The following is a 54,740-nucleotide window of genomic DNA, read 5'->3' as shown; positions in this document are numbered from 1 at the left end:
GGTGGCCGCCTGGGCGGCGGGCGTCAGCGCTGCCAGCAAGGCCAGGGCCGGTAACAGGGCGGCGGAACGAAAAGCCTGTGCGTGCATGATTCACTCCTTGTGTTACCAGTTCAGGGTCACCCGCAGGGTGTCGCGGTAGATGCCCGCCGGCAGCGCGCGGGTGTTGGCCACCACGGCGCCGAAGATCGGGATGGGGATTTGCCCGCCACTGCTGACGGCGAAGGTCTTCTGCTCGCCGATGCTGTAGCGCTCGGTGCCGGCGGCGTTCTGGTACAGTTGATAAGGGATGGTGCGGCTGCCGTTGCTCAGGCGCCGGGTGGTGCCGTCGCCGTTGGCGCCGCCATCGATGGTCACGCTGAAACCGGTGACTGTGGGGTTGCAGGCCACCTGCAGGGCGCTGCCACCGCTGGCGACGTTGGCGCCAATGGGCGCTGTCCAGGTGGGGCCCTGGTCGCCGAAGTCCAGGGCGCCGAGCGAGCCGGTGGCGGCGGTGCTGCCAGCGCTCTGCACCTCGCAGCCGGCGGTGATCACCAGGCGCGCCTGGATCTGCCCGCTGACGCCGTTGACGGCAGCCACGGCATGGCTGGCCCACAGCAGCGCGAGCACGGCGGCCAGCCAGTGCCCTACCATGTCACGGTGACCTTCAGCAGGTCGCTGTATTGCCCGGCACGCGGCACCTGGGCCAGCGGTTCGATGCGCGCGTACAACGGCAGTTCGATGGTGCCGGTGGCCGGCACTCGGCCGCTCAACGGTTGGTCGACGGCAAAGGGCACGTGGCGCGCCGGGTCGCTGTACAGCCGATAGGGAATGGCGTTGCCAGCGGTGCTGGCCAGGTAGCGCACGTCGCCGACGCCACCGTGCTGGCCGCCATCGACCTGTACCTGGTAGGCGGTGTCGGGGTTGCATTCCAGGCGCGGCAAGCGGCTGCGTGGCAGTTGGGCGGACAACGGGCCGGCGCGGTCGTCCAGGCGTGCGGTGCTGCCGAAGTCCAGCAGCCCAAGGTCCTGTGGACCGGCGTCGCGCACCTGGCCCAGCAGCACACAGCCGCGCTGCACGTTCACACGCACCTCGACCTGCAGCTCGGTGGCCAGTGCCGGGCCGCCAAGCATCAGGCTCGACAGCGCGGCGATCGCTAATCCCTTCACATCCTCAATCCTTTCGAGGCGCTCATCCATGAATTGCAGGCTAGCATTCGAGGCGGAAGTTGCCACTTCGGTCAGCGTATTGATACACGCACAAGCCTTGCCTGGCGGGCACCCGCCGCAGGTTTTCAGTCTTTCTTGTCAGCGTTGATGCGTGACGCGCTAGCGGCCATCGTCGTCTTGATGCACCGGGTAAAACGTTTCAGCTACCGGCTGTCATACCTTGGTACTGATCCTGTCAAGTCCTGGCATAACAGGTCGATGCACTGGTCAGGCACCCCACTAAAAATCTGCCGCTCAAAGGTCCCGAACCCGATGAACCCTTTCCGCTTTCTTCGCCAGGCCACATCGAACACCCCCGGGACCGCCAGCGTGCTGTGCAGCTTCAACGCGCTAAGCGGCACGCTGCAAGGCGTGAAGCTGGCGCCGACGTTCATCGCCGGCTTCATCTCGCCACACCTGGACCTCGACGCCGTGGCCCGGCAACTGCGCCAGCGCTTCCCCCAGGCCACCCTAAGCCTGTGCACCACCGCCGGCGAGCTGTGCAGCACCAGCGACGCGCTGTACTGCAACGCCCAGGGCCAGTGGGACCGCATCGTGCTGCAGCTGTTCGACGCCAGCGTCATCGCCAGCGCCGAGCTGGTCAGCGTGCCACTGCTGTCCGAAGACATCCGTGCCGGCGGCAAGCGCCTGCCCATGCGCGAACGCATCGCCAACCTGGCCGCCACGCTCAAGCGCACCCGCGTGAGCCTGCCCATCGACAACCGCGACACCCTGGCCTACGTGCTGTTCGACGGCCTGTCCGCCTCGGAGTCATTCTTCATGGAGGCGCTGTACGAGTCCGGGCGCTTCCCCTGCCTGTTCGTCGGCGGCTCGGCGGGTGGCAAGGACGACTTCAAGGCCACCCTGCTGCACGACGGCCAGCGCAGCTACCAGAACCACGCGCAGATCGTGTTCCTGAAATGCGCGCCACAGGTGCGTTTCGGCGTGTTCAAGAGCCAGAATTTCGAGCCCACGAAGCTGTCGTTCAGCGTGCTCACCGCGTCGCTGGAAGAACGCTACATCCATCAGGTGTTCGACGCCGCCGGCAACATCAAGACCATGGTCGCGGCCTTGTGCGACGCGTTCAAATGCGTGCCCAACCAGCTGGACAAATACCTGGCCGAATACTCCTTCGCCATTCGCGTGGGCGAGGAGTTGTTCGTGCGCTCCATCGCCCGTATCGACTACGCCCGCGAGACCGTGCACCTGTTCTGCGACGTGGCCCCGGGCGAAGAGCTGGTGATGGTCAAGCGCACCTCGCTGCGCGACGCAACCCAGCGCGACTTCCAGCGATTCCTGCAGGGCAAGGGCGGCCAGCCGCTGGTGGGCCTGCTGAATGACTGCATCCTGCGCCGCGCCAACAACGCCGGTAAACTGGGCGAAATGACCGGGGTATTCGGCGACGTGCCGGTGGCCGGTTTCTCGACCTTTGGCGAGATCCTGGGGTTGAACCTGAACCAGACGCTGACCGCGATCTTCTTTTTCAAAGTCGCCAACGGCGCCACGTTCAGCGACGACTACATCGACAACTTCGCCAGCCACTACGGCGAGTTCAAGGCCTTCTTCCTGCGCCGGCAGATCCAGAAACTGGCGGGGCTGAACCGCGTGGTGGTCAAGCAGATCGACGCCTTCAAGCACCAGCAATTCACCAGCTCCCTCGACACCCATGGCCTGGACGCCAGCGTGCTGCCGGTGTTCGACGGCCTCGACGACCTGGGCATGGTGCTGTCCCAGGCCACCCACCAGCAGGAAGAAATCGCCCGGCAGTTGCAGCACTACTCCGGCGAACTGCACCTGTCCATGGACGAACTGACCGGCACCATCAACCAGCAGAACAGTGTCACCGCCCAGGCCGGCACCACCGTGGCCGGGCTGTCCAGCCATGCCGACCAGGTGGTGGGCAGCGCCCGTGACCTGGCGCAGTCGAGCCTGCGCATCCAGTCCATCGTCCAGGTCATCCAGCAGATCGCCGGGCAGACCAACCTGCTGGCCCTGAACGCCGCCATCGAAGCCGCCCGCGCCGGCGAGACCGGGCGTGGCTTCGCCGTGGTGGCCGACGAGGTGCGCAAACTGGCGGAAATCACCCGCAAGAACGCCGGCGAAATCGGCGTGGACATCGATGCGCTGGCTGGGGAAATCCAGAACGTGGCGTTGCAGATTGAAGAGCAATCGACCGCCGTGGGCACCCTGCGCGCGTTGCTGGGTGACCTGGAGAATTCAAGCCGGATGACCGAGGGCACCTCGCAGCGGACCAAGAAAATCGCCGACACGCTGACGGGTTTGACGCATCTGGACGGGCGTTAAACCACCGGCGTGCGCACGCAGTCTTCCGGGCCCACTAACCGCCCTTGCTGGGAACGCACCTGCAGGGGGGCCAACGGCTGGCGGGTGTCGCCGTCCAACAGCAGTGAATGGGTTTCGCCCGCCTGGTACAGGTGCTGCTCACCCCACTGGCGCAGCGCGACCACGACGGGGAACAGCGCCCGCCCCTGCGCGGTCAGCACATATTCCTTGTAGGCGCTGCCGTCCGACGCCGGGCGCAGGTCGAACACACCCGCCTCTACCAATGCCTTGAGCCGCGCGGCGAGGATGTTCTTCGCCAGGCCCAGGCTTTTCTGGAACTCGCCGAAGCGTCGCAAGCCGTCGAAGGCATCGCGCACTATCAACAGGGACCAGCGCTCACCAACCGTTTCCAGGCTGCGAAACACGGGGCATTGCGCTTGTTGCGGGGCGCTGGGAGAGGTCATGGCAAGATACCGGCCGGGTGCATGTGGTTGCATATTAAAACCAGAATTGCTACAAACGCAAAATCTGGTTTCTTTTTGAAACCTCATTGCCCGACAGGACCGCCCCGCAATGAACCACCTCTCACCCCGCCTCACCTGGCTGCTGGCGCTGACCGCCGGCCTGGCAGTAGCCACCGTGTACTTCATCCAACCGCTGCTGCGCTCTATAGGCGAAAGCCTTGGCGTGGCGCCTGGGGCGCTGGGCTTGCTGGTCACCCTCACCCAATGCGGCTATGGCGCCGGGCTGCTGTTGATCGTGCCGCTGGCCGAGCGGCTGGACCGCCGGCGCATGATCATCGGCCAGTTGCTGCTTTCCAGCGGGGCCCTGGTGCTGGGGGCACAGGCAGGCCAGTGGTGGTTGCTGTTGACGGCCATGCTGGGCGTAGGCCTGATGGCCGTGGTGGTGCAAGTGGTGGTGGCCTACGCCGCTACCCTGGCCAACCCGGCGCAACGGGGCCAGGTGATTGGCACGGTCACCAGCGGCATTGTCGTCGGTATCCTGGCGGCGCGCCTGCTGTCGGGCGCAGTCGCCGATGCGGGTGGCTGGCGCCTGGCGTTCGCCGCCTTCGCCGGGCTGCTGCTGGGCATGGCACTGCTGCTGGGCACCGCCATGCCCGCGCCGGCAGCCGCTGCCACGCGGCAGTCCTACGGGCAATTGCTGCGCACCATGGCCCGGCTGTTCCTGCACCACCGCCTGCTGCGCCGGCGCGGGGTGCTGGCGATGCTGGTATTTGCCGACTTCAGCATCCTGTGGTCGAGCATGGTCCTGCCCCTCAGCGCCCCGCCGTGGTCACTCAACCACACCCAGGTTGGCCTGTTCGGCCTGGCCGGCATCGTCGGCGCCCTGGGCGCAGCGCGCGCCGGGCGTTGGGCGGACGCCGGCCTGGCCCGGCGCACCAGCGGCTGGGCACTGGCGCTGCTGGCCGGCGCCTGGCTGCCGATCGCCTGGGCGCCGTCCAGCCTCTGGGCGTTGCTGCTGGGCGTGTTGATGCTGGACTTCGCCGTGCAGGCGGTACACGTCACCAATCAGAGCCTGCTGCTGGCGCAGCCTGCGCAGGGGCAAAGCCAGCTGATCGGCGCATACATGTGTTTCTATTCGGTGGGCAGTGCGCTGGGGGCGCTGGCGGCCACGCAGGTGTATGCGCAGTGGGGCTGGCTGGCAGTCTGCGGGCTGGGCGCCGCGGTGGCGCTACTGGCGTTGGCCTGGTGGCTGAGACCGTAGCAGCTGCCGCCAGGCGGCGTCCTGCACCCACGGCGGTGTCAGGAACGCCGCGCCGCTCAGGACGCGGCCTGCGGCCGCTGCTACATCCTGTGGGAGCTGGCGTTCCCGCGAGCTGTTGGGGCCCTAAAAGCTCGCGGGCCAGCCCCCCGCCCCCAACCCCGTGGGGGGACCCAGACCCGTGGGGGTGCGGGTTGCCCTGCGTGGTGTTGGGCCCATAAAAGCTCGCTGGCAAGCCAGCTCCCACAAGACAGTTGCTGCTACAGAGACCGCTCCGGTGCCAGGCCTTGGAAAATATTCCTACATACTTTTCAGACCACGTCGGGATAGGTAAACCCGACCATCACCGATAACCTTCTTGCATCCACCGAGACAGGATATCGACGTGAACACCTTCGAAAATAAATTCGAGACAATTGAACAGTCATTCGACGATGTGGAATGGTGCAAGGAATGCAAAGGCTTTGAATTCAAGAGCCGTTACCCACAATTTCCATGTAGCTGTGACGTGCTGGTTGTATTGCGCAAATCCGATGGCGTGGCCTGTGTCGTGTGCAGCGAGCGCAGTGATAACTTCGGCAGGTCCATCTCCCAGGGGGTGATGGACATTCGCGAATTGCTTGTTTCAACACTGAACCTGCAAGTCCCCCTACTGTGGCTTGAGCACTACCCCCACGGCACCGTGGACTTTCTGGACAAGTATACGATCAGGCAAGTTTACTTCTATCCAGGGATGGCTGGTCGTAATCATCGTTTGTCATGGTGGGCCGCCGGGGAACTTTGCGGGCTAGCCCCTGAGCTGCTGGCCAGGGGTTACCATGATGAACTCTGACTCTATACCCCTGCCCCCGTTTACCGCCAAGCTGGAACTGAACTGGGAGACAGTGGCGACCCGACTGACGATCAAGATAATGGCTCTGTATTTCGATGCAGGCGCTGAAGTAGATCGTGCCATTGACGAATTCGTCATCCGCCAGGCACTGCGCGAGGTATTGGTCGATCTGTTATCAAGGCGGGCATAATTTCAACGCAACAGTTCGATCGACTGAACGGCGTACTACAGCAGACCGACGGAAACCTGGGCGGCGAAAACCAAGCTCGGCAGATAGCCGGGGATTTTTTCATGCTGTCAACCGACACCCTCAAGCGCCCGGCAGATGGAACAAAACAACAAGTTTCCTTCGTTTACATTTGGCACATCGGCAACTCGTCCAATCCATTGCCCAACATTGGCTATCACCTTCTTCCGTCCTGACTCGTATCGCAGGGCGTAGCCGGCCGACTTTGAAACCGACCACAGTCCGACTATCGCCCACCCCTTCACCCACTGCGCTGGCCCCCACCCCGCCGCTTTTGCTTAAATACCCGCCACGGCCCACCGTGGGCCTCCTGTCCAGTATGAGGAAAGCCCCTTGGCCGCGTTACCGCCAAAGAAATCCTGGTTCAAGTCTCGCCTGGGCAACGCCCTGGGTCGCCGCCACCTGGGGCGCGGGGCGCAGATCACCGAGTACTTCCAGCACAAGGCCCAGCAGCAGGGTTATACCCTGAGCCATGGCCAGCAGCAGGTCATCGACAGCATGGCCGAGCGTGTGGAGCCGCTGTTGCAGGAAGACGTGGCGCAGCCGCGCAGCCTGTACTTGTATGGCGCCGTGGGGCGCGGCAAAAGCTGGCTGCTGGACGGTTTCTACCAGGCGTTGCCGATTGCCCATAAACGCCGCCTGCACTTCCATGACTTTTTCGCTCGGCTGCATGAAGGCATGTTCCGCAACCGCGAGCAGGCCAATGCCCTGGAAACCACCCTGGACGAGCTGCTCAGCGACTGCCGGGTGCTGTGCTTTGACGAGTTTCACGTGCACGACATCGGCGACGCCATGCTGCTGACTCGCCTGTTCAAGGCGCTGGACGCGCGCGGCATCTTCCTGATGGTGACGTCCAACTACCCGCCCGAGGGGCTGCTGCCCAACCCGCTGTACCACGAACGTTTCCTGCCGGTGATCCGCCTGATCAACTCACAGATGCAGGTGATGGAAGTGGGCGGTGCCCAGGACTACCGCGCGCTGCCCAGCGCCGCCAGCGAACAGCAATTCACCCTGGGGCACTATGTGTGGCCGGGCACCGCGGCCCAGCGCCAGGCGTTGAAGCTGCCGGCGGCCGACCTGCCGCCCTTCCCCCTGGCCGTGGGCAAGCGCCAGCTGCGCGCACGCATGAGCCATGAACGCACCATTCATTTCACCTTCGACGACATCTGCGAGCAGCCCACTGCGGTAATGGACTACCTGGACCTGAGCGGCCGCTTCGACACCTGGATCATCGACCACCTGCCACTGCTGGACGAGTGTTCGATTGCCGTGCAACAGCGCTTCATCAACCTGATCGACGTGCTGTACGATCAGGACAAGCGCCTGATGCTCATCAGCGAACGGCCGCTGGCGGAAAGCCTGGCAGGCCAGGCCATTGACCTTGCGCGCACACGCAGCCGGCTCGGCCAGCTTCAGGAACACGCAGCCCCGTGACATCGTGGGAGCTGGTCAGCCGTCACTTCACCGTGGTATCAACCACGGCCTAGCACCGCCGCGATTTCCTCCAGGATCAACGGGTCATCCAGGGTCGAGGGCGGCGCGAACACCTCGCCATCGGCGATCTTGCGCAGCACCACGCGCAGTATCTTGCCCGAGCGCGTCTTGGGCAGCCGCTTGACCACCTGCACCCGCCGCAGGCACGCCAGCGCGCCGATGTGTTCGCGCACCTGGGCCACCAGCGCCTCCTGCAGGCCGCTGGCGTCGACACCGTCCTTGAGCACCACCAGCGCCATGGGCACCTGGCCCTTGATCTCGTCGTGCACGCCGAACACCGCGCATTCCGCCACCGCCGGGTGCGCGGCCACCAGGTCTTCCATCTCGCCGGTGGACAGGCGATGCCCGGCCACGTTGATGACGTCATCGGTGCGGCCCATGATGTAGACGAAACCGTCCTCGTCCAGGTAGCCGCCATCGCCGGTGTGATAGTGGCCGGGATAGGCGCGCAGGTAGGCCTGCAGGTAGCGTTCGTGGTCGCGCCACAGGGTCTGGCAGCACCCGGGCGGCAACGGCAGGGCGATGACGATGTCGCCCTGCTGCCCCGGCCCGCACATGCGGCCTTCTTCGTCCATCACCCGCACCGCATAGCCAGGCACCGCGCGGTTGCTGGAACCGGCGCGGGCGCCGGAGCCGTCCAGCCGGGCGCAAGGCGCGGTCACCGGCCAGCCGGTCTCGGTCTGCCACCAGTGGTCATGCACCGGCTTGCCGGTAATGGCTTCCAGCCAGGCGTGGGTGCTGGAGTCGAGCTTTTCGCCGGCCAGGTACAGGCAACGCAACGCGCTCAGGTCGTGGCGCGCCAGCAGCAGGCCGTCGGGGTCTTCCTTGCGGATGGCGCGCATGGCGGTGGGCGCGCAGAACAGCGCGTTTACCCGGTACTGCTCGATGATCCGCCAGTAGCTGCCGGCATCCGGCGTGCGGATCGGCTTGCCCTCGTACATCACGCTGGTGCAGCCGGCCATCAGCGGCCCGTAGACGATCAGCGAATGGCCCACCACCCAGCCGACATCGGAAATGCCCCACCACACATCCCCTGCCTGCATGCCGTAGACCTGCTCCAGGGCGAAACGCATGGCCACCGCGTGGCCGCCGTTGTCACGAACGATGCCCTTGGGCCGGCCCGTGGTGCCGGAGGTATACATGATGTACAGCGGATCGCCGCTGGCCAGCTCCACCGGCCCCACCGGCTCGGCACGTTGCACGTCGCGCTGCCAGTCCAGGTCGCGCCCCGGCACCAGGCTGGCGGTGAGTTGCGGGCGCTGCCACAGCGCGACGCGGGCGGGCGGGTGCCGGGCCAGTTCCAGGGCCTTGTCCAGCAGAGGCTTGTAGGCCACCACACGGTCGAACTCCAGGCCGCAGCTGGCGGTGAGAATCAACACTGGCCGGGCATCGTCGATGCGCACCGCCAGCTCGTTGGCGGCAAAACCGCCGAACACCACCGAATGCACCGCGCCCAGGCGTGCGCAGGCCAGCATGGCGATGGCAGCCTGGGGAATCATCGGCAGGTACAGGATCACCGTGTCGCCCTTGCCTACCCCCAGGCTGCGCATCCAGCCGGCCAGTTGCGCCACCTCGTCGCGCAACTGGCGGAAGCTGAAACGCTGCTGGCTGCCGGACACCGGCGAGTCATAGGCCAGCGCGGTCTGCTCGCCACGGCCCTGCTCCACCTGGTAGTCCAGGGCCAGGTAGCTGGTGTTGAGGCGGCCGTCGGCGAACCATTCATGGGTGCCGTCGGGGCGTTCGTGAAGGATTTGCGTGGGCGCGCGGAACCAGGCCACCCGCTGGGCCTGTGCGGCCCAGAAGGCGGCAGGGTCGGCGAGCGACTGTCGATAGGCATGCTGATAGTTCATGAATCCTGTCCTGGATTGTTGTTATGGGACGGGCGAAAGCTGAGTATGGCCGCTATGATGGGCATCGCGAATTTTCCAAGACGAGCCCTATGGACACCCTTGCCCTTCTGAAGGCCGGCAAACTGGCCGGCAGCACCCGCCTGGACCTGGCCTGCGGCCTGACCGAGTTCCCCCGCGAGATCTTCGAACTGGCCGACACCCTGGAGGTGCTGAACCTCACGGGCAACGCCCTGCACAGCCTGCCCGACGACCTGCACCGCCTGGCCCGGCTGAAGATTCTGTTCTGCTCCAGCAACCAGTTCACCGAGCTGCCGGCCTGCATCGGCCAGTGCCCGGAGCTGAGCATGGTCGGCTTCAAGTCCAACCGTATCGCCCACGTGCCGGCCGCTGCCCTAGGGCCGAAACTGCGCTGGCTGATCCTGACCGACAACTGCATCGAGGTGCTGCCGGACGAGATCGGCGACTGCCACCTGATGCAGAAATTCATGCTGGCCGGCAACCGCCTGGCCCAGCTGCCAGCAAGCATGGCCAAGCTGCACAAGCTGGAGCTGTTGCGCCTGTCCGCCAACCGCCTGCCTGCCCTGCCCGACTGGCTGCACAGCCTGCCGAGCCTGGCCTGGCTGGCCTGGGCCGGCAACCCGATGAGCGCCGCGTTCACCACGCCCCACGACGAGGACGGCATCACCGCCGACATCGCCTGGCAGCAGTTGCAGCTGGAACAGAAACTGGGCGAAGGCGCCTCGGGCATCATCCACCAGGCGCAATGGGGAGACACGCCAGTGGCGGTCAAGCTGTACAAGGGCGACATCACCAGCGACGGCACGCCGCTGAACGAGATGAACGCCTGCATCGCCGCCGGCCTGCACCCCAACCTGATCCGCATCGAAGGCAAGCTCAAGGGCCACCCCGAAGGCGTGGCCGGGCTGGTGATGGACCTGATCGGCCCGGCGTTCATCAACCTGGCCGCGCTGCCCAGCTTCTACAGCTGCAGCCGCGACGTCTACCCAGAGGGCACTCGGTTTACCCCGCAGACCTTGCTGGCCATGGCCCAAGGCATGGCGTCGGTGGCGGCGCACCTGCACCGGCACGGCATCAACCATGGCGACCTGTACGGGCACAACACCCTGTACAACGCCCAGGGCGACTGTTTGCTGGGGGATTTTGGCGCCGCCTCGTTCTACCCGCAGGACGGCAGCCAGCTGGCCGCGACGCTGCAACGCATCGAGGTGCGCGCGTTCGGCATATGGCTGGGGGAATTGATCGAGCGCTGCGAGGGCGTGGATCAGCGCTGGGTGGCGTTGCAGCAGGCGTGCGTGCAGCCCGACGTGCTGGCACGCCCGGATTTCAACGCCATCGCCACGGCATTGAAACAAAACCCGTAGCAGCTGCCGAAGGCTGCGTCACGCCCCGGATGCGCGGGGCCAGGACGCGGCCTGCGGCCGCTGCTACAGGGGCCGTGCGGGTTTAGCCCGCCAGGCCCACGTACACGTTCTGCACGTCGTCGTTCTCGTCGATGGCTTCCAGGAACGCCTCGACTTCGGCCATGTGCTCGTCGCTCAGGCCCGACACCGGGTTCTTCGGCATGTAGCCGATTTTCGCCGCTACCACGGTGAAGCCCTGCTCAGGCAGGGCCTTGCAGACGGCGTCCAGGTCGGCGAAGTCGGTGACGAACAGGGTCGAACCCTCTTCCTCGCCCGCTTCGAAATCCTGCGCGCCGGCTTCGATGGCGGCCATTTCCGGGTCAGCGTCGGCGCTGGCCGGGGTGGCTTCGATCATGCCCACGTGGTTGAAGTCCCACGACACCGAGCCTTCGGCGCCCAGGGTGCCCTTGCGGAACAGCACGCGGATCTGCGAAACGGTGCGGTTGACGTTGTCGGTCAGGCACTCGACGATCACCGGCACCTGGTGCGGGGCGAAGCCTTCGTATTTGACCAGGGTGTAGTTGACCGCGTCGCCGCCGATGCCCGCGCCTTTCTTGATGGCACGTTCCAGGGTCTCGCGGGTCATGGAGGCTTTCTTCGCCTGCTCGATGACCAGGCGCAGACGCGCGTTGGTGTCGGGGTCGGTACCGGCCCGCGCGGCAATCGAAATTTCCTTGGACAGCTTGCCGAAGATACGCCCCTTGGCGTTGGCTGCTGCTTCTCTGTGTTTAGCTTTCCACTGTGCGCCCATTTCAACTCTCTTTCTCTGGCGCCGATACCGGTATCGATCAGCGCATGGCGCCAGTTTATACGCCAGCCACCATGCAGCACAGCCCCTGTCGCCGTCAGGGGGCCGGCGCCAGGTCGAGGAACGCGCGAATCAGGCGCAGCTCGCGCCGGCGTTCCAGGCAGCCGATCATGTGCCGGTTCACCAGCCCCTCGCCGCGTACCGGCACCGCCACCACCCGCGGGTCGTGGCTGACCTCCACCGATGAGACAACGCCAACCCCCAGCTGCGCCGCCACCGCCTCGGTCACCGCCTCGCGGCTGTCCAGCTCCAGCAGCACCCGCGGCGCCACCCCGGCCTCCGCGCAGGCCTGGTCGAAAGTGCGGCGGGTGATGGAGTTGGGCTCGCGCAGCACCATGATCTGCTCGTGCAACTGCGCCAGGTCGATGGCCTGCCCGGCCCACTCATGCCCCAACGGCACCAGCGCGCAGATCTGCGACGGGCTCAGGGCCTGCAGGTGCAGGCCCTTGCGCGGCTCCACCTCGGTCATCACCGCCACGTCGGCGTGCTCGGCGGTCAGCGCCGCCAGGGTTTCCTGGGCATTGCCCAGGCGCAGGTTGACGGTAATGCCGGGATATTTCTCACGCAGGCTGGCCAGCATCGGCATCACCCGGTGCGGGCCGTCGGCGGCCACCTCCAGGCGCCCGGTGAGCAACTGGCGGTTGGCCTCCAGCATCGCCTGCGCCTCTTCGGCCAGGCTGAACATCGCCCGGGTGATGGCCGCAAGCCTGGTGCCCTCCTCGGTCAGCTCCACCCGTCGGGCGGTGCGCCGCAACAGCGTCAGTTGGTAGTGCTCCTCCAGCGCCTTGATGTGCCCGGTGACCGCCGGCTGGCTGATGAACAGGCGCTCGGCGGCGCGGGTAAAGCTGCCCTCGCGGGCCACGGCGTCGAAGGCGCGCAGCTGGAAAAGGTTCATGGATCGGCCTGACTTATAGTTGGGATAACAACAAACAATTTGATTGATGCTTCATGGAATTGCAACTTAGGCGCCGTAAGTTCAGCCCACCGCTTGCGAGGAACACCATGAGCACCACTGCCCCCATCCTGCTTACCCCTGGTCCACTGACCACTTCGGCCCGCACCCGTCAGGCAATGATGATGGATTGGGGCTCCTGGGATGCCAGCTTCAACCAGCTCACCGCCAGTGTCTGCGAACAACTGCTGACCATCATCAACGGCGCCGCCAGCCACCACTGCGTGCCCCTGCAAGGCAGCGGCACCTTCGCCGTGGAAGCGGCCATCGGCACCCTGGTACCGCGCGGCGGCAAGGTGCTGGTACTGATCAACGGCGCCTACGGCCAGCGCCTGGCCAGGATCTGCAAGGTGCTGGGCCGCGCCTTCAGCACCTTCGAAACCGCCGAGGACGAGCCCACCACCGCCGCCGACGTCAACCGCCTGCTGGGCGAAGACCCCAGCATCAGCCACGTGGCGCTGATCCACTGCGAGACCAGCACCGGCATCCTCAACCCGCTGCCAGAGATCGCCCAGGTAGTGGCCGGCCATGGCAAGCGCCTGATCATCGACGCCATGAGCAGCTTCGGCGCGCTGCCGATCGACGCCGCCAAGGTGCCGTTCGACGCCCTGATCGCCGCCTCCGGCAAGTGCCTGGAAGGCGTGCCGGGCATGGGCTTCGTGTTCGCCAACAAGGCCGCGCTGGCCCAGGCCGAGGGCAACTGCCACTCGCTGGCCATGGACCTGCACGACCAGCACGCCTACATGGCCAAGACCGGTCAATGGCGTTTCACTCCGCCCACCCACGTGGTGGCGGCGCTGCACGAAGCGCTACTGCAATACCACGAAGAAGGCGGCCTCGCGGCGCGCCACGCCCGCTACGCCGACAACTGCCAGGCGCTGCTGGACGGCATGGCTGCCATCGGCCTGCGCAGCTTCCTGCCGGCGGCTATCCAGGCGCCGATCATCGTCACCTTTCACGCCCCGCAAGACCCGCGTTACCAGTTCAAGGAGTTCTACGAGCGCGTCAAGGCCAAGGGTTTCATCCTCTATCCGGGCAAGCTGACCCAGGTCGAAACCTTCCGCGTCGGCTGCATTGGCTGCGTGGATCGCATCGGCATGCAGGCCGCCGTGGACGCCGTGGCCCAGGTGCTGCGCGAAATGGAAGTGCTGGATATCTGACCTTTCCCCTATTTGAAGTAATGATCAGGACGTACCCATGAACTACAGCAACCCCAGCAAAACCCAGGCCGTGATCCTCGATTGGGCCGGCACCGTGGTCGACTTCGGCTCGTTCGCCCCTACCCAGATCTTCGTCGAGGCCTTCGGCGAGTTCGACGTGCAAGTGTCCATCGAGGAAGCCCGCGGCCCCATGGGCATGGGCAAGTGGGACCACATCCGCACCCTGTGCAACGTGCCGGCCATCAGCGAGCGCTACGCCAAGGTGTTCGGCCGCGCGCCGACCGACGACGACGTGACCGCCATCTATAACCGCTTCATGCCACTGCAGATCGAAAAAATTGCCACTCACTCGGCGCTGATCCCCGGCGCGCTGGACACCATCACCGCGCTGCGCAACGACGGCCTGAAGATCGGCTCGTGCTCCGGCTACCCGGCCGTGGTAATGGCGAAGGTAGTGGAGCTGGCCAAGCAGAACGGCTACGTCGCCGACCACGTGGTGGCCACCGACGAAGTCCCCAACGGTCGCCCATGGCCGTCCCAAGCCCTGGCCAACGTCATTGCCCTGGGCATCGACGACGTCGCCGCCTGCGTCAAGGTCGATGACACCGTGCCGGGCATTCTCGAAGGCCGTCGCGCCGGCATGTGGACCGTGGCACTGGTGTGCTCGGGCAACGCCCTGGGCCTGACCTACGAAGGCTACAAGGCGCTGGCGCCCGAGAAGCTGGACAGCGAGCGCCAGCGCATCCATGCGTTGTTCGAGGCCTCGCGCCCGCACTACCTGATCGACACCATCAACGAGTTGCCGGACGTGATCGCCGACATCAACCGCCGCCTCGCTGCTGGCGAAATGCCGCAAAGCTCGTAACCCTGCACGCTTTGTAGCCGCTGCCTGGCGGCAGCGGCTACGGATCAAGCGTGATACCGCTCCACCCACTTCGCATACGCATCGATGAAGCCCTGCAGGAACGGCTTGCTCTTCTCCGCCAGCGCCCCGCTGTCATCGAACAGCGACCCCGCATTGCCCAGGTACGCTTCGGGCTGCTGCAGGCAAGGCACATCCAGGAACACCAGCGACTGGCGCAGGTGATGGTTGGCGCCAAAGCCACCAATGGCCCCCGGCGACACGCTGATCACTGCCCCCGGCTTGCCTGCCCAGGAACTCTTGCCATACGGCCTTGAACCCACATCAATGGCATTCTTCAGCGGCGCCGGCACCGAGCGGTTGTACTCGGGGGTGACAAACAACACGGCATCCGACGAACCGAGGGCATTGCGAAAAGCCGTATAGGCCGCTGGTGGTGTACCATCGATGTCTTCGTTATAAAGCGGCAAGTCGCCAATTTCGATGATCTTCAATGACAGGCTCGGCGGTGCCAGGGCGATCAAGGCCTGGGCGACCTTGCGGTTGAGGGATGCTTTTCTCAAGCTGCCGACCAGGACGGCGACGGAGTACACCTTGCTCATGACTGCTCCAACATTTCCGGCAAAAGGAGGTGTAGGTATAGATGAGCCTGGCGTGGTTTGCCTCGCGACGTTCCGGAAGACGGTTTTTTTTCATCAACGGTAAAACTTCCCAGGTAAAACAGTGGTCTACAGGGCGCAAGTTTCACACGTGGATATATTCAGAGGTTGTAATTCAATGGCTGCAGTACTCGTTGGACAGTTTCATGCGCGGGATGCCGAAGGTCGGATCTACCCGGTGCATGAATTCCAGGAAGCCACCTTGGAGGCGGACGGCAGCAGCGGCTCAGCCCCTAAAACCACCTATCGTCTGGCCATTGGCGACCGCGTCAACCACCTGGGTGATGACCGTTTCGAACTGGTCCAGAGCGGCGTCGAAATCGTCCGTATCCCCTGAGCCGCTACCGCGCCGCTGGCAGTGGTGGCGGATCGCCCGGCATAATGGCTGCTCCAGCCTGCCGGCTCCCCTCACCGGGCACGGATTGCACTCATGCGACTACGCCACATTGAAGTGATTCAGGCGCTCATGCACGGCGGTAGCCTCAGCGCTGCCGCCGACCTGCTGCAACTTCCCCAGGACACCATCAGCGCCACCCTGCAGGACGCCGAAAGCCAGAGCGGGTTGTTGCTGTTCGCGCGGGTGCGCGGGCGTTTCCAGCCTACCGCCGAAGCGTTGAAACTGGCCGCCACCCTGGACCTGCTGGACGCCCCGCTGGAACAACTGCGCCGCCTGGCGGCCGACCTGCGGCTGCACCAGGAAACACCCCTGCGGGTGATCTGCACCGAAGCCCTGGCCCATCGCCTGCTACCGCAAAGCCTGGCCGCCCTGCGCCGACGTTTCCAGGACACGCCCTGCCAATTGCTCAGCCAGCCCACCACCAGCATCGTCCGCAGCCTGCTGCTGCGCGAAGGCGACCTGGGCCTGAGCCTGCACCCGCCGCACCACCCCGACATCGACTGCACGGCGCTGCTCGAAGGCAAGCTGCAACTGCTGGCGCCCCACGGCTGGCTGTCGCCCAAGCACAAGTACATCGGCATTCAGGAGCTGGCCGGGCAGGCCATGATCGGCCTCGAGGGCCACGACCCGCTCAGCCTCAAGCTGGACGCCAAGCTGGAAGCGCTGCGCCCGGCGCCGAAGGTACAGACCCGGGTGCAGAACTACTCGATGATGCGCAGCATGGTCGAGGCCGGCGAAGGCCTGGCAGTCGTGGACCCGTTCACCGCAGCGGGTGCGCGCGAGGCCGGGCTGGACGTGTGCCCGATTTCACCGGCGGTGCCGGTGACCTTGTACGCGCTGACGCTCAAGGGCAGCGAGCCGAGCGCGGCGTTGAGGGCACTGCTGGAAATCGTCACGCAAAAAGCCCAGGCGATACTTGTGGGAGCTGGCTTGCCAGCGAGCTCTTAGGGCCTCAACAGCTCGCTGGCACGCCAGCTCCCACAGGGTGGCCTAAAACATCAAATACCAGAACATCGCCACCTCGCTGGTCTGCGGGTCGATGCCACGGTAGCGCAGGTGGTCGATACCGCCCAGTTCGAAGCCAAACCCTTCATACAGGCGGCACGCCGCCAGGTTGTTGTTCTGCGTCTCCAGCATGATCCCCGGCAGGCGCTTCTTGCGCGCCCACCACTGCGCCACACCCAATAGCGCGCGGGCCACGCCGTGGCGGCGGGCCGGGGCGTGTACCGCAAGTTCATCAACGTGGGCCAGGCCGTTCCAGTTGGTGCTGACCACTACATGGCCCACCGCGCGGCCGTCCAGCCAGGCGACGAAAATGGCGCTATCGTCCTTGTCGCGGTAGTTGCGGAATTCGTCGGGGTCGATGCCGTAGCACTTCTGGTAAGGCGCCACCGCGTGTACCGGCCACTGGGCCACGGGTTTGCCGATCTGCGGGCAGGCGTAGCCGCGCACCTCAAAACCGTATTCGCTGTCCAGCACGTAGGGCGCGAAGGCGTCGTCTGCCAGGCGCACGGCGATGGCCGGGTTGACCGTACTCATGACTTCTCGGTCTCCTTGATGCAATCGACCGTGTAAGGGCCGTGTTCGTGTTGCAAGCCGTGCACGTCGGCGACAAAGCCGGGAAAGCCCTGGTCGAACGCGCGGGCGAAGGCCAGGTAATCGATCACCGAACGGGTCGACTCGCTGAAGCGCTCCCCCGGCATGATCAGCGGAATGCCCGGCGGGTAAGGCACCAGCATGACCGCTGCGATGCGCCCCGGCAACTCGTCTATGGGCACCGCTTCCACTTCACCGCGCACCAGCGCGTCGTAGGCGTCGGCCGGGGTCATGGCGGCCTCGGGCAAGGCGGTGTACATGCGTTTAAGGTGCTTGGCCGTGGCGTTGCTGCGGTAACAGCCGTGCAACTGGTCGCACAGGTCGCGCAGGCCCATACCCTGGTAGCGCACCGGGTCCAGGCGCGCCACGCAGGGCAGGCACTGCACCAACTCGGCGTTGGCGTCGTAGCTGCGCTTGAACTCCAGCAGTTCGGTGAGCAGCGTGCTCCACTTGCCCTTGGTAATGCCCATGGAGAACAGCACCAGGAACGAGTACAGGCCGGTCTTCTCCACCACCAACCCACGCTCCCAGAGGAATTTACTGACCACCGCTGCCGGAATACCGCGGTCGCTCAAGGCGCCCGAGGCGGTCAACCCGGGCATCACCAGGGTCACCTTGATCGGGTCCAGCAGCACGTAGTCCTCGGCCACTTCGCCGAAGCCGTGCCAGTCGGCGTCCGGTGCCAGCAGCCAGTCGCCCGTGGTGACCTGGCCCGCGCTTTCCACCCCCGGCGGTTGCCAGATGCTGAACCACCAGTCTTCCTCGCCGAAGGACTGCCGCAGGGTGGCCAGCGCGCGGCGAAAGCTCAGGGCCTCGTCGAACATTTCCTGCAGCAGCGAGCGCCCGGCCGGGCCTTCCATCATTGCCGAAGCCACGTCCAGCGAGGCAATGATGCTGTACTGCGGCGAAGTCGAAATATGCATCATGAACGCTTCATTGAAGCGGTCGCGGTCCAGCTGCCGCAGGCCGCCGTCCTGCACGTGGATCATCGACGCCTGGCTGAAGGCCGCCATCAGCTTGTGGGTGGAATGGGTGCTGAACACCAGCGGGCTGCCTTCGCCACGGGTAGTACCCATGCCATAGCGGCCGGCGAAAAACTCATGGAAGGCTGCGTAGGCGTACCAGGCCTCGTCGAAATGCAGCACCTCGACGCTGCTGCCCAGAGTGTGTTTGATCAGCTCGGCGTTGTAGCACAGGCCGTCGTAGGTGGAGTTGGTGACCACCGCCAGCTTGACCTTGGGCGGCCGCCCGCGCGCCAGCGGGTTGGCGGCGATCTTGGCCTGGATGGAGGCCGGGCTGAACTCACTGAGAGGGATGGGGCCGATGATACCCAGCTCGTTGCGCTCCGGCGTCAGGTACAGCGGTATGGCACCGGTCATGATAATGGCGTGCAGCACCGACTTGTGGCAATTGCGGTCCACCAGCACCAGGTCGCCGCGGGCGACGGTGGCGTGCCAGACGATCTTGTTGGCGGTGGAAGTGCCGTTGATGACGAAAAAGGTGTGATCGGCGCCGAAGTTGCGCGCTGCCCGTGCCTCGGCCTCGGCCAGCGGCCCGGTGTGATCGAGCAGCGAGCCCAGCTCGGGCACCGACACCGACAGGTCCGAGCGCAGGGTGTTTTCCCCGAAGAACTGGTGGAACGCCTGCCCCACCGGGCTCTTGCGGTAGGCCACGCCACCGCCATGGCCGGGCGTGTGCCAGGAATAGTTGGATTGCGCGGTGTGCTGCACCAGCGCCTTGAAGAACGGCGGCAGCAGGCCGTCGAGGTAATTGCGCGCGGCGCGGGCGACTTGCCGAGCAAGGAACGGCACGGTGTCTTCGAACAGGTAAAGAATGCCGCGCAGCTGGTTGAGCTCGCTCAGGGCATCGGCCGAAGCATTTTCCAGAGTGACCTGCTCACCCAGGGCGAAGATCGGCAGGTTGGGCGCGCGCACCCGCGCCAGGCGAATCAGCGTCACCATGTTCTTCAGCAGGTGGGTGTGCTCGCCCGCGCCCTCGGCGGCTATCAGCATGCAGGCCAGGCCGTGGTGGGTGGCCGCCACCAGCCTTGCCTCGGCATCGTCGGTGGCCAGCAGGATGCTGAAGCCTTCCTGCTCCAGCTCCTGGGCAATGCCCCGCACCCGCGCGCCGGCCACGGTGTCGGCCTTGACGTCGCGGTGCACGATCAGCACGGGAAACTTCAGGTCTTTGTACATCGCAGGCAGCCCCGAGACGGCCGCAAAAGGCGGCCCATGGTCTCAGGGTAGAAGCTTGCGGGCGCCTGTGTCAGGCATGGCAGCGCGGGTGTGTAACAAAAGGTCGCCCCTGAACAACTCAGGGGCGAAGCGCCATTACGCCGGGGCGCCCTGCTCGGCTTCCAGCAGCTGGCTCCACAGCGCCGGGGCGCCGGCCGACTTGGCGATGATGGCCAGCCGCGCCTCGTGCTCGGCCAGCTCGGCCTCGCTGGCGCGAATCACCGGGGCATGGCGGCGGTCGGCAGGCAGGCGGCGGATTTCGCTGCCCTGGTTGCCCGAGCCGTCGCCGGCGCCATCGCTGGAGTTGCCCGCCAGCGACAGGCTGGTCTGGCCACCGGTCATGGCCAGGTACACGTCCGCCAGAATCTCGGAGTCGAGCAATGCGCCGTGCAGCTCACGGCCCGAGTTGTCTACCCCGTAGCGCTTGCACAGGGCGTCGAGGCTGTTGCGCTGGCCGGGGTGGCGCTCACGGGCCATGGCCAGGGTGTCGAGCACCGTGCAGTAGGTGGTGACGTCCGCGCGGTCCTGGCTGCCCATCAAGGCGAATTCGTTGTTGATGAAACCAACGTCGAACGCCGCGTTGTGGATGATCAGCTCGGCGCCCTTGATGAACTCGAAGAACTCCTCGGCCACCTCGGCGAAACGCGGCTTGCCCACCAGGAACTGGTCGGTGATGCCGTGCACCCCGATCGCGCCTTCGTCGCTTGAGCGGTCCGGCTGCAGATAGACATGGAAATTGCGCCCGGTCAGGCGCCGGCCGATGACTTCGACACAACCGATTTCGATGATCCGGTGACCATCGGTGACCGGCATGCCGGTGGTTTCGGTATCGAGGACTACGTATCTCGTCGCCATGGGTGCAACACTCTCGTCATTTCAACAGCGGGAACAGCCGCGCACTTTAGCATAAGTCGGCTCCTACGCGGTGCGTGGTAACAGCCTGCCTCGGCCGCGATGCAAACGACGCGATCAGCGGGGTGCACACCCGCCCGTAGCAGCTGCCGCAGGCGGCGTCCGGGTTCACCGCCGCATCCCGGAACAGCGCGGCGCCCTGGACGCGGCCTGCGGCCGCTGCTACAGAAACCGCGTTACGCGGTGCATGGTAGGAGCCGGCCTCGGCCGCGATGCAAACGACGCGATCAGCGGGGTGCACACGCGCTTGTAGCAGCTGCCGCCAGGCGGCGCCCAAGGCCGATAGCCGTCTCCACAAGTGCAGCACCCGCAAAAATACCGCATATTAGCGCCCTCGCCCGCCCAACCCATGGAGACCCGCGTGGCCAACACATTCAACCTGGACACCGTCCACGACCGCCACAACACCGGCAGCACCAAGTGGAGCCGCTTCCCCGCCGACGTGCTGCCCATGTGGGTAGCCGACATGGATTTCGCCGTGGCGCCGGGCATTGTCCAGGCCCTGCAGGATCGCCTGATGCACCCGATGCTGGGCTACAGCGTGGCCCAGGACAGCCTGCGCGGCACCCTGGTCAAAGCCCTGCGCGAGCTGTTCGACTGGGAGGTGGCACCCGAGGAACTGGTGTTCCTGCCCGGCGTGGAAGGCGGGGTGAACATGGCGCTCAATGGCCTGCTGGCGCCCGGCGCCGGGGTGGTGGTGCAGACGCCCAACTACCGACCGTTATTGAACGCCGCCGGGCACTGGAAGCTGCCGCGCATCGACCTGCCGTTCCACGTGGACAGCAATGGCCAGCACCCCACTGACCTGAAGGCGCTGGACCAGGCCTTGGGCCAGGCCGGGGCAATGATCCTCAGCAACCCGCACAACCCGCTGGGCAAGGTGTTCGAACGCGCCGAACTGCAGGCCATCGCCGACGCCTGCGTAGCCCATGACACGCTGCTGATCAGCGACGAGATCCACGCGCAGATACTGTTCGACGGGCGCAAGCACATCCCGATCGCCAGCCTGAACGACGACATCGCCCAGCGCACCATCACCCTGATGTCGGCCACCAAGGCGTTCAACATCGCCGGCATGAAGAACGCCTTCGCGGTGATCAAGAACCCGTCGTTGCGCCACCGTTTCAACAACGCACGGCTGGGCATGGTCGACAGCGTCAGCACCCTGGGCCTGGTGGCCACCGAGGCGGCGTTCAACCACGGCGGCGCATGGCTGGCCGAGGTGATCGCCTACCTGCAAGCCAACCGCGACTACCTGGCCAACGCCGTGGCCACCCGCCTGCCGGGCGTGACCATGACGCTGCCCCAGGGCACCTACCTGGCATGGCTGGACTGCACAGCGCTGGGGCTGAACGACCCGCACGCCTTCTTCCTCAAGGAAGCCAAGGTGGGGCTGAGCCCGGGCACCGATTTCGATGACGCGGTGGGTGGGCAGTTCGTGCGCCTGAACTTCGGTTGCCCGCGCGAATTGCTGGAGGAAGGGATTGCACGGATGGAGCGGGCGCTGAAGGCCCGCAATTGATGTAACCGCGGCTACATCCTGTGGGAGCTGGCTTGCCAGTGAGCTTTTGACGCCCCAGAAACTCGCTGGCAAGCCAGCTCCCACAACTGCTACACGTCAGCGCTTGAGCGCGCGAACCTCATCAACCCCGCGGTTCGCCAGCTGGTCGGCCCGCTCGTTGCCATGGTGGCCCGTATGGCCGCGCACCCATTTCCAGGTCACGGTGTGGCGCCCCACCTGCTCATCCAGCAGTTGCCACAGGTCGGCGTTCTTCACCGGCTGCTTGGCAGCTGTTTTCCAACCGCGCTTCTTCCAGTTGACCATCCACTCGTTGATGCCCTTCATCACGTATTCGGAGTCGGTCACCAGCAGCACCTCGCAGGGGCGCTTGAGTTCTTCCAGGCCGCGGATGGCAGCCATCAGCTCCATGCGGTTGTTGGTGGTGGCTGCCTCGCCGCCCCACAGTTCCTTTTCCACGCCCTTGCACACCAGCAGGGCGCCCCAGCCACCAACGCCCGGGTTGCCCTTGCAGGCGCCGTCGGTGAAGATTTCAACGCTATCGCTCATTACTACCTATCCGTCGATGTCAGGGTTCGCTGTTGCGTCGATTGACCTTGGCCATCGGCAACGGAATCAACTTGCCCATGGGTTCGCGACGCACCTGGCGCAGCGGGCGCAGGCCCACCACCAGTTTGCGCGCGACCAATATATAGAAGCCGCCGCCAGCACTTTGCCAGCGCCCGGCGCGGCGTTCCCAGCCGGCCAGGCGTGCTTGCCAGGCGGGGGACGCAAGCGGCGGACGATAGCACCCGAACCGGCGTTTCTCCAGCGCAAAGCCCAGCAGGTTGAGCCAGTCGCCCACACGCGAGGCGGGAAAGCAGCGTGCCTTGCGCAAGGCGTCGTGGGCGAAAGCGCGGCGCAGCCCCCAGGCGCTCCAGGGGTTGATACCGACGATGATCAAGTGGCCGCCAGGGCGCACGGCGCTGGCCGCCTCGCGCAGCAGCCCATGGGGCGACAGGCTGAAGTCCAGGCCGTGCTGCAGCACCACCACGTCGGCGGCGTGCTCGCTCAACGGCCAGGCCTGTTCTTCACAGACGATTTCCACCCCCGGCAGCGGCGCGCCCAGGCGCACGTTGCGCTGCACTTGCGGGGCCTGGGGCGGCAGCTGCGCGCTGGGGCCGTAGTGCACCAGGTAGCCACCAAAGAAACGCCCCAGTTCTTCTTCAAGCAACGCCTGCTCTTCCTTGAGCAGGAACTGGCCCAGCGGGCCCTCGAACCAGTCCCTGGCCTGGCCGATCAACTCCAGCCATTCCGGATCGGCCTGCGCAAACGCTTTATCGGTCATTGCCTTCTCCCATCGAAGAGGTTCACCAATAGCCCCAACAGGTTCTAAGATGCACCATTATTCAACGCTTAGCGAATCGCGCCATGATACAGATCGACGCACTGCCAGCCTTCACCGATAACTACCTGTGGTTGTTACAAGACACTGCAAGCAAGCGCTGCGCCGTGGTCGACCCGGGCGACGCCGCGCCGGTGCTGGCGTGGCTGGCCGCACACCCGGGCTGGCAGTTGAGCGACATCCTGGTCACCCACCACCACCACGACCACGTCGGCGGCGTGGCCGAGCTCAAGCAGGCCACCGGCGCCACGGTCTACGGCCCCGCGAACGAAAACATCCCGGCCCGCGACGTGGCCCTGGACGATGGCGCCCGCATTGAAGTGCTGGGCCTGGGCTTCGACGTGATGGCCGTACCAGGCCATACCCTGGGGCACATCGCCTATTACCACGCCCAAGCGCAAACGCCGCTGCTGTTCTGTGGCGACACCCTGTTCGCCGGTGGTTGTGGCCGCCTGTTCGAAGGCACGCCTGCGCAGATGCATGATTCGCTCCAACGCCTGGCCGCCTTGCCCGCCGCCACGCAGGTGTACTGCACGCACGAATATACCCTCAGCAACCTGCGCTTCGCCTGCGCGGTAGAGCCGCAAAACCCGCAGCTTGCCCAGCGTTTCGCTGACGTTACCGCCCTGCGCGAGCAAAATCGCATCACCCTGCCCTCCTCGATTGCGCTGGAACTGCAGACAAACCCGTTTTTGCGCGTCAACGAAGCGGGCGTCAGAAAAAAAGCAGACGAACGGGCAGGCGTCGTAAACCCTTCTCCCGTGGCCGTTTTTGCTGCCCTAAGGGCATGGAAAGATAAGTTCTAAAGCCTCTGCGCTTGCGTCTAAAAATTCTGAAAGGTTGACCCGGGGGTGGGCAGTTTCTAGAATCGCCCGACATTTTTGCCCGGATCACCCTCCCAGCCAATGTCGTCCAACACTCGAAAGCCCTTCAATTCAGACGCATTGACGCGGTTGGCACAGGCCATCGCGCTGACCCTGCCCGTGATTCTGGCGGGCTGCCAAAGCACGGGCCAGGTTCCGGATGCCGAGAGCGTCAGGCTGCACAGCCTGAACGCGCGCATCAAGCAGAAACCGATTTTCCCCGAAGCCCAGCAAGCCCAGCAGCAAGCGCCCCAGGACGTGTGGGAACGCATGCGCCAGGGCTTCCAGTTGCAGGATGGCGTGGCCGTCAACCCGCGGGTCGAGCAACAGCGCCTGTGGTTCGTCAGCAACCCATCCTTCCTGGAAAACGCCAGCGGCCGCGGCAGCCTGTACATGCACTACATTGTCGAGCGCCTGGAAGAACGCAACATGCCGCTGGAGCTGGCCCTGCTGCCAGTGATCGAAAGCGCCTACAACCCCATGGCCTATTCGCGCAGCGATGCCAGCGGGCTGTGGCAGTTCATCCCCTCCACCGGCCGTTACTTCAACCTGCGCCAGACCCGCTTCTACGATGGCCGCCGCGACGTCACCGCGTCCACCGCCGCCGCACTGGACTACCTCAGCCGCCTGCACGACATGTTCAACGGCGACTGGCTGCTGGCCCTGGCCGCCTACAACGCCGGCGAAGGCACGGTCAGCCGCGCCATCGAACGCAACGAGAAGCTGGGCCTGCCCACCGACTACTGGAACCTGCCGCTGCCCCAGGAAACCCGCGACTACGTGCCCAAGCTGCTGGCGCTGTCAGAGCTGGTGATGTCCCCCGAGGCCTACGGCGTGAACCTCAACCCGATCGCCAACCAGCCGTATTTCGAGGTAGTCGAGGTCAACCAGCAGATGGACCTGGGCCGCGTCGCGGCGCTGGCCAACATCGACGAGGACGAGCTGTTCCAGCTCAACCCGGCCCTCAAGCAGCGCGTCACCGTGGACGGCCCCCAGCACCTGCTGGTGCCTACCGCCAAGGCCCACCTGCTGACCGAGAGCCTGGCCAAGATGGGCCCCGAGGAACTGCTGACCCTGGCGCCCAAGCGCAAGCTCGTCGAAGACGTGGCACGCGTGGACATGCCGGCGCGCCGCCGCACCTACAAGGTCAAGCGCGGCGACAACCTGGGGCTGATCGCCCGCGCCAACAAGGTTGACGTGAAAGACCTGCAGCACTGGAACAAACTGTCGGGCATGCACCTCAAGGTCGGCCAGACCCTGGTGATGCAGGACAACAGCCGCCCGGCCACCAAGGCCCGTGGCAAGACCACCGCCGTAGCCAGCGCACGCACCAGCAAGGGTGGCAAGGGCGGCCAGGTCGCCACCCGCTACAAGATCCGCAAGGGTGACTCGCTGTACGTGGTGGCCCAGCGCTTCAACGTCGAGGTCAACCACCTCAAGCGCTGGAACCCCAACACCGCACGCGCGCTGAAGCCAGGCCAGACCCTGGTCGTGTACCGCGACCGCTGATATCCCGCCCCCCCGTAGCAGCGGCCGCAGGCCGCGTCCACAGGCACCACGAATCGCGCCGGGGCCGGACGCCGCCTGGCGGCAGCTGCTACGTACATTATTCAAGGCATCGTCATGACCACCGAAACCCCTGAAGCGCTCAAAGCCCGTAAACTCGCCCACCTCGACGCCGTGCTCGAAGCCCTGGCTGCCGAGACCCGCGACGTGTCCCGCGCCTTCTACCACGGCTGGGTGCTGTCCGCCGCCATGGAGCTGTGGGACCGCGGCGTGCTCAGCCAGGAAGAGCGGCTGGACATCGAAGCGAAGGTCAAGGCCATTACCCAACCCCCAGCCGCCACCGAGTAAGCCTGGCGGACTCTTCTTCAATCAGAGACAAACTGTTACTGTACCGGTAATAAATCGGATCTCTGACTTGATGCGTTCGCTCCTGCTCTCACTAGGCCTGGTCCTGAGCTGTCACGCTGGCGCGACGGTATTCCAGAGCCACGGCTACGCCCAGTTCGGCACCCTCAAGTACCCGGCCAGCTTCACCCATTTCGACTGGACCAACGCCCAGGCGCCCAAAGGCGGCACCTTGCGGGTGATGGCGTTCGGCACCTTCGACACGCTCAACCCCTACACCTTCAAGGGCAGCAGCCCGGTCAGCACGCCGAACTTCATGCAGTACGGCGTCAGCGAGCTGAACGAAACGCTGATGGTCGGCACCGGCCAGTACGACCCGTCGGGCGATGAGCCCACCGCAAGCTACGGCCTGATCGCCAAAAGCGTCGAGTACAGCGACGACCGCAGCTGGGTGGTGTTCAACCTGCGCCCCGAGGCGCGCTTCAACGACGGCGCGCCCATTACCGCCCGCGACGTGGCCTTTTCCTACCGCACCCTGCTCAAACAAGGCCACCCGCAGTACCGCACCAGCCTGCAGGAAGTGCAGCGCGTGGACATCCTCGGCCCGCAGCGCATCCGCTTCGTGTTCAAGCGCAGCGCCAACCCGCTGCTGATCCTGCGCATGGGCGAACTGCCGGTGCTGCCCGAGCATTACTGGCAAGGCCGCGACTTCCAGGCCACCACCTTCGAACCACCGGTCACCAGCGGCCCCTACCGCATTACCCAAGTGGTGCCGGGGCGGCGCCTGGTGTTCCAGCGCGTGAAGGACTGGTGGGGCCAGGACTTACCCGTGAACCGTGGCAAGTACAACTTCGACCGGGTGGAAGTGGAGTTCTACCGTGACAACGACGTGGCCTTCGAAGCCTTCAAGGCCGGCGAGTTCGACATCTACCTGGAACACCAGGCAAAGAACTGGGCCAACGGCTACAACTACCCGGCGGTGCTGCGCGGCGACGTGATCAAGGCGCAAATCCAGCACCAGATCCCCACCCAGACCCAGGGGCTGTTCTTCAACACCCGGCGCCCAGCCTTCGGCGATGTGCGGGTGCGCGAGGCGCTGGGCCTGCTGCTGGATTTTGAATGGACCAACAGCGCGCTGTTCAACGGTGCCTACCGCCGCGCCACCAGCTACTACCCCAACAGCGAATTCAGCGCCAGCGGCCTGCCCGCCGGCAAGGAGTTCCTGCTGCTGGCGCCGTACCGCCAGCAATTGCCCGCCACGCTGTTCACCCAGCCGTTCAGCGTGCCCCATACCCAAGGCCGTGGCATCGAGCGTGAAACCCTGCGCCGGGCGCTGGGTCTATTGGCCGACGCCGGCTGGAAGCTCGACGGCCAGCGCCTGCTGAACGCCCAGGGGCAACCGCTGCGCCTGGAGCTGCTGCTGGTGAACCCGGGGCTGGAAAGGATCCTGCAACCTTATGTCGAAAACCTTCGCAGCATCGGCGTCGATGCGCGCTTGCGCACCGTCGACCGCGCCCAGTATAAGCAGCGGCTGGACCAATTCGACTTCGACATGATTCTGATGACCCTCAACCAGACCCTCAGCCCCGGCCTCGAGCAGTGGCAGTACTTCCACTCCAGCCAGGCGACGGTCAAGGGCAGCAAGAACTACACCGGCATCGCCAACCCGGTGGTCGACCACCTGCTCGACGACCTGCTGGCCGCCCACAGCCGCGATGACCAGGTGGCCGCCGCGCGCGCCCTGGACCGCGTGCTGCTGTCCCAGCACTACATGATTCCCAATTGGTACCTGGACGCCCATCGTCTGGCCTATCGCAACCGTTTCGCTTTCGTCACCACGCCGCCCTACACCCTGGGCCTTAACACGTGGTGGCTCAAGCCTGTGGAGACCCACCCATGACGCGCCTACGCGCCCTGTTGCCGGCCGCCTGCGGGCTGCTGCTGAGCGGGCTGGCCTGCGCCGCCCCGCAGCACGCCGTGACCCTGTACAACGAGGCCCCCAAGTACCCGGCCGGTTTCCAGCACTTTGACTACGTGAACCCCGACGCGCCCAAGGGCGGCACCTTTCGCAACGCCGCCTCGGGCGGGTTCGACAGCCTCAACCCATTCATCAGCAAGGGCGTACCCGCCGACGACATCGGCCTGATCTATGACACCCTGGCGCGGCAGAGCCTGGACGAGCCGCTGACCGAATACGGCCTGGTGGCCAAGACCATCGAGAAGGCCCCGGACAACAGCTGGGTACGCTTCACGCTGCGCCCCGAGGCGCGCTTCCACGACGGCCAGCCCATGCGCGCCGAAGACGTGGTGTTCACCTTCAACCTGCTGATGAAGGACGGCTCGCCGCTGTACCGCAACTACTACGCCGACGTCGCCAAGGTGGAGGCCGAAGACCCGCTGCACGTGCGCTTCGACTTCAAGACCCGCGACAACCGCGAGCTGCCGGTGATCCTCGGCCAACTGCCGGTGCTGCCCAAGCACTACTGGGCCACCCGCGACTTCAGCCGCGCCAACCTCGAATTCCCCCTGGGCAGCGGCCCCTACAAAGTGGCTGCGGTAAACGCCGGGCGCTCGGTGCGCTACGAGCGGGTCAAGGACTACTGGGCCAAGGACCTGCCCATCAACCGCGGCTCGTACAACTTCGACGTGCTGACCACCGACTACTACCGCGACAACAACGTGGCCCTGGAAGCGCTGAAGGCCGGCGCCTTCGACTACTGGCTGGAAATGACCGCGAAGAACTGGGCCACCGCCTATGACGTGCCGGCGGTGCGCGAGAAACGCCTGATCCGCGAAGAACTGCCCAACGGCAACCCGGTGGGCATGCAGGGTTTTGTCTTCAACCTGCGCCGCCCGCTGTTCCAGGACGTACGCGTGCGCCAGGCGCTGGGCTTGCTGTTCGACTTCGAATGGAGCAACCGCCAGCTGTTCAACGGCGCCTACACCCGTACCGACAGCTACTTCGAAAACTCCGACCTGGCCTCAGCCGGCCTGCCCGACGCCGAAGAACTGAAAATCCTTGAACCACTGCGCGGCAAAGTCCCCGACGCGGTGTTCACCACGCCGTTCAAAAAACCGGTCACCGACGGCAGCGGCATGATCCGCGAGCAACAGCGCCAGGCCTACAAACTGCTGCTGGAAGCCGGCTGGCACGTGGTCAACGACCGCATGGTGGACGCCAGCGGCAAGCCGGTGAGCATCGAGTTCCTGCTGGCCCAGCCCGAGTTCGAACGCGTGCTGCTGCCCTACAAGCGCAACCTCGCCGACCTGGGCATCGAACTGGTGCTGCGCCGCGTCGATGCCTCGCAATACGTCACCCGCCGGCGCAACCGCGACTTCGACATGATGGTCTCAAGCTTCCCGCAGTCCGACTCGCCGGGCAACGAACAGCGCGAGTACTGGGAGTCGAGCAGCGCCGACCGCAGCGGCAGCTACAACATCATGGGCATCAAGGACCCGGCCGTGGACCAGCTCACCGAAAGCCTGATCAACGCCGACACCCGCAAGAGCCTGATCGCCCATTCCCACGCCCTCGACCGGGTGCTGCTGAACAACTACTACCTGGTGCCCAACTGGCACATCAAGACCTGGCGCGTGGCCTACTGGAACCACCTGGGGCACCCTGCCGTGTCGCCGCGCTACGACGTCGGCACCATGACCTGGTGGGCCAAACCGGACGTCAAGCCGGCCATCCCCATCACCACCGACACCGACTCGCCCGGCAAGGAGCGCTGAGATGCTGGCCTATATCTGCAAGCGCCTGCTGCTGATCATCCCGACGCTGTTCGGCATCCTCATCATCAACTTCCTGATCATCCAGGCCGCCCCCGGCGGCCCGGTAGAGCAGGCCATCGCCAAGCTGGAAGGCTTCGAAGGCGCCACCAGCCGCTTCAGCGGCGGCGGCTCCGAAGTGTCCATGGGCGGCTCCAGCTACCGCGGTGCCCAAGGCCTGGACCCGGCGCTGATCAAGGAGATCGAACAGCAGTACGGCTTCGACAAGCCTGCGGGCGAGCGCCTGTGGATCATGATCAAGAACTACGCCCACTTCGACTTCGGCTCCAGCTTCTTCCGCGACGCCAAGGTCACCGACCTGATCCTGGAGAAGATGCCGGTCTCCATCTCGCTGGGGCTGTGGAGCACGCTGATCATGTACCTGGTGTCCATCCCCCTGGGCATCGCCAAAGCCACCCGCCATGGCAGCCACTTCGACGTGTGGACCAGCTCGGCGATCATCGTCGGCTACGCCATTCCGGCGTTTCTGTTCGCCATATTGCTGATCGTGGTATTCGCCGGCGGCAGTTACCTGGACTGGTTCCCGCTGCGCGGCTTGACCTCCAACAACTTCGACCAGCTGAGCCTGGGCGGCAAGGTGCTGGACTACTTCTGGCACCTGGCGCTGCCGGTGACGGCCCTGGTGATCGGCAACTTCGCCACCATGACCTTCCTGACCAAGAACAGCTTCCTCGACGAAATCGGCAAGCAGTACGTGGTCACCGCCAAGGCCAAGGGCCTGAGCAACAACCGCGTGCTGTACGGCCACGTGTTCCGCAACGCCATGCTGCTGGTGATCGCCGGTTTCCCCTCGGCGTTCATCGGCATCTTCTTTACCGGTTCCTTGCTGGTTGAGGTGATCTTCTCGCTCGACGGCCTCGGCCTGATGAGTTTCGAGGCCGCGGTGAACCGCGACTACCCGGTGGTGTTCGGCACCCTGTTCATCTTCACCCTGCTGGGGTTGCTGGTGAAACTGATCGGCGACCTGACCTACAGCCTGGTCGACCCACGCATCGACTTCGAACGCCGGGAGCACTGAGATGAGCCTTTCCCCCCTCAACGCCCGCCGTCTGCAGCGGTTCAAGGCCAACAAGCGCGGCTGGTGGTCGCTGTGGCTGTTCATGATTCTGTTCGTGGCCAGCCTGGGCGCCGAACTGATCGCCAATGACAAGCCCCTGGCCTTGCACTACGACGGCAGCTGGTATTTCCCGGCCTTCCAGCGCTACCCGGAAACCACCTTCGGCGGCGAATTCCCGCTGGAGGCCAACTACAAGAGCCCGTACCTGCAGCAACTGCTCAAGGCCAAGGACAGCTGGACCCTGTGGGCGCCCATCCCGTTCAGCTACCAGAGCATCAACTACGACCTCAAGGTACCGGCGCCAGCGCCACCTTCGGCGCAGAATTGGCTGGGCACCGACGACCAGGGCCGCGACGTGCTGGCCCGGGTGATCTACGGCTTCCGCATCTCGGTGCTGTTCGCCCTGACACTGACCATCCTCAGCTCCATCGTCGGCGTCATCGCCGGGGCCCTGCAGGGCTTCTACGGCGGCTGGGTGGACCTGGCCGGCCAACGCTTCCTGGAGGTGTGGTCGGGGCTGCCGGTGCTGTACCTGCTGATCATCCTGGCCAGCTTCGTGCAGCCCAACTTCTGGTGGCTGCTGGGCATCATGCTGCTGTTCTCGTGGATGAGCCTGGTGGACGTGGTGCGCGCCGAGTTCCTGCGCGGCCGCAACCTGGAGTACGTGCGCGCCGCCCGTGCCCTGGGCATGCGCGACGCCAGCATCATGTTCCAGCACATTCTGCCCAACGCCATGGTCTCGACCATGACCTTCATGCCGTTCATTCTCACCGGCGCCATCGGCACCCTCACCGCCCTCGACTTCCTGGGCTTCGGCCTGCCCGCCGGCTCACCGTCGCTGGGCGAACTGGTGTCCCAGGGCAAGTCCAACCTGCAGGCGCCCTGGCTGGGCATCAGCGCCTTCGCCGTGCTGGCGTTGATGTTGAGCCTGCTGGTGTTTATCGGCGAAGCCGCTCGCGACGCGTTCGATCCAAGGAAATGACATGCACCCTGACAACCTGATCGAAATCCGCGACCTGGCGGTGCAATTCGACAACAACGAACGCTCGGCCCGGGTGGTGGAAGGCGTGAGCTTCGACATCCGCCGCGGCGAGACCCTGGCGCTGGTGGGTGAAAGCGGCTCGGGCAAGTCGGTCACCGCGCACTCCATCCTGCGCCTGCTGCCCTACCCCATCGCCAGCCACCCCAGCGGCACGGTGACGTACGAGGGCCAAGACCTGCTGCACATGGACGAAAAGCGCCTGCGGCAGATCCGCGGCAACCGCATCGCCATGATCTTCCAGGAGCCCATGACCTCGCTGAACCCGCTGCACAGCATCGAGAAGCAGATCAACGAGGTGCTCGGCCTGCACAAGGGCATTACCGGCAAGGCCGCCACCGCGCGCACCCTGGAGTTGCTGGAGATGGTCGGCATCCCCGAGCCGCGCCAGCGCCTCAAGGCCCTGCCCCATGAGCTGTCCGGCGGCCAGCGCCAGCGCGTGATGATCGCCATGGCCCTGGCGAACGAGCCGCAACTGCTGATCGCCGACGAGCCCACCACCGCGCTCGACGTCACCGTGCAGCTGAAAATCCTCGAACTGCTCAAGTCCCTGCAACAGCGCCTGGGCATGGCCCTGTTGCTGATTACCCACGACCTCAACCTGGTGAAGCGCGTGGCCCAGCGGGTGTGCGTGATGCAACAGGGTTGCATCGTTGAACAGGGCGACTGCGAGCAGCTGTTCAACCACCCGCAGCACCCTTATACCCGCGAGTTGCTGGGCGCCGAACCGCGCGGCGAACCGGCTGCCACCGTGGCGGGTGAGCCGATGCTGGAGGTCGACGACCTGAAGGTGTGGTTCCCGATCAAGAAAGGCCTGTTCAAGCGCACCACCGACTACGTCAAGGCCGTGGACGGCATCCAGTTCAGCCTGCCGCGCGGGCAGACGTTGGGCATCGTCGGCGAAAGCGGCTCGGGCAAATCCACCCTCGGCCTGGCCATCCTGCGGCTGATCGCCAGCCAGGGCGCCATCCGCTTCCACGGCCAGCCTCTGGACGGCCTCAACCGCGAACAGGTGCGCCCGCTGCGCCGGCAGATGCAGGTAGTGTTCCAGGACCCGTTCGGCAGCCTCAGCCCGCGCATGAGCGTGGCGCAGATCGTTGGCGAGGGTTTGCGCATCCACGGTATCGGCACCCCGCAAGAGCAAGAGCAGGCCATCATCGAGGCGCTACAGGAAGTGGGCCTGGACCCTGCCACCCGCCACCGCTACCCCCACGAATTCTCCGGCGGCCAGCGCCAGCGCATCGCCATCGCCCGCGCGCTGGTGCTCAAGCCGGCGCTGATTCTGCTCGACGAACCCACCTCGGCGCTCGACCGCACCGTGCAGCGGCAGGTGGTGGAGCTGCTGCGTTCGCTGCAGCTGAAATACAACCTCACCTACCTGTTCATCAGCCATGACCTGGCGGTGGTGAAGGCCTTGAGTCATCAACTGGTAGTGATCAAGTCAGGCCAAGTACTGGAGCAAGGCCCCGCAGCGCAAGTGTTCTCGGCCCCGCAGCACCCCTACACCCGCCAGCTCCTGGAAGCCGCCTTCATGGCCTAACCCCGCCGCTGCTACATCCTGTGGGAGCTGGCTTGCCAGCGAGCTGTTGGGGCCATAAAAGCTCGCTGGCAAGCCAGCCCCCACAAGACAGTTGCTGCTACGGGTTGGGTGCCGCGCCTTTCAACACGGCGTCCAACAGCGCCTGCGCGCTTTCCACTGACTGCACCACAGACCACACAAGGCCTTGGCACCCGCAACCGTTGTCCGTCAGCTCGTACGCGCTTTCATGAGCACATTTGAGCAGCAACGCCAACTGCGCCAACGCCGTTTCAGCCTTCACGCCTGCGCGTACCTGGAACAGCGGTTCGTCGTTGTCGTCGAGGGGGCCGAAGGTGCAACTGGCGGTGCGGGGGGCGTGCAGATTTGTAGATGAAGTAACTGGCGTCAGCTTATCCATATCATCGATATCCTTGAGCGCCTTGATCTTAATCGGGCTACCAAACCCGATCGCCGAAGGGTTCAGCGACGGAGGGAGGGTATGGAAAACAGCCGACTCAGACAAGGCAGCGAGGCGATAATAGACGCTTCCTACACGTAGGGGTTAGGGTTCCCACAAAGTCGGCCATTCCACCACATACTGCGTAGCAGCGGCCGCAGGCCGCGTCCCGGGGCACTGCGGTGGCTCAGGCCGACGACGCCATGGAATCATCCAAACTGTTCACCGCCACCCGCTCCACCAGCGCCAGCGCGTCCTGCAAGGTCAACGGCCGCCCCAGCAGGTAACCCTGCACCTTGTTCGCCCCCAGCAACCGCAATGCATCCAGCTCGGACTGGGTTTCCACCCCTTCGGCGACGATGGTGCTGCCGGTCTCGCGGGCAAAGGCGATCAGCGCCGAGGCCATGGCACGTTTCTGCGGGTCGTGGTCGATGCCCTGGGTCAGGCTCATATCCAGTTTGATCATGTCCGGGCGCAGCTGCAGGATGTGGCGCATGCTGGCGTAGCCGGCGCCGGCGTCGTCGATGGCCACGCGCACGCCGTTCTGGCGCAGGGGCTTGAGCGCCTTGATCAGGCCGCTGTAGTCGCTGACCACGGCGTGCTCAGTGATTTCCAGCACCAGGCGGCTGGCCGGGCACGGGCTGAGCAGGTCGGTCAGGCGGCCGCTGAGCATCAGCTGCGGCGAGCAGTTGATGGTCAGGTAGGTGCCCGAGGGCAGCGCATCCATGCCCTTCAGGGCGGCGGCGATGGCGTGGCATTCCAGCTCCACGCCCAGGCCGGCCTCGGCGGCCTCCTTGAACCATTGGTCGGGGCTGCGCACCGGCTCCAGGTTGAAGCGCGACAGGCACTCCCAGCCGCAAATGCTCATGCCCTGGAAGTCGAAGATCGGCTGGTAGACGATGCCCGGCTGCTGGCTGGCCAGCACTGCCGAAATGCGCCGGTGCTTGGCCACGCGGTCGCGCACCAGGGTCAGGTCGCCCTCGATGCGGTCGGCGATCAGCTCGGCAAACACCTTCATCACCAGCAGGTCACGCTGGCCCAGACTGCTGTCGGCGCTGTAGCCAAAACAGCAGAAAGTGCCGTAAAGCCGGCCGTCGCTCAGGTAGATAGGCACGCTCATGTGCGAGCCGATGGGCAACGCCAGGGTTTCCGGGATGGCCAGCGCCTCGGGCACCTCGCCGGTGTTGGCGATCAGCTCCGGCAACTCGCCCTCCACCACTTTCAGGCAGTAGCCCACGTCCAGCGGCAGCGCATCGCCCGGCCTGATCGGGCCATCGCCGTCGGTGTCGACGTGCACGAACACCCGGTCAGTGGTGCGAAATTGCGAGACAAACGCCACGTCCATGCCCAGATGGGTGCGCAACGCCCGCAACACCTTATCGATACAACCCGTGCCCGTCGGTGCCTCGGTTTTCAGGCTAACCACGCTGGCAAGCTGTGTGGCGGACATGTCCATGACGGCCTCCTTGATCCCTGGATCCCAAGATTCTAGGACTGTGACCTCGGATTTTCGCCGACCGCTCGGCGCTTCCTGACGAAATGCTGGGGAAATGCGAAAGGTGTCACAAAACGTTTAACCCTGCGTGAGGACTTGGCGAACGGCCGCGGCCGACACTTTGCTCTGTAATGGCCCACCAGGAGCGCCACCATGCAATCCAGACGATGGTTTTTGATCCAGGCCGCAGCCGCCACCTCGCTGGCGGCCTACGCGCTGATGAGCGGCCGCATGCGCCTGGCCATGGCGGCCGACAGCGCCCCGGGCGAGACCTTTGCCGTGCAGCATACGGATGAACAGTGGCACCAGTTGCTCAGCGACGAAGCCTTCGACGTGCTGCGCCGCGCCGGCACCGAGCGGCCCTACAGCAGCCCGTTGAACAACGAGCACCGCAGCGGCCGCTTTGCCTGCGCCGGGTGCCAACTGCCGCTGTTTTCCTCCAGCGCCAAGTTTGACAGCGGCACCGGCTGGCCGAGCTTTACCGCACCGCTGGCGGGCGCGGTAAACGTCAGCCGCGACACCACGCTGGGCATGCAGCGCAATGAAGTGCATTGCCACCGCTGCGGCGGGCACCTGGGCCATGTGTTCGACGACGGCCCGGCGCCGACCGGTTTGCGTTACTGCATGAATGGCGTGGCCATGGCCTTCACCCCCGGCACGGCGTAAACCCGTAGCAGCAACTGTCTTGTGGGAGCTGGCTTGCCAGCGAGCTTTTATGGCCTCAAAAGCTCGCTGGCAAGCCAGCTCCCACAGGATGCGGCCGCTGCTACGGGTCAAGTGGATAGAGCTCATCGAGCACCTGCATCAGCGCCCGCTTGCGCGGGCTCTCCAGCCCGGTCCAGGCCACGCCGATGCCGGCGCCGCTCATGGCCAGCGCCAGCGGCCGCGTGACCACCCCAGCCGGCAGCGCCGACGCCGCGCCTGCCGGCACGATGCCCACGCCCAGCCCCGCCGCCACCAGCGCCAGCAAGGTGGTGAATTCACCCATCTCCCGGGCAATGGTCAACGTCACCTTGCGCCGATGAAAGCCCACCAGCATCTGGTCATGCAGCCCCGGCGCGTACTTGCGCGCCAGCACCAGCGCCGGGCGGCCGGCCAGGTCCTGGGGCTGGAGGCGGCGCTGGGCGCACAACGGGTCGGCGGCCGGCAGTGCCACCACCAGCGACTCCTCGAAGAGCATGCGCGTGTGCACCCCGGGCACGCTCAGCGGCAGGCGCACCAGGCCGAAATCCAGGGCGTTGTCCTGCAGCGCCCGGGCCTGCAGCAGCGAGGGCATGTCCTTGAGTTCCAGCTCAATGCGCGGGTAGCGCTGTTCCATCTGCCGCACCAGGTCAGGCAGCAGCTGCGACAGCACCGACGACACGAACGCCAGCCGCAGCACCCCCACCTCGCCCGCCGCCGCCTGTTGCAGCACCTCCCGCGCCCGGCCCGCCTGGCGCAGGGTGGCCAAGGCCTCGGGCAGGAACAACGCGCCCTCCTCCGTCAGCTCCACGCCATGGCGGTCGCGCTCGAACAACTGCGCACCGACGTCCTCCTCCAGCGCACGAATCTGCGCGCTCAAGGCCGGTTGCACGATATGCAGGCGCTCGGCCGCGCGGCCGAAATGCAGTTCCTCGGCCAGGGCCGCAAAGGCCCGCAAGTGTTTGAGTTCCACACAGCCTCCGTTGCTGGTGATCACGAACGGTGATCACGGCATCACCATAAACGATTGGCAGGCCCCGGCGATAGCGGTTGAAAGTAGCGCCATCCCTATTCCATAAATCCAATACCGGGAGACTCACATGACAGCAAGCTTTCGCCTGGACGGCCGGCGCGCGCTGATTACCGGCTCGGTACGCGGCATCGGCCTGGCCCTGGCCCGCGGGTTGGCCCAGGCCGGTGCCCAGGTGGTGCTCAACGGCCGCGACGCCGAACGTGCCCAGGCCGCCTGTGCGCTGTTGCGCGACGAAGGCCTGGCCGCCGAATACGCGGTGTTCGACGTCGCCGACCACGACGCCAGCGCCCAGGCCATCGACGCCCTGGAACAGCGCCTGGGCGCCATCGACATTCTCGTCAACAACGCCGGTATCCAGCACCGCCAGGCCCTGCAGGACTTCAGCAGCCAGGACTGGCACCGGCTGATGAGCACCAACCTCGACGGCGTGTTCAACGTGTCCAAGGCCGTGGCCCGGCACATGATCGCGCGCCAGAGCGGCAAGATCATCAACATTGCCTCGGTGCAGAGCGAACTGGCCCGCCCCTCCATCGCCCCCTACGCCGCCAGCAAGGGCGCGGTGCGCATGCTCACCCGCGGCATGTGCGCCGACTGGGCCGGCCATGGCTTGCAGATCAACGCCCTGGCCCCCGGCTATTTCCGCACCGAACTGAACCAGGCCCTGGCCGACGACCCGGCTTTCGACGACTGGCTGGTGAAACGCACCCCCGCCGGGCGCTGGGGCAAGGTCGAGGAGCTGTGCGGCGCTGCCGTATTCCTGGCCTCGCCCGCCGCCGACTTCATCAACGGCCAGACCCTGTTCGTCGACGGCGGCCTGACCAGCGTCGTCTGACCCACTTTTTCCAAGGATGCCACCCATGCCTCAATCACTTCCCACCCTGTGCGGCTCGATCATGGGCTCGCCGTTCTCGCTCTCGGCGAAGATTCACAACGCCGCCTACGCCGCCCTGGGCCTGGACTACACCTTCGTGTGCTTCGGCGTCGAAGACCCGGTGGCCGCCGTCGGCGCCATCCGTACCCTGGGCGTGCGCGGCATGAACGTTTCAATGCCCTACAAGCAGGCGGTCATGCCGCACCTGGACGCCATCGACGAATCCGCCCAGGTGATTGGCGCGGTGAACACCATCAACAACGTCGACGGCGTGCTGACCGGCTACAACACCGACTACCTGGGCGCCGTGCGCGCGCTGCAGGAAGTCACCCGCCTGAACGACAAGCGCATTGCCGTGATCGGTGCCGGTGGCGCCGCCCGCGCGGTGGTGTACGGCTGCGTCAAGGCCGGTGCCCAGGTCACCGTGTTCAACCGCAGCGCCGAGCGCGGCAGCGAGCTGGCGCAGTCGCTGAAGGCGCGCTGGGGTGGGGTGGTGGAGCGTTTCGACGCCAAGGCCTTCGACATCGTCATCAACGCCACCTCGGTGGGCTTCAAGCAGCCCGACAGCAACCCGCTGGACGGCCGCCTGCAAAGCCACCTGATTGTCATGGACGTGGCCTTCATGCCGGTACAGACCGCGCTGCTGCGCCAGGCCCGCGCCCTGGGCTGCGGCACCGTGGCGGGCACGCGCATGCTGGTGCACCAGGCGTGCCGGCAGATCGAACTGTACACTGGGCACGACGCGCCCATCGATGTGATGGAGCAGGCCATGCTCCAGGAAATCCAGCGGTTGAACCTGTAACCCATCCCGGTTGCCTATCAATAACAAGACGCCATGAAGGCGCCTGGAGGAACGAACATGACCCACGCCCGCTCCCCGTCCGACACCGCTGAACCCGTTGACCCGCAAGTGAAGAAGGACCTGCACCGCGCCGCCTGGGCCTGTTCCCTGGGCAGCGCCCTGGAATACTACGACTTCGCCCTGTACACCCTGGCGTCGGCGCTGATCTTCGGGCCGCTGTTCTTCCCCGAACAGACCCGCGCCATGAGCCTGATCGCCAGCTTCGGCACCTACTTCCTCGGTTTTGCCATTCGCCCCCTGGGCGGCGTGCTGTTCGGCATGATCGGCGACCGTGTGGGGCGCAAGTTCGTGCTCTCGGCCACGGTGCTGCTGATGGGTGTTTCCAGCACCCTGATCGGCGCCCTGCCCACCTTTCACCAGGTGGGCTACCTGGCGCCGGTACTGCTGGTCGTGCTGCGCCTGCTGCAAGGCCTGGGCGCCGGTGCCGAGCAGGCCGGCGCGGCGGTGATGATGACCGAGTACGCGCCCAAGGGCCGTCGCGGCTTCTACGCCGCGCTACCGTTCCTGGGCATCCAGCTGGGCACGATCATGGCCGCGCTGGTGTATTTCCTGGTGGTCAGCGGCAACGACAACATCACCCAGACCAACCTGTGGCGCGTGCCGTTCTTCATCAGCGTGGTGATTGTCGCGCTGGGCCTGTACATGCGCCTCAATCTCAAGGAATCACCAACCTTCGTGCGCCTCAAGGCGCTGAAACGTGAATGCGCCAACCCGCTGAAAAGCGCCATGCAGCACTCCAAGCCGACCCTGCTGCTGGGCATCGGCCTGCGCCTGGCGGAAAACGGCGGTTCGTCCATCTACCAGGCCCTGGCGGTGAGCTACATCGTCGGCGTGGTCGGCCTCAAGGGCCCGGTGGGCGTGCTGACGCTGATCTGCGCCGCCAGCCTGGGCGCACTCACCGTGCCTATTGCCGGCAAGCTCAGCGACCGCTTCGGCCGCGTGGTGGTCTACCGCGCCTTCGCCCTGCTGCAATTGGCCCTGGCGTTCCCGGTGTGGTGGGTGCTGAGCCTGGGCAACATCGTCGCCAGCATCGTTGCCATCTCCATCGCCCTGGGCATTGGTACCTGGGGCATGTTCGGCACGCAGGCAGCACTGATGCCCGAACTGTTCGGCTCACGCCACCGCTACATGGGCGTGTCGATTGCGCGGGAAGTGTCGGCGGTGATCGCCGGCGGCATCGCGCCGATGATTGGCGCGGGCATCATCGCCGTGGTCATGGCCACCCATGAAGGCGACAGCAACGCCGGCATCGGCGCCTGGGTGCCGATTGCCTGCTACCTGGCGCTGCTGACCGCGACCACGCTGTACACCACGTTCAAGACCCCGGAAACCCTGAACCGCGACCTGGATGAACCGCGTGATGCGTGGGAAGTGGCGAAGGCCGATGAGGCGGTTAAAGCGCACCATCACGCGATTCCGGTGCGCCACTGACGCGGCCTGTGGCCGCTGCTACAGGGCTTGGGGGGCCAGCACGTCGCCTAGCCAGGCGTTGAGGTCCTCGATTTCGGTCTTGCTGATGGAGTGTTTCAAGTCGGCATAAGCGTGGAAGTCCGGCTCCAGGCCCAGCTCATGCAAGATGCGCTGGGCCTCGCTGGCATCGGTGAACGGCACCTGCGGGTCGTCCACGCCATGGCCGATGAAAATCGCCAGCGCCTTCAACGCCGGGTCCGGTTTCAACTCGCTGCGCAGCACCGGCAGGATCTTGCCGCTCAGCACCGCAATGCCCCGCACTGCCTGCGGTTCGCGCAGGCCCAATTCGTAACTCATGATGGCGCCCTGGCTGAAGCCGATCAGCACCACTTTCGACTTGTCGGTGTGGTACTTGGCCACGGCCTGGGTGATGAAGTCCTTGAGCGTCTGGCGGCTGCTGGCCAGGTCCGCGGTCACGCCGTCGTAGGGGCCTTCACCCTGGCGGTGGAACCACTGGTAGCTGCCCTCTTCCAAGGTCTGCGGCGCGCGCACCGACACGTAAGTGTAGCCGTCGGGCAGCGAGTCCTTGAGCTCGAACAGGTCGGCCTCGTTGCTGCCGTAGCCATGCAGGAAGATCACCAGCGGCTTGTCGCGCGTGACCGTCGGTGCCTGCTCCAGGTATTTCAGCGGCAGGTCGGTGTGCAGCACGGGGTCGGCGGCGTGGGCGATGCCCGACACCAGCAACAGCGCAAGGGCCATTCGTTTGATCATGGAGTCTCCGATTTAACTGCGCAGAAGGCAGCGGTCGTATAAGGGACAGTGACTTCGGCCTTGCCGGCCAGCAGAGGTTCACTGGCGATCAGCGCGCGCACCTGGGCGTCCACCGCTTCGCGCTGGGGCGCGGGCAGCCCGGCGATGAAGCTGGTGGAACGCACGCGGTCGACGATTACCGTACCGGGGCTGCCGGTGTGGCCGTTGCCGAAATGGGCTTCGTGCAACGCGCTGAAGCCTGGCGCGGGGAATACCTGGCGCCAGGCGCCGCTGTAGTAGCGCGGCGTATCGCCTTCGTACTGGTTGACCAGCGCATCCAGGCGCGCCACCCACGGCACGCTGTTGTCGCGCAGGTTCCATACCAGGCCCAGGCGGCCGCCGGGCTTGAGCACACGGCGAATCTCGGCCAGGGCCTCAGGGGTGGCGAACCAGTGAAACGACTGCGCGCACACCACGGCGTCCAGGCAGGCATCGGGTAGCGGGATGGCGTCGGCGCGGCCGTCCAGCGCCTGCACGTGGCCGTAGGTGGCGTGCAGTTTCTCGCGCATGGCCGCCACCGGCTCCACCGCCACCACGCGGGCGCCGGTAGCCAGCAGCCGCGGGGTGAACTTACCGGTGCCGGCGCCCAGGTCCAGCACCGTGCTGCCGTTGTGCAGGCCCAGGGTGTCACGCAGCCAGGCATCCAGCGCCGGCGGGTAGTCCGGGCGGCCGCGGGCGTAGGTGTCGGCGGTGGCCTGGGTGTCGTAGCCTTCGGCGGCGTGGTGAATGCTCATGGTGCGCCCCTGCTCGATGAGAAGTGCATCATCATAGGCTGCGGCTGCGCATCACACCAAATGTGGGAGCTGGCTTGCCAGCGAGTTGTTGAGGCCCGAAAGCTCGCTGGCAAGCCAGCTCCCCCAATAATCAAACGTTTCCACCACGACCGGCGAAGCGCTTGCGGTATTCGGCAGGGCTCACGCCCACGGCTTTGCTGAACGCGCGGCGCAGGGTGTCGGCGTTGGCGAAGCCGCAGTGGGCCGCCACCTGCTTGGGGGTTTCATGGCCCTGTTCCAGGCGTTCGCGGGCGGCCTGAATCCGGGCCTGCTCGACCCAGCTGGCAGGGGTTTCGCCGACTTCCTGGTGGAACAGGCGGGCAAAGTGCCGCGGGCTGAGGCCGGCGCGCTCGGCCAGGGCCTTGATGCTGTGGTCTTCGGCCGGGTGCGCGGCCACGTAGCGCTGCACCTCTTGCAGCGCCGAACGCCCGGCCGGCAGCGACTCGCCCTTGCGGCTGAACTGCAACTGGCCGCCGGGGCGCTTGAAAAACATCACCAGTTGGCTGGCCACGCGCCGGGCGATGTCCTCGCCCAGGTCTTCCTCCACCAGCGCCAGCGCCAGGTCCAGGCCGGCAGTGACGCCGGCGGCGGTGCGCAGTTTGCCGTCGCGCACATGGATGGCGTCGGCGTCCACCTGCACCTGCGGGTAACGGCTGGCCAGCGCCTCGGCGGCCACCCAGTGGGTGGTCACCCGGCGGCCGTCCAGCAGCCCCGCCGCTGCCAGTGCAAAGGCCCCGGTGCACACCGAGCCGAAGCGCCGCGCCTGGGGCGCGTGCAAGCGCAGCCAGTCCAGCAGCGCCTGGCTGAAATGCGCGTGCGGGGCATTGGGCGCGCCGGCCACCAGCAAGGTGTCGATACCGGCCAGGGCGTGCTCGGTGTTGGTGTCGGGCAGCAGGCGGGTGCCCGATGAGCTGGTCACCGGGCCGCTGCCGCAGCCCACCAGCAGCAGCCGATAACGCTCGCGGCCGGCCTCGCGGTTGGCCTCGGCGAACACGTCCAGCGGGCCGCTGACGTCGAGCAGTTGCACGTTGGGCAAGGCCACCACGGCGATGGTGCGTAAAGGAATCATGGCGGCGTCCGCTTGGGGAGGGAAATGGCAGTATATGGCGTATTACGCCAATTGAGGACATACCCCGACGAGCTGATACTGGCTTCACCCCCACCAACGCTTGCGGAGACACCCCATGACCTTCAGCCTCGACGACATCAAGATCCCCGACACCGCCATGGCGCGGGAAATCACCGAACTGGTGCGCGACACCGAGTCGGACCTGCTGTTCCACCACTCCAGCCGCGTGTACTACTTCGGCGCCCTGGCCGGCCGCAAGCGCGGGCTGAAGTTCGACGCCGAACTGTTGTACGCCGGCTGCATGTTCCATGACATGGGCCTGGTGCACCAATGCAGCAGCGCCTGCGAGCGCTTCGAGGTGGACGGCGCCAACGCCGCCCGCGACTTCCTCAAGGGCCACCACATCAACCAGCACGACATCGACACCGTGTGGACCGCCATCGCCCTGCACACCACCCCGGGCATTCCCCAGCACATGCACCCGGTGGTGGCGCTGGTGACCGCAGGCGTGGAGATGGACGTGCTGGGCCTGACCTACCCGCAGTACAGCGACGCCGAGCGCGACGCCATCGTCAGCGCCCACCCGCGCAGCGCGCAGTTCAAGGAAGACATCATCCAGGCGTTCTACGACGGCATCAAACACAAGCCCGAGACCACCTTCGGCAACGTCAAGGCCGACGTGCTGGCCAGCAAGGACCCGCTGTTCCAGCGCGGTAACTTCTGCGAGGTGATTCGCGGGTCGGCGTGGAAGGCGTGAATCGCGGACGCGGGCGCGGGGACCGAGCAGCGGCCGCACCACCCTTCGCCAGCCTGGCCCGATACGCCCCCGGCGCCACACCGGTAAGGCGCCGGAAGATAATGCGGAACGTCGCCGGGTCCTGGTAGCCCACGCTCCAGGCCACCTGGTCGACGCTGTCGCGCGTCCACTGCAACAGCTCGCGCGCAGTATTCACCCGCAACTGCTGGCAATACTGCGTAGGCGACAACCCGGTGGCCGCGCGAAAGCGCCGTAGCAAGGTGCGCGCCTCAAGCCCCGCCTGGGCCGCCATGGCCGCCGCGCTCACGCCCTGGGCGCCGTTGGCCTGCAACCAATGCTGCAGCTTCAGCACCTGTGCATCGCCGTGGTCCAGCACCGGCGCGAAATACCCCTCGCCCTGCAACGGCGCCGCCACCGCCAGGAAGTGCGCGGTCTGCCGCGCAATGTCAGCCCCCAGCAACCGCGCCACCAGGCGCAGGCCCAGGTCGGTCCAGGCCATCAGGCCGGCGCTGGTCAGCAGCTCGCCATCGTCGATGATCGGCACTTCGCTGTGCACCCGCACCGCCGGAAAACGCGCGGTGAATTCCGCCAGCTGGCTGGCATGGGTGGTGGCGCGGCGGCCGTCCAGCAGGCCGGTGTCGGCCAACAGGAACGCGCCGATGCATACCGCGCCCAGCACCGCGCCGTGAGCGTGTTGCTGCAGCAGCCACGGGCGGCAGGCGGCGACGGTGTCGGCGCTGGGCAAACTGCCCAGGGACGGCGGTATCACCACCACGGCCGGGCTACTGGCTGCGTCATCGCCAGGCTGCCACTGGCTGACCTGCAAGGGCGCGCGGCCGCACGCCTGGCCCAACCGGCTGGCCACGGCGAACAGGTCGACCAGCCCGTGCACCGCCGCGGCCTGGGCGCCGGGGTACACCAGCAGGGTGATTTCATGCGTGTCGGCCATGGCCGCCGGGCTCCAGGGTTGCATCGAAGCCTTCACGATATCAGCCCTGGGCCAGGAACGCCTCGGTCGCCAGCAACTGCGCGTAGCCGAATGCCAGCGCCGCCATGGCCCCGGCGTGCACCTGGGCGGCCGGCACCGTGTGGCCATCGAACACCAGTTCGCGGGTGGCGCAGGCGTCGTGCAGCACGGTCACCCCGTAGCCCAGGTCCGCCGCCGCGCGGCCGGCGGCCTCGATGCACATGTGGCTCATGGCGCCCACCAGCACCAGTGACTCGATGCCGTGCCGGGCGAGCAAAGCTTGCAGCTCGGTCTCACGAAAGCTGTTGGGGTAGTGCTTGACGATCACCGGCTCGTTGGCCGCGGGGGCGACTGCGCCATGGATCTGCGCACCCGGGGTGCCGGGGCGGAAGAACGGCGCATCGGCGGCCAGGGATTCGTGACGCACGTGGATCACCGGCTTGCCGGCCTGGCGGAACGCTGCCAGGACGCGGGCGGCATTGGCGGCGGCCGGCTCGATGTTGTCCAGCGGCCACAGGCCGTTGGCGAAGTAATCGTGCTGCAGGTCGATGAGGATCAGGGCTTGCTTGCTCATGGGGACGGCTCCTTGGAAGAGCGCCCAGTTTGCGCGCTTGCGACGGGCAGCGGGATAGGCGCAACGGACAGCCACCGGGGGTTTTCGGACACGCCCTTTTTCGCATAACTGCTGTGCCGCCGGGGCGGTTAATCTCGCGGTGCGCCATTCGTATAGTGGGCCCACCTTCCCACAACAAGAGCCAAGCCCATGAACAGCGCCGTCAAGCCCGATGCCACCCTGGATGCCGAGTATTTCGAATACAGCAAGGCCGCCAACCCCATCAGCGCCAAGCTGATCAGCCGCGTGCCCTACCACAGCTTCCCCGCCGCCCTGTGCACCGACGGCCCGTCGCGCGTGGTGCCGCTGGACCTCAGCGAAGCGCTGGGCTGCCAGGGCCCGGCCACCGGCCCCGGCCTGTGCGCCAACTTCATCCGCCTGAACGCCGGCGACAGCCTGCGCCTGGCGCCCACCGCCACCTCCCAGGTGCTGTACGTGATCACCGGCGACGGCCAACTGCAGCAAGGCGACAGCCAGTTCGCCTGGAACAGCGGCTGCTTCATCGCCCTGCCCGGCCTGCAGCCCACCGTGCTGACCGCACGCGCCGACAGCCGCTTCTACTACGTGCACGATGAGCCGCTGCTGCGTTACCTGGGCGTGCGCCCGACCGAGGATCGCTTCGCCGCCACCCTGTACCCTGCCGAGGTCGCCAACGCCAAGCTACGCGAGGCCGCCGATGACCCGCGCGCCCAGGACCGCAGCCGCATCAGCATTCTGCTGGGCAACCGCCACTTTCCCCAGACCCGCACCGTCACCCACGTGCTGTGGGCCATGTACGGCATCCTGCCGGCGGGCTCGGTGCAGAAGCCCCACCGCCACCAGTCCATCGCCCTGGATTTCATCATCGATGCGCCCGAAGGCTGCTACACCCTGGTGGGCGCCGAGCTGGACGCCAACGGCGAGATCCGCAACCCCACCCGCGTGGACTGGACCCCGGGCCTGGCCTTCGTCACCCCGCCCGGCTACTGGCATGCTCACTACAACGAGTCGGGACGCGAGGCCTACCTGATCCCGATCCAGGACGCCGGCCTGCAAACCCACCTGCGCGCCCTGGACATCCGCTTCAGCTGAGCCAGTACGGCGGCGTGCCGATGCGCTCAAGCATGAAGTCGATGAAGCTGCGCACCTTCGACGAGACGATGCGCTTGGGCGGGTAGACGAACCACAACGCCGCCTCGGCGTCGGCGATGTGCCAGTCCGCCAGCCAGCGTTGCAGGGTGCCGCTGCGCAGCCCATCGGCGGCCAGCCACAGCGGCAGCAGGGCCACACCCAGGCCCTGTTCGGCGGCCAGGCGCCGGGCGTCGAGGTCATTAAGGCGCAGCGCGCCTTGCAGGGTGACCGTCACGTGGTGGTCGCCCTTGCGCAGCACCACCTCATCCATGCTGCCCAGTATCGCCGGGTAATCTGCAAGCACCTCTGGGCCCGACGGCGGATCCGCGAAGCCCTTCGCGGCACACAGCACCCACTGCTGATCGGCGATTCGGCGCGCCTTGAGTCCAGAGTCGGGCAAGGTGCCGATGCGGATCGCCAGGTCCATGCCGGCGTCGATCAGATTGACCCGCGCTTCATCCAGCACCAGCTCGACGCGAATGTCCGGGTAGCGCTGCAGGAAGTCGCCCAGCCAGGGCAGCACATGGTGGCGGGAAAAGGCCGGTGGCACGCTGACCTTGAGCAGGCCGCGCGGTTGTTGGTTGAGGGCGGAGGTGGCGGCGCGCGCCTGCTCCAGTTCCGCCAGCACGCGGCGGGCGTGGTGCAGGAAGGTCTGGCCGCCCTCGGTCAAATGCAGGGTGCGCGTGGAGCGGTTGAACAGGGCGATGCCCAGGTCCTGCTCCAGCTCCTTGATGTAGCGCGACACCGTCGAGGCCTTGATATTCAGGCGTTCGGCGGCGCGGGAGAAGTTGTTGCCGTCGGCGGCCTCGACGAAGGCGGTGAGTGCGGCAAAGTAGTCCACGGGCAAATCCCATCAGCCGGGGTTGGCCTGGGGATCATACTGTGGGAGCTGGCTTGCCAGCGAGCTGTTCAGGCCTCCAAAGCTCGCCGGCAAGCCGGCTCCCACAGGGATCGTCAGCGGTTGCGGCGGCGCAACCACAGGGTCAACAGGCCCAGCAGCACCAGCACAGCAATCACCATCGCCGGCACAATGTACGGCTGCACCACCGCCAGCAACGGCTTCTCGCCGCCCTGCCGCGCAATCATCACGTCATGGGCGCTGATCTCGTGGGACGGGTTGCCGAAGTTGCGCAGCACGTAGTTGGCGATGTCGGCGACCTGCTGGTCGTTCAGCTGCGCCACGTAGCTGACCTCGTCGAAACGCGGCATCAGCACATGGTGCCCGGCTTCCTGGCGGTCCACGCCATAGAGAATCGCCGCGATCAGGTTGGCCGAGTTGGCCATGCCGGTGGCGGTGTTGTGGAACAGCGACGGGTAGGCCTGGTTGGCACTGCCCTGCCCGCCTGGCTGGTGGCAGCTGGCGCAGTAGCCGCTGTACAGCTGGGCGCCGGTCTTCACGCTGTCGTGGGCGTTCGACGGGGCCATGCCGCGCACCTGGTCTTCGCCGCTGTGCTGGGCGCCGAACTCGTAGGCGGGGCGTACCTCGCCTTCGCTGCGGATGGGCGCAGTGCTTTTCAGGTAGGCGGCGATGGCCGCCAGGTCACTGTCGGGCAGGAACTGCAGGCTGTTCTGCACCGCCTCGGCCATGCCGCCGGCGGCCTGGTTCTTGCCCTCGGCGTGGCCGGTGCGCAGGTACTGCACCAGCTCGTCGTTGCTCCAGCCACCAATGCCGCTGACCTTGTCGGAGGTGATGTTGGGCGCAAACCACGGCCCCACCATGCCGCCGGACAGGGCCTTGTCCTTGATTTCGGCCATCAGCGGGCTGCGCGGGGTGTGGCAGGCGCCGCAGTGCTCCAGGGTGTTGGTCAGGTACTCGCCGCGCACCAGTTCTGGCGTGGGCATGGGCGCCGGCGTGGCGGTGCGGCTGTCGAGGAACAGCAGGTTCCAGCCGGCCATGGACAGGCGAATGTTGAACGGGAAGTTCAGCGCCGTGGTCGGCGCCGGAGTGTCCACAGGCTGCACCGCGTGCATGAAGTAGGCGTACAAGGCCGCCACGTCGCTATCGCTCATGTGCACGTAGGAGGTATACGGCATGGCCGGGTACAGGTAGCTGCCGTCGGCGCGCACACCATCGCGCACCGCGTGGGCGAACTGCGCCTCGGTGTAGTCGCCGATACCGGCCGTTTTCGACGGCGTGATGTTGGTGGAGTAGATCGAGCCGAACGGCGAGTTGATCGCGTAGCCGCCGGCGAACGATTTGCCGCTGTCGGGCACGGTATGGCAGGCCATGCAGTCGCCGGCCACCGCCAGGCGGCGGCCCTGCTCTTCCTGGGACAGCACGCCGCCCACCGGCGTTACCGCCGGCGCCGGTACGGTTTCTTCAGCCTGGGCCAGGCCACTGGCTGCCAGCAGTGCCACCAGCAGGTGGGCTTTGATCGAGAAAGTCATTCGCTCAACCCCGCGCCAGTGCTTTGCTCATGTCGTCGGCGGCCTTGATCGCCAGCGCCGCCATGGTCAGGGTGGTGTTGACGACGCTGGCCGAGGCCATGGCGCCGCCACCGGGCAGCCACAGGTTGGCGTGGTCGTGGGTGCGGCAGTCGCCGTTCACCACCGAATCACGCGGGTCCTTGCCCATGATGGTGCCGCCCATGATGTGGTTGTTGGCGTTGAGGCTGGTGGTGATGTTGAACTCGGTGGCGCCGAACAGGCTGCCGATGTGCTCCAGCTGCGCGTGCGCCGCCTCGGCGCCCTTGCGCACGTAGTCGCCGACGTCATAGTAGATGTCCGGGCAGGCCAGGCCGTGCGGGTCCTTGCGGGTGGTGCTCAGGGTCAGGCGGTTGTTGGGGTCTGGCAACGGCTCCAGGCTGATCGACAGGTCGACGCCGTGGGTGGAACGGCGGCGGATCTCGGCCTCCAGCGCCTTGCCCACCAGGCCCATGGCCAGGGCCTGTTCGGTGGCCTTGGCAACCTGGGTGATGTTGTTGAGGATCATCTTGTTGGCCGAATACTTGGAGCGGAACTCGCCGTCACGCGGGCCGACGATGCAGCTGCTCTGCGCCGGGCCGCGGCCGATCCACAGCGGCTCGTTGGCAATGAACGAGCAGTGGAAGCCGGAGTGGTCCATCATGTTGCGCCCCACCTGGTCGGAGGAGTTGGCAATGCCGTGGGGGTTGCGCTCATTGGCTGCCAGCAGCAACAGGCGCGGTGTTTCCAGCGCGTTGCAGGCCAGGGCGAAGACCTTGCCGCTGGCCTTGTGCGACTTGCCGTCGGGGCTAAGCCAGTGCACGGCAGTGACGCGGTTGCCCTCGTCGGTGTCGATCTTGTAGACCACCGCCTCGGTCAGCGCCAGGGCACCATTGCGCTCGGCTTCCTCGATGGTGTGGATGGCGTTGTACATGGCGCCGATCGGGCAGATCGGCTGGCAGTTGTTGTTGCCACAGCAGGTCGGCCGGCCTTTCCACGGGCGCGTGCTGCGCCCCTGGGGAATGGGGATGTGCTTGTAGCCGTGGGCGTTGACCACTTCGGCGAAACGCTTGTCGCCGTAGCCCCACGGCACCATGTCCATGGGGTATGGCTGGCTGCGCTCGCGCGGGCTTTGCATGTCCGGGTCGCTGGGGCCGGCCACGCCCATGGCTTCCTCGGCGCGGCAGTAATAGGGTTCCAGCTCGTCGTAGCTGATGGGCCAGTCGCGGCCCACGCCGTATTCGGACTGCATGCGCATGTCCACCGGCAGGTGGCGCCAGCACGACGCCGCCCAGTGCCAGGTGGTGCCGCCCAGGGTGCGCAGGTAGCCCTGCTGGAAGCTGCTGCCGCTCGGCCCGCTGAGGCCCACGTAGTTGTTCTTCGGGAAGTACAGGGGTGCCGGCGCGTGCTCGGCCTGCGGGTACAGGCCCTGGAAGTCGGAGCCGATACGGTTGTCGAACGGCATGTTGCGCCAGTTCTCCACGGCCTGGGCGCGCTGGATGCGCAGGCCCGCTTCGAGGATCAGCACCGAGTGCCCTTCGGCCACCAGCTGGTTGGCGATCAGCGCCCCGGCCACGCCGGAACCTACCACCACCACGTCGGCGGTCACGTCGCCATTGGCGTCAAATACGGGCTTTCTCATGCTGCGTTCCTCGGGCCATAGATGGATGCGTTCGCGTCAGGTACCGCGGCGGTCCACCACAGCGGGCCGTTGCCGCAGTAGGTAGGCACGATCAGCCCGTCACTGGCGGGGCGGTACATCAGCGCATCCTTGTAAGTAATCAGCACCGCGTCCTGGCCATGGCCAACGGTGCCCTTGAACCAGGCGGCCACCACGGCCAGCGCGGCGTCACCCTCGTTGATCCCCTTCGCCGCCGCCAGCAGCGCTTCGGCGCTGTCACGGTTGGCCGGCACGGCCGCCAGCTTGCACAGCGCGGCCAAGGAACCAGCCATGGCCGGCTGCTTGGCAATCAGCGCACGGGCAATGCGCCCGGCAATCAGCGGGTCGAGGTCGTCGTAGCCGGTCAGCACCTGGGACACGGTGAAGAACCCCTGCGCGTCCACGTCCGGCCCATCGGCCAGCGCCAGCGGCGACCAGCCCAGGGTGCTGGCCATGCCAGCCTGCACGGCGGCGACGGCAAGGGCGGTGAGCACGGTGCGGCGTTTGAGCGGCGCATGCCACGGGGAAGCTTGCGAAGAGTCGGGATCAAGGGGTTGCATGGTTTTTTTCCTGTCAGGCAGTGCACGGCTGCGTCGAGCTCTGTTTTATCTGGTCTGAAACCGGTTTCAGACACACACCAAAAAAAACCTGCACGGGTCTCCGGGCAGGTCGTCCTTGGGGTGTGAGGTGGCATCCAGCCAGCTGACGCACGATTGTGTGCGGCAGAGTGTCGCGAGTGTATAGGAAAGTGCCATCAGGCCAGGAAAGATTTGGTTACATATTCGGTAAAACATTGTTTTAAAAGGCGTAACAATCGAAACCATTCGGCCTTCGACCATGCGCCAAGGCCGGCAACGCCGATCCATCAGGCCATGGCACGTTGCAACAAATGTAGATGCTGCCGCCAGGCTGCGCGAGGGCACAGCATGGCGGACGTAATTAACTGGGCAAGACAGTTGCTGCTACATCCTGTGGGAGCTGGCTTGCCAGCGAGCTCTTGGGGCCATAAAAGCTCGCTGGCAAGCCAGCTCCCACAAGACAGTTGCTGCTACGCGAATGCGGAAACCCCATAAACCGCGTCGCCTGAATCGCGGCCAAGGCCGGCTCCTACCACGTACGGCGTAGGAGCCGACTTTAGTCGGGATGCAGACGACACCATTTCAAAACAGTTGCTGCTACATCTGTTGCAACGAGCCACGGCCTGTAGGATCGGTGTCGCCCGCCTTGGGGTATGGCGCTAGATGAGCAGCGCAGCCAAGAGGCAACAACCTCTCCCTAGGAAACATCCCACAAAGTCTGCGATAATCACCCTACAGCATTGAAATACTTACAAAATATTTCAAATTCGCCGATACATTTCGCCGCTTGTACTGGACCACCGCTACTCCTACTCTCCGCTCGCCGCTGCCTTCAGCGGCCGGGTTTAGTAGCCCGAGCGACTTCAGTGCAATGCCCCCCGTGTCATGGTGGCTGTGCGCAGGGCACCTCGTGTGCGCTGGGTTCCTGAAGTATCCCCGGTCTACTAACCTGTCGCACAGCCGCCACCCTTCGTTTAGTAGCGAAGGAGGACGGCTCTGATACTTCAGGAGTTGTAGATGTTCAAGCCGCCTTTCGAACCACCCGTAACCACCACTGACCATCCATTTGCGCCCTGCCCGGGGGATTTGCCGATATTTGCCGTGCGCGCAGGTATACCGTTGAATGAGGCGCTTACTCAAGCTAGCGAATATCTGAGGGGGGCCAGCGCGGTTGCCGAGGAACTGGTCGAAAACTCCACGACACATCTGCGGGCATTGGCGCGCAATGTCGAGCATGCCATCGAGATCGCCAAGGCATTGGTGGATGCCTCGATTGCTGGGTTAGTGCCAGAGCCTGTGTTGGATGAGGGGATGACCTTGCCGCAATTATAGGTTCGGCGGGTGCCATGGCCCGTCGGGTCGACGCTGGCCGCCATTGGCGCATGGAGAAGGGATATCCCGGGCCACCGGCGGCAATCGCTGTTCGGCAACGGCCAGAATCTGCCGCTTCAATGGCGGTTCGCGTCGCCTTCCGGCAAGCGAGAACCCCGTATTCATTGGCCTTTCCGCCCTTCGCCAGTCCCTGGCATTCATCTTGCTGTAAATCCCCACCACCTACACTGAACAGGAGGTGAACGGTGATTATCAACAGTACCACCCGCACCACCGCAACAACCGTCACGCCGGCCATTGCGTCGCTGTCGTCGCAGCAGCCGGACCAATACACCACTATCGCCACCTCGGCCACGCCGGTGGCGGCGACGTCGAGCAGCACCGACTCGTCGGCGTCCAGCAGCGACAGCTCTACGTACGACGAAGCCTTTGCCCGGATGATGGTCAATCTGAAGGCAGCAATGGCCAGCACTGTCGACGACGCAACCGCCACCCAGGCAGCGACCGCGTCGGTGGCATCGGCCGTGGCGGCGGCGGACAACAGCGGCACGGCGACCACCACCGCCGCCAGCGAAGACTCGCAGGCCAACTCGGCCAGCGTGGCCATTGCCGCCTCCGATCTGTCGGGCAGCAGCACCACCACCGCAAGCTCCGCCGCCCAGGAGTTTTCGGACTACATGAGCCAGAGCGACGCGGAAAAAGCCCGTCAGCAACTGACTGGCGTGACCAAGGAAGAGTACGACGCCATGACGCCGGAGCAACAAGCCGAAGTCGACAAGAAGGTGGCGGACCTGACCAAGGAAAAGGCCCAGGTAGCGCAGCAGGACATCAACACCAAGATCGCCATGATCAAATCCGAACTGGCGTGACGGTGTGCGCGGCGGCCTGGGCAGTTCAGGCCCGCCGCGCATCTGCCTGTTCGCGGATCACCTGGATCAGCGCGCGCAGCCCCGCCGGCGCGTGGCGCCGCCCAGGGTAGTACAGGCACAGGCCACCGAGCGGTGGCATCCTCTCTTCCAGCACCCGCACCAGCCTACCGGCCGCCAGCTCTGCCAGCGCCTGGATGAAGGCGCACGGCTGATCGTCAGCCCTGAAACCCAAGGCCATCCTCGGCGCCCCGTAGCAGCGGCCGCCAGGCCGCGTCGGCGGTGTGCCTGGAGGGGCGCAGCAGCCAGGACGCGCCCTGCGGGCGCTGCTACGGAATTTTCTGTGTGCTCCACAACTAATTTCCCACGCAACTGTCACTGTTTGACTAATAATCAGTGCGGCGCCCAGCGCCCACCGAAAAGAAAAAACCATTCTGGAGCACATGGACATGGCAGCACTGCAGCAACGTACCCTCGACGCACTCAACAAGGCCCACGCCGAGCTGCTGGCCCAGTGGTTCAGCGAACAGGAAGCCAGCGGCGCCACGCGCAACCTCAAGGACGACGAGGTGCGCCAGCAGCAGGGCGAATTCCTGACGCTGCTGGTCAACGGTTCGCAGAACGGCGACTCGAAGAACCTTGCGGGCAGCAACTGGGAAGCCACTCGCCAATTCCTCGAAAAACTCTCCCACAGCCGCGCCATGGCCGGCCAGGACTCGCAGCAGACCGCCACCTTCATCTTTTCCCTGAAGGGCCCGCTGTTCGCCCTGCTGCAGCGTGAATACGAAGCCAGCCCCGCCACCCTCGCCGAACAGACCTGGGAAATCTCGCAGCTGCTGGACGGCCTGGGCCTGCACACTATCCGTACCTTCCAGAAGTCTCGCGAGGCGGTGATCAAGCGCCAGCAGGAAGAGCTGCTGGAGCTCTCCACCCCAGTGGTCAAGCTGTGGGAAGGCGTGCTGGCCCTGCCGATGATCGGCACCCTGGACAGCCAGCGCACCCAGGTGGTGATGGAATCGCTACTGCAGCGCATCGTCGACACCGGCTCGGAAATCGCCATCATCGACATCACCGGCGTGCCCACCGTGGACACCCTGGTGGCCCAGCACCTGCTGAAAACCGTCACCGCCATCCGCCTGATGGGTGCCGACTGCATCATCAGCGGCGTGCGCCCGCAGATTGCCCAGACCATCGTGCACCTGGGCCTGGACCTGCAAGGCGTGGTCACCAAGGCCAACCTCGCCGACGCCCTGGCGCTGGCCCTGCGCCGCCTGGGCATGACCGTCAGCAAGGCGGTATAAGCCCATGGACCGTATCCCCATTCTGCAGATGGGCAACTTTTTGCTGGTGACCATC

General features: G+C 65.7%; 55 protein-coding genes (2 of these 55 only partly in view). 29 read left to right on the top strand and 26 right to left on the bottom strand.

Annotated elements, in window-relative coordinates; translation table 11 throughout:
* The 3 genes in view from AC0SZ7_RS09755 to AC0SZ7_RS09745 are tightly spaced (at most 15 nt apart) and all read right to left on the bottom strand, a layout consistent with a single transcriptional unit that may run on beyond the window.
* Nucleotides 1–87: the start of a Csu type fimbrial protein gene (locus tag AC0SZ7_RS09755; RefSeq protein WP_475504202.1), read on the bottom strand. The gene continues 462 nt to the left of window position 1, outside the view; the window shows 87 of its 549 coding nt (coding positions 1–87); the start codon lies at nt 85–87; its stop codon lies off the left edge, out of view.
* 15 nt (nt 88–102) lie between these two features.
* Nucleotides 103–630, bottom strand: a complete 528-nt coding sequence (locus AC0SZ7_RS09750; RefSeq protein WP_475504201.1) for a Csu type fimbrial protein — start codon at nt 628–630, stop codon at nt 103–105.
* Nucleotides 624–1,109 (bottom strand): Csu type fimbrial protein, encoded by a 486-nt coding sequence (locus tag AC0SZ7_RS09745; protein WP_475504374.1) that lies wholly within the window; start codon nt 1,107–1,109, stop codon nt 624–626. Before AC0SZ7_RS09745 ends, AC0SZ7_RS09750 begins: the two co-directional genes overlap by 7 nt.
* A 348-nt stretch (nt 1,110–1,457) precedes the next feature.
* Between AC0SZ7_RS09745 and AC0SZ7_RS09740 the strand changes: the two genes are divergently transcribed.
* Entirely contained in the window at nt 1,458–3,488 is a 2,031-nt protein-coding gene (locus AC0SZ7_RS09740; protein ID WP_475504200.1) for a methyl-accepting chemotaxis protein, read from the top strand.
* Here AC0SZ7_RS09740 and AC0SZ7_RS09735 read toward each other — a convergent pair.
* The gene (locus AC0SZ7_RS09735) at nt 3,485–3,931 is read right to left on the bottom strand and encodes a winged helix-turn-helix transcriptional regulator (RefSeq protein WP_475504199.1); all 447 of its coding nucleotides are present in this window, start codon (nt 3,929–3,931) and stop codon (nt 3,485–3,487) included. The genes AC0SZ7_RS09740 and AC0SZ7_RS09735 overlap by 4 nt on opposite strands.
* Before the next feature lie 109 nt (nt 3,932–4,040).
* On the opposite strand from AC0SZ7_RS09735, the gene AC0SZ7_RS09730 reads away from it, so the two are divergent.
* The 4 genes from AC0SZ7_RS09730 to zapE all read left to right on the top strand — a co-directional run bounded on the left by AC0SZ7_RS09730 (nt 4,041) and on the right by zapE (nt 7,702).
* Complete coding sequence (locus tag AC0SZ7_RS09730; protein ID WP_475504198.1) at nt 4,041–5,192, top strand: MFS transporter; 1,152 nt, start codon at nt 4,041–4,043, stop codon at nt 5,190–5,192.
* Nucleotides 5,193–5,574: 382 nt separating this feature from the next.
* Complete coding sequence (locus AC0SZ7_RS09725) at nt 5,575–6,021, top strand: hypothetical protein (protein ID WP_475504197.1); 447 nt, start codon at nt 5,575–5,577, stop codon at nt 6,019–6,021.
* Nucleotides 6,008–6,211 (top strand): hypothetical protein, encoded by a 204-nt coding sequence (locus AC0SZ7_RS09720; protein ID WP_475504196.1) that lies wholly within the window; start codon nt 6,008–6,010, stop codon nt 6,209–6,211. Before AC0SZ7_RS09725 ends, AC0SZ7_RS09720 begins: the two co-directional genes overlap by 14 nt.
* Before the next feature lie 390 nt (nt 6,212–6,601).
* Nucleotides 6,602–7,702, top strand: coding sequence for a cell division protein ZapE (gene zapE / locus AC0SZ7_RS09715; protein ID WP_475504195.1), 1,101 nt, complete (start codon nt 6,602–6,604; stop codon nt 7,700–7,702).
* 38 nt (nt 7,703–7,740) lie between these two features.
* On the opposite strand, the gene AC0SZ7_RS09710 is transcribed toward zapE, so the two are convergent.
* Nucleotides 7,741–9,612: an AMP-binding protein gene (locus AC0SZ7_RS09710; RefSeq protein WP_475504194.1), complete on the bottom strand. Its 1,872-nt coding sequence runs from the start codon at nt 9,610–9,612 to the stop codon at nt 7,741–7,743.
* Nucleotides 9,613–9,701: 89 nt separating this feature from the next.
* Between AC0SZ7_RS09710 and AC0SZ7_RS09705 the strand changes: the two genes are divergently transcribed.
* Nucleotides 9,702–10,994 carry a leucine-rich repeat-containing protein kinase family protein gene (locus tag AC0SZ7_RS09705; RefSeq protein WP_475504193.1) on the top strand — a complete coding sequence of 431 codons (1,293 nt, stop codon included), beginning with the start codon at nt 9,702–9,704 and terminating at the stop codon, nt 10,992–10,994.
* Between the two features lie 82 nt (nt 10,995–11,076).
* Here AC0SZ7_RS09705 and AC0SZ7_RS09700 read toward each other — a convergent pair whose 3' ends face one another.
* Both AC0SZ7_RS09700 and AC0SZ7_RS09695 read right to left on the bottom strand, forming a co-directional pair.
* The gene (locus AC0SZ7_RS09700) at nt 11,077–11,784 is read right to left on the bottom strand and encodes a YebC/PmpR family DNA-binding transcriptional regulator (protein ID WP_475504192.1); all 708 of its coding nucleotides are present in this window, start codon (nt 11,782–11,784) and stop codon (nt 11,077–11,079) included.
* 94 nt (nt 11,785–11,878) lie between these two features.
* The gene (locus tag AC0SZ7_RS09695) at nt 11,879–12,736 is read right to left on the bottom strand and encodes a LysR substrate-binding domain-containing protein (protein ID WP_475504191.1); all 858 of its coding nucleotides are present in this window, start codon (nt 12,734–12,736) and stop codon (nt 11,879–11,881) included.
* A 107-nt stretch (nt 12,737–12,843) separates the two neighbouring features.
* Between AC0SZ7_RS09695 and AC0SZ7_RS09690 the strand changes: the two genes are divergently transcribed.
* Together AC0SZ7_RS09690 and phnX are read left to right on the top strand one after the other, a co-directional pair.
* Nucleotides 12,844–13,953 (top strand): 2-aminoethylphosphonate--pyruvate transaminase, encoded by a 1,110-nt coding sequence (locus AC0SZ7_RS09690; RefSeq protein ID WP_475504190.1) that lies wholly within the window; start codon nt 12,844–12,846, stop codon nt 13,951–13,953.
* Nucleotides 13,954–13,990: 37 nt separating this feature from the next.
* Nucleotides 13,991–14,818 carry a phosphonoacetaldehyde hydrolase gene (gene phnX, locus AC0SZ7_RS09685; RefSeq protein WP_475504189.1) on the top strand — a complete coding sequence of 276 codons (828 nt, stop codon included), beginning with the start codon at nt 13,991–13,993 and terminating at the stop codon, nt 14,816–14,818.
* A gap of 44 nt (nt 14,819–14,862) precedes the next feature.
* On the opposite strand, the gene AC0SZ7_RS09680 is transcribed toward phnX, so the two are convergent.
* Complete coding sequence (locus AC0SZ7_RS09680; RefSeq protein ID WP_475504188.1) at nt 14,863–15,417, bottom strand: NADPH-dependent FMN reductase; 555 nt, start codon at nt 15,415–15,417, stop codon at nt 14,863–14,865.
* 175 nt (nt 15,418–15,592) lie between these two features.
* Between AC0SZ7_RS09680 and AC0SZ7_RS09675 the strand changes: the two genes are divergently transcribed.
* Both AC0SZ7_RS09675 and AC0SZ7_RS09670 read left to right on the top strand, forming a co-directional pair.
* Complete coding sequence (locus tag AC0SZ7_RS09675; RefSeq protein WP_475504187.1) at nt 15,593–15,811, top strand: hypothetical protein; 219 nt, start codon at nt 15,593–15,595, stop codon at nt 15,809–15,811.
* Nucleotides 15,812–15,904: 93 nt separating this feature from the next.
* Nucleotides 15,905–16,819 carry a LysR family transcriptional regulator gene (locus tag AC0SZ7_RS09670; RefSeq protein WP_475504186.1) on the top strand — a complete coding sequence of 305 codons (915 nt, stop codon included), beginning with the start codon at nt 15,905–15,907 and terminating at the stop codon, nt 16,817–16,819.
* A gap of 42 nt (nt 16,820–16,861) precedes the next feature.
* On the opposite strand, the gene AC0SZ7_RS09665 is transcribed toward AC0SZ7_RS09670, so the two are convergent.
* The 3 genes from AC0SZ7_RS09665 to dnaQ all read right to left on the bottom strand — a co-directional run bounded on the left by AC0SZ7_RS09665 (nt 16,862) and on the right by dnaQ (nt 20,556).
* Nucleotides 16,862–17,410, bottom strand: a complete 549-nt coding sequence (locus AC0SZ7_RS09665) for a GNAT family N-acetyltransferase (protein ID WP_475504185.1) — start codon at nt 17,408–17,410, stop codon at nt 16,862–16,864.
* Nucleotides 17,407–19,662 carry an Orn/Lys/Arg family decarboxylase gene (locus AC0SZ7_RS09660; RefSeq protein ID WP_475504184.1) on the bottom strand — a complete coding sequence of 752 codons (2,256 nt, stop codon included), beginning with the start codon at nt 19,660–19,662 and terminating at the stop codon, nt 17,407–17,409. Before AC0SZ7_RS09660 ends, AC0SZ7_RS09665 begins: the two co-directional genes overlap by 4 nt.
* 135 nt (nt 19,663–19,797) lie before the next feature.
* The gene (dnaQ, locus tag AC0SZ7_RS09655) at nt 19,798–20,556 is read right to left on the bottom strand and encodes a DNA polymerase III subunit epsilon (RefSeq protein ID WP_475504183.1); all 759 of its coding nucleotides are present in this window, start codon (nt 20,554–20,556) and stop codon (nt 19,798–19,800) included.
* 406 nt (nt 20,557–20,962) lie between these two features.
* On the opposite strand from dnaQ, the gene AC0SZ7_RS09650 reads away from it, so the two are divergent.
* On the top strand, nt 20,963–22,135 hold the full coding sequence (locus AC0SZ7_RS09650; RefSeq protein ID WP_475504182.1) for a MalY/PatB family protein: 1,173 nt from the start codon (nt 20,963–20,965) through the stop codon (nt 22,133–22,135).
* Between the two features lie 96 nt (nt 22,136–22,231).
* Here the strand turns inward: AC0SZ7_RS09650 and rnhA are convergent, their stop codons facing one another.
* The gene (gene rnhA, locus AC0SZ7_RS09645) at nt 22,232–22,681 is read right to left on the bottom strand and encodes a ribonuclease HI (RefSeq protein WP_158153797.1); all 450 of its coding nucleotides are present in this window, start codon (nt 22,679–22,681) and stop codon (nt 22,232–22,234) included.
* Between the two features lie 19 nt (nt 22,682–22,700).
* Nucleotides 22,701–23,459 (bottom strand): class I SAM-dependent methyltransferase, encoded by a 759-nt coding sequence (locus AC0SZ7_RS09640; RefSeq protein WP_475504181.1) that lies wholly within the window; start codon nt 23,457–23,459, stop codon nt 22,701–22,703.
* 83 nt (nt 23,460–23,542) lie between these two features.
* Between AC0SZ7_RS09640 and gloB the strand changes: the two genes are divergently transcribed.
* The 8 genes from gloB to AC0SZ7_RS09600 all read left to right on the top strand — a co-directional run bounded on the left by gloB (nt 23,543) and on the right by AC0SZ7_RS09600 (nt 33,658).
* Nucleotides 23,543–24,322, top strand: coding sequence for a hydroxyacylglutathione hydrolase (gene gloB / locus AC0SZ7_RS09635; protein WP_475504180.1), 780 nt, complete (start codon nt 23,543–23,545; stop codon nt 24,320–24,322).
* 99 nt (nt 24,323–24,421) lie between these two features.
* Entirely contained in the window at nt 24,422–25,888 is a 1,467-nt protein-coding gene (locus AC0SZ7_RS09630; protein ID WP_475504179.1) for a transglycosylase SLT domain-containing protein, read from the top strand.
* 114 nt (nt 25,889–26,002) lie between these two features.
* The gene (locus AC0SZ7_RS09625; RefSeq protein WP_475504178.1) at nt 26,003–26,233 is read left to right on the top strand and encodes a hypothetical protein; all 231 of its coding nucleotides are present in this window, start codon (nt 26,003–26,005) and stop codon (nt 26,231–26,233) included.
* Nucleotides 26,234–26,303: 70 nt separating this feature from the next.
* Complete coding sequence (locus AC0SZ7_RS09620) at nt 26,304–28,130, top strand: extracellular solute-binding protein (protein WP_475504373.1); 1,827 nt, start codon at nt 26,304–26,306, stop codon at nt 28,128–28,130.
* Complete coding sequence (locus AC0SZ7_RS09615; protein ID WP_475504177.1) at nt 28,127–29,965, top strand: extracellular solute-binding protein; 1,839 nt, start codon at nt 28,127–28,129, stop codon at nt 29,963–29,965. Before AC0SZ7_RS09620 ends, AC0SZ7_RS09615 begins: the two co-directional genes overlap by 4 nt.
* Nucleotide 29,966: 1 nt before the next feature.
* Nucleotides 29,967–31,040: a microcin C ABC transporter permease YejB gene (locus tag AC0SZ7_RS09610; RefSeq protein ID WP_475504176.1), complete on the top strand. Its 1,074-nt coding sequence runs from the start codon at nt 29,967–29,969 to the stop codon at nt 31,038–31,040.
* Nucleotide 31,041: 1 nt separating this feature from the next.
* Nucleotides 31,042–32,061: an ABC transporter permease gene (locus AC0SZ7_RS09605; RefSeq protein ID WP_475504175.1), complete on the top strand. Its 1,020-nt coding sequence runs from the start codon at nt 31,042–31,044 to the stop codon at nt 32,059–32,061.
* A gap of 1 nt (nt 32,062) precedes the next feature.
* Entirely contained in the window at nt 32,063–33,658 is a 1,596-nt protein-coding gene (locus tag AC0SZ7_RS09600; protein WP_475504174.1) for an ABC transporter ATP-binding protein, read from the top strand.
* 97 nt (nt 33,659–33,755) lie between these two features.
* Here AC0SZ7_RS09600 and AC0SZ7_RS09595 read toward each other — a convergent pair whose 3' ends face one another.
* Together AC0SZ7_RS09595 and AC0SZ7_RS09590 are read right to left on the bottom strand one after the other, a co-directional pair.
* On the bottom strand, nt 33,756–34,055 hold the full coding sequence (locus AC0SZ7_RS09595) for a DUF3077 domain-containing protein (protein WP_475504173.1): 300 nt from the start codon (nt 34,053–34,055) through the stop codon (nt 33,756–33,758).
* Nucleotides 34,056–34,281: 226 nt separating this feature from the next.
* Entirely contained in the window at nt 34,282–35,550 is a 1,269-nt protein-coding gene (locus tag AC0SZ7_RS09590) for a sensor domain-containing phosphodiesterase (RefSeq protein WP_475504172.1), read from the bottom strand.
* Between the two features lie 192 nt (nt 35,551–35,742).
* Between AC0SZ7_RS09590 and msrB the strand changes: the two genes are divergently transcribed.
* On the top strand, nt 35,743–36,255 hold the full coding sequence (msrB, locus tag AC0SZ7_RS09585) for a peptide-methionine (R)-S-oxide reductase MsrB (protein WP_475504171.1): 513 nt from the start codon (nt 35,743–35,745) through the stop codon (nt 36,253–36,255).
* 100 nt (nt 36,256–36,355) lie between these two features.
* Here msrB and AC0SZ7_RS09580 read toward each other — a convergent pair whose 3' ends face one another.
* Entirely contained in the window at nt 36,356–37,243 is an 888-nt protein-coding gene (locus AC0SZ7_RS09580) for a LysR substrate-binding domain-containing protein (RefSeq protein ID WP_475504170.1), read from the bottom strand.
* Between the two features lie 127 nt (nt 37,244–37,370).
* Between AC0SZ7_RS09580 and AC0SZ7_RS09575 the strand changes: the two genes are divergently transcribed.
* The 3 genes from AC0SZ7_RS09575 to AC0SZ7_RS09565 are packed head-to-tail and all read left to right on the top strand — an operon-like array spanning nt 37,371 to nt 40,467.
* Complete coding sequence (locus AC0SZ7_RS09575) at nt 37,371–38,135, top strand: glucose 1-dehydrogenase (protein ID WP_473003219.1); 765 nt, start codon at nt 37,371–37,373, stop codon at nt 38,133–38,135.
* Between the two features lie 25 nt (nt 38,136–38,160).
* Nucleotides 38,161–38,976: a shikimate dehydrogenase gene (aroE, locus tag AC0SZ7_RS09570; RefSeq protein WP_475504169.1), complete on the top strand. Its 816-nt coding sequence runs from the start codon at nt 38,161–38,163 to the stop codon at nt 38,974–38,976.
* 57 nt (nt 38,977–39,033) lie between these two features.
* Nucleotides 39,034–40,467, top strand: a complete 1,434-nt coding sequence (locus tag AC0SZ7_RS09565) for an MFS transporter (RefSeq protein ID WP_475504168.1) — start codon at nt 39,034–39,036, stop codon at nt 40,465–40,467.
* Nucleotides 40,468–40,485: 18 nt separating this feature from the next.
* On the opposite strand, the gene AC0SZ7_RS09560 is transcribed toward AC0SZ7_RS09565, so the two are convergent.
* The 3 genes from AC0SZ7_RS09560 to AC0SZ7_RS09550 form a co-directional block, all read right to left on the bottom strand.
* Complete coding sequence (locus tag AC0SZ7_RS09560; RefSeq protein WP_475504167.1) at nt 40,486–41,217, bottom strand: alpha/beta hydrolase; 732 nt, start codon at nt 41,215–41,217, stop codon at nt 40,486–40,488.
* The gene (locus tag AC0SZ7_RS09555) at nt 41,214–41,990 is read right to left on the bottom strand and encodes a class I SAM-dependent methyltransferase (protein ID WP_475504166.1); all 777 of its coding nucleotides are present in this window, start codon (nt 41,988–41,990) and stop codon (nt 41,214–41,216) included. Before AC0SZ7_RS09555 ends, AC0SZ7_RS09560 begins: the two co-directional genes overlap by 4 nt.
* Before the next feature lie 130 nt (nt 41,991–42,120).
* The gene (locus tag AC0SZ7_RS09550) at nt 42,121–43,098 is read right to left on the bottom strand and encodes a GlxA family transcriptional regulator (protein WP_475504165.1); all 978 of its coding nucleotides are present in this window, start codon (nt 43,096–43,098) and stop codon (nt 42,121–42,123) included.
* A gap of 115 nt (nt 43,099–43,213) precedes the next feature.
* Here AC0SZ7_RS09550 and AC0SZ7_RS09545 point away from each other — a divergent pair, with 115 nt between their 5' ends.
* Nucleotides 43,214–43,855 carry an HD domain-containing protein gene (locus AC0SZ7_RS09545; protein WP_473003228.1) on the top strand — a complete coding sequence of 214 codons (642 nt, stop codon included), beginning with the start codon at nt 43,214–43,216 and terminating at the stop codon, nt 43,853–43,855.
* Here AC0SZ7_RS09545 and AC0SZ7_RS09540 read toward each other — a convergent pair.
* Together AC0SZ7_RS09540 and AC0SZ7_RS09535 are read right to left on the bottom strand one after the other, a co-directional pair.
* Nucleotides 43,767–44,828 (bottom strand): GlxA family transcriptional regulator, encoded by a 1,062-nt coding sequence (locus AC0SZ7_RS09540; RefSeq protein WP_475504164.1) that lies wholly within the window; start codon nt 44,826–44,828, stop codon nt 43,767–43,769. The two genes, AC0SZ7_RS09545 and AC0SZ7_RS09540, sit on opposite strands and share 89 nt — an antisense overlap.
* 16 nt (nt 44,829–44,844) lie before the next feature.
* Complete coding sequence (locus AC0SZ7_RS09535; protein WP_475504163.1) at nt 44,845–45,396, bottom strand: cysteine hydrolase family protein; 552 nt, start codon at nt 45,394–45,396, stop codon at nt 44,845–44,847.
* Nucleotides 45,397–45,585: 189 nt separating this feature from the next.
* Between AC0SZ7_RS09535 and AC0SZ7_RS09530 the strand changes: the two genes are divergently transcribed.
* The gene (locus AC0SZ7_RS09530) at nt 45,586–46,506 is read left to right on the top strand and encodes a cupin (protein WP_475504162.1); all 921 of its coding nucleotides are present in this window, start codon (nt 45,586–45,588) and stop codon (nt 46,504–46,506) included.
* Here the strand turns inward: AC0SZ7_RS09530 and AC0SZ7_RS09525 are convergent.
* The 4 genes from AC0SZ7_RS09525 to AC0SZ7_RS09510 form a co-directional block, all read right to left on the bottom strand.
* Nucleotides 46,499–47,386 (bottom strand): LysR substrate-binding domain-containing protein, encoded by an 888-nt coding sequence (locus AC0SZ7_RS09525; protein WP_475504161.1) that lies wholly within the window; start codon nt 47,384–47,386, stop codon nt 46,499–46,501. The two genes, AC0SZ7_RS09530 and AC0SZ7_RS09525, sit on opposite strands and share 8 nt — an antisense overlap.
* A gap of 113 nt (nt 47,387–47,499) precedes the next feature.
* A complete protein-coding gene (locus AC0SZ7_RS09520; RefSeq protein ID WP_475504160.1) occupies nt 47,500–48,933 on the bottom strand; it encodes a c-type cytochrome in 1,434 nt (477 codons plus the stop codon).
* A gap of 4 nt (nt 48,934–48,937) precedes the next feature.
* Nucleotides 48,938–50,590, bottom strand: a complete 1,653-nt coding sequence (locus AC0SZ7_RS09515; protein ID WP_475504159.1) for a GMC family oxidoreductase — start codon at nt 50,588–50,590, stop codon at nt 48,938–48,940.
* Nucleotides 50,587–51,168, bottom strand: coding sequence for a sugar dehydrogenase complex small subunit (locus AC0SZ7_RS09510; protein WP_475504158.1), 582 nt, complete (start codon nt 51,166–51,168; stop codon nt 50,587–50,589). Before AC0SZ7_RS09510 ends, AC0SZ7_RS09515 begins: the two co-directional genes overlap by 4 nt.
* 1,035 nt (nt 51,169–52,203) lie before the next feature.
* Here AC0SZ7_RS09510 and AC0SZ7_RS09505 point away from each other — a divergent pair.
* Together AC0SZ7_RS09505 and AC0SZ7_RS09500 are read left to right on the top strand one after the other, a co-directional pair.
* A complete protein-coding gene (locus tag AC0SZ7_RS09505) occupies nt 52,204–52,518 on the top strand; it encodes a DUF6124 family protein (RefSeq protein ID WP_475504157.1) in 315 nt (104 codons plus the stop codon).
* A gap of 245 nt (nt 52,519–52,763) precedes the next feature.
* On the top strand, nt 52,764–53,387 hold the full coding sequence (locus AC0SZ7_RS09500; RefSeq protein ID WP_475504156.1) for a hypothetical protein: 624 nt from the start codon (nt 52,764–52,766) through the stop codon (nt 53,385–53,387).
* A 25-nt stretch (nt 53,388–53,412) separates the two neighbouring features.
* Here AC0SZ7_RS09500 and AC0SZ7_RS09495 read toward each other — a convergent pair whose 3' ends face one another.
* Nucleotides 53,413–53,619, bottom strand: a complete 207-nt coding sequence (locus AC0SZ7_RS09495) for a hypothetical protein (RefSeq protein ID WP_475504155.1) — start codon at nt 53,617–53,619, stop codon at nt 53,413–53,415.
* Nucleotides 53,620–53,833: 214 nt separating this feature from the next.
* Here AC0SZ7_RS09495 and AC0SZ7_RS09490 point away from each other — a divergent pair, with 214 nt between their 5' ends.
* The gene (locus tag AC0SZ7_RS09490) at nt 53,834–54,685 is read left to right on the top strand and encodes an STAS domain-containing protein (protein WP_475504154.1); all 852 of its coding nucleotides are present in this window, start codon (nt 53,834–53,836) and stop codon (nt 54,683–54,685) included.
* Between the two features lie 4 nt (nt 54,686–54,689).
* Nucleotides 54,690–54,740, top strand: the beginning of a protein-coding gene (locus AC0SZ7_RS09485; protein WP_475504153.1) for an STAS domain-containing protein. The gene runs 312 nt beyond the window's last position; only the first 51 of its 363 coding nucleotides appear in the window; it begins with the start codon at nt 54,690–54,692; its stop codon lies beyond the right edge, outside the window.

The organism is Pseudomonas sp. JC1203, assembly GCF_056175065.1.
This window is presented reverse-complemented; position numbering and strand designations above follow the sequence as displayed.

Excerpts from the sequence above, each read along its gene's own strand:
- AC0SZ7_RS09750 (WP_475504201.1), bottom strand. The coding sequence starts at position 630 with ATGGTAGGGCACTGGCTGGCCGCCGTGCTCGCGCTGCTGTGGGCCAGC.
- AC0SZ7_RS09745 (WP_475504374.1), bottom strand. The coding sequence starts at position 1,109 with ATGCTTGGCGGCCCGGCACTGGCCACCGAGCTGCAGGTCGAGGTGCGT.
- AC0SZ7_RS09740 (WP_475504200.1), top strand. The coding sequence starts at position 1,458 with ATGAACCCTTTCCGCTTTCTTCGCCAGGCCACATCGAACACCCCCGGG.
- AC0SZ7_RS09735 (WP_475504199.1), bottom strand. The coding sequence starts at position 3,931 with ATGACCTCTCCCAGCGCCCCGCAACAAGCGCAATGCCCCGTGTTTCGC.
- AC0SZ7_RS09730 (WP_475504198.1), top strand. The coding sequence starts at position 4,041 with ATGAACCACCTCTCACCCCGCCTCACCTGGCTGCTGGCGCTGACCGCC.
- AC0SZ7_RS09720 (WP_475504196.1), top strand. The coding sequence starts at position 6,008 with ATGATGAACTCTGACTCTATACCCCTGCCCCCGTTTACCGCCAAGCTG.
- AC0SZ7_RS09710 (WP_475504194.1), bottom strand. The coding sequence starts at position 9,612 with ATGAACTATCAGCATGCCTATCGACAGTCGCTCGCCGACCCTGCCGCC.
- AC0SZ7_RS09705 (WP_475504193.1), top strand. The coding sequence starts at position 9,702 with ATGGACACCCTTGCCCTTCTGAAGGCCGGCAAACTGGCCGGCAGCACC.
- AC0SZ7_RS09700 (WP_475504192.1), bottom strand. The coding sequence starts at position 11,784 with ATGGGCGCACAGTGGAAAGCTAAACACAGAGAAGCAGCAGCCAACGCC.
- AC0SZ7_RS09695 (WP_475504191.1), bottom strand. The coding sequence starts at position 12,736 with ATGAACCTTTTCCAGCTGCGCGCCTTCGACGCCGTGGCCCGCGAGGGC.
- AC0SZ7_RS09690 (WP_475504190.1), top strand. The coding sequence starts at position 12,844 with ATGAGCACCACTGCCCCCATCCTGCTTACCCCTGGTCCACTGACCACT.
- phnX (WP_475504189.1), top strand. The coding sequence starts at position 13,991 with ATGAACTACAGCAACCCCAGCAAAACCCAGGCCGTGATCCTCGATTGG.
- AC0SZ7_RS09680 (WP_475504188.1), bottom strand. The coding sequence starts at position 15,417 with ATGAGCAAGGTGTACTCCGTCGCCGTCCTGGTCGGCAGCTTGAGAAAA.
- AC0SZ7_RS09675 (WP_475504187.1), top strand. The coding sequence starts at position 15,593 with ATGGCTGCAGTACTCGTTGGACAGTTTCATGCGCGGGATGCCGAAGGT.
- AC0SZ7_RS09670 (WP_475504186.1), top strand. The coding sequence starts at position 15,905 with ATGCGACTACGCCACATTGAAGTGATTCAGGCGCTCATGCACGGCGGT.
- AC0SZ7_RS09665 (WP_475504185.1), bottom strand. The coding sequence starts at position 17,410 with ATGAGTACGGTCAACCCGGCCATCGCCGTGCGCCTGGCAGACGACGCC.
- AC0SZ7_RS09660 (WP_475504184.1), bottom strand. The coding sequence starts at position 19,662 with ATGTACAAAGACCTGAAGTTTCCCGTGCTGATCGTGCACCGCGACGTC.
- dnaQ (WP_475504183.1), bottom strand. The coding sequence starts at position 20,556 with ATGGCGACGAGATACGTAGTCCTCGATACCGAAACCACCGGCATGCCG.
- AC0SZ7_RS09650 (WP_475504182.1), top strand. The coding sequence starts at position 20,963 with ATGGAGACCCGCGTGGCCAACACATTCAACCTGGACACCGTCCACGAC.
- rnhA (WP_158153797.1), bottom strand. The coding sequence starts at position 22,681 with ATGAGCGATAGCGTTGAAATCTTCACCGACGGCGCCTGCAAGGGCAAC.
- AC0SZ7_RS09640 (WP_475504181.1), bottom strand. The coding sequence starts at position 23,459 with ATGACCGATAAAGCGTTTGCGCAGGCCGATCCGGAATGGCTGGAGTTG.
- gloB (WP_475504180.1), top strand. The coding sequence starts at position 23,543 with ATGATACAGATCGACGCACTGCCAGCCTTCACCGATAACTACCTGTGG.
- AC0SZ7_RS09630 (WP_475504179.1), top strand. The coding sequence starts at position 24,422 with ATGTCGTCCAACACTCGAAAGCCCTTCAATTCAGACGCATTGACGCGG.
- AC0SZ7_RS09625 (WP_475504178.1), top strand. The coding sequence starts at position 26,003 with ATGACCACCGAAACCCCTGAAGCGCTCAAAGCCCGTAAACTCGCCCAC.
- AC0SZ7_RS09620 (WP_475504373.1), top strand. The coding sequence starts at position 26,304 with ATGCGTTCGCTCCTGCTCTCACTAGGCCTGGTCCTGAGCTGTCACGCT.
- AC0SZ7_RS09615 (WP_475504177.1), top strand. The coding sequence starts at position 28,127 with ATGACGCGCCTACGCGCCCTGTTGCCGGCCGCCTGCGGGCTGCTGCTG.
- AC0SZ7_RS09610 (WP_475504176.1), top strand. The coding sequence starts at position 29,967 with ATGCTGGCCTATATCTGCAAGCGCCTGCTGCTGATCATCCCGACGCTG.
- AC0SZ7_RS09605 (WP_475504175.1), top strand. The coding sequence starts at position 31,042 with ATGAGCCTTTCCCCCCTCAACGCCCGCCGTCTGCAGCGGTTCAAGGCC.
- AC0SZ7_RS09600 (WP_475504174.1), top strand. The coding sequence starts at position 32,063 with ATGCACCCTGACAACCTGATCGAAATCCGCGACCTGGCGGTGCAATTC.
- AC0SZ7_RS09595 (WP_475504173.1), bottom strand. The coding sequence starts at position 34,055 with ATGGATAAGCTGACGCCAGTTACTTCATCTACAAATCTGCACGCCCCC.
- AC0SZ7_RS09590 (WP_475504172.1), bottom strand. The coding sequence starts at position 35,550 with ATGGACATGTCCGCCACACAGCTTGCCAGCGTGGTTAGCCTGAAAACC.
- msrB (WP_475504171.1), top strand. The coding sequence starts at position 35,743 with ATGCAATCCAGACGATGGTTTTTGATCCAGGCCGCAGCCGCCACCTCG.
- AC0SZ7_RS09575 (WP_473003219.1), top strand. The coding sequence starts at position 37,371 with ATGACAGCAAGCTTTCGCCTGGACGGCCGGCGCGCGCTGATTACCGGC.
- aroE (WP_475504169.1), top strand. The coding sequence starts at position 38,161 with ATGCCTCAATCACTTCCCACCCTGTGCGGCTCGATCATGGGCTCGCCG.
- AC0SZ7_RS09565 (WP_475504168.1), top strand. The coding sequence starts at position 39,034 with ATGACCCACGCCCGCTCCCCGTCCGACACCGCTGAACCCGTTGACCCG.
- AC0SZ7_RS09560 (WP_475504167.1), bottom strand. The coding sequence starts at position 41,217 with ATGATCAAACGAATGGCCCTTGCGCTGTTGCTGGTGTCGGGCATCGCC.
- AC0SZ7_RS09555 (WP_475504166.1), bottom strand. The coding sequence starts at position 41,990 with ATGAGCATTCACCACGCCGCCGAAGGCTACGACACCCAGGCCACCGCC.
- AC0SZ7_RS09550 (WP_475504165.1), bottom strand. The coding sequence starts at position 43,098 with ATGATTCCTTTACGCACCATCGCCGTGGTGGCCTTGCCCAACGTGCAA.
- AC0SZ7_RS09545 (WP_473003228.1), top strand. The coding sequence starts at position 43,214 with ATGACCTTCAGCCTCGACGACATCAAGATCCCCGACACCGCCATGGCG.
- AC0SZ7_RS09540 (WP_475504164.1), bottom strand. The coding sequence starts at position 44,828 with ATGCAACCCTGGAGCCCGGCGGCCATGGCCGACACGCATGAAATCACC.
- AC0SZ7_RS09535 (WP_475504163.1), bottom strand. The coding sequence starts at position 45,396 with ATGAGCAAGCAAGCCCTGATCCTCATCGACCTGCAGCACGATTACTTC.
- AC0SZ7_RS09530 (WP_475504162.1), top strand. The coding sequence starts at position 45,586 with ATGAACAGCGCCGTCAAGCCCGATGCCACCCTGGATGCCGAGTATTTC.
- AC0SZ7_RS09520 (WP_475504160.1), bottom strand. The coding sequence starts at position 48,933 with ATGACTTTCTCGATCAAAGCCCACCTGCTGGTGGCACTGCTGGCAGCC.
- AC0SZ7_RS09515 (WP_475504159.1), bottom strand. The coding sequence starts at position 50,590 with ATGAGAAAGCCCGTATTTGACGCCAATGGCGACGTGACCGCCGACGTG.
- AC0SZ7_RS09510 (WP_475504158.1), bottom strand. The coding sequence starts at position 51,168 with ATGCAACCCCTTGATCCCGACTCTTCGCAAGCTTCCCCGTGGCATGCG.
- AC0SZ7_RS09505 (WP_475504157.1), top strand. The coding sequence starts at position 52,204 with ATGTTCAAGCCGCCTTTCGAACCACCCGTAACCACCACTGACCATCCA.
- AC0SZ7_RS09490 (WP_475504154.1), top strand. The coding sequence starts at position 53,834 with ATGGCAGCACTGCAGCAACGTACCCTCGACGCACTCAACAAGGCCCAC.